We start from the raw sequence: 53451 nt of genomic DNA, 5'->3' as shown, positions 1-53451 counted from the left end.
ACAGCGGCTTGTTTGACTATCTGCAAGAGGGTGAGAGTGTCACCCTCACCTATGATGTCGAAGTCTCTGACGGCCGCGAGGGTGGCCAGACGACGGTCTCGATCACCATCGAGGGCTCGAACGATCTCCCGACCTTTGTCGACTTCACCCTGTCGCTGGGCGAGAGCGAGCCGCTCTGGGTCAACCTCCTGGCCAGTGTCGAGGATGTCGACAGTGATACGGTGACCATCACCGACGTCGTCGCCTTCACCAATAATCCCGACCGTGTCGTGACGGCCAATGTCAATCTGGAAGAGGGGACGGTTACCTTCCCCTATGGCCAGTATGAGGACCTTGCCGAGGGCGAGACGGAAATCCTGACCATCAGCTTCAATCTCGATGATGGTGATGGCGGCATCGTAGCGCGCGAGCTCCATTTCACGGTCGTCGGCCAGAATGATGTGCCTTATATCGAGCCGTGGAACTCGCAGCTCGACGCGACAATCGACGAGAATGACGCGGCCACGCTGACCGCGTCCGGTACCGTCGTCTTCGATGATCCAGACGCCAGCGACTATCACTATGGCAGCGTCACCAATGTCAGCCTCTCGGGCACGGTCGGCGAGCTCGACCCGGCTTCCATGAGGTGGTTGCTCAACCTGTCGGACGGCGAGCCGGGTTCGTCGCTGAACTGGACCTTCTCGGCCGATAGCGGCGTGTTCGACTACCTCCAGGAAGGCGAGAGCGTCACGCTGAACTATGACGTCGAGGTCAATGACGGCTACAGCACGGCCTCGACCACGGTTTCGGTGACCATTGAGGGCACGAACGATCTGCCCACCTTTGTCGATTTCGGCCATGAGATCGACGAAACCACCTCGCTTTGGGTCAACCTTCTGGGCAGTGTCCAGGACGTCGACAGCGACAACATCACGATCTGGGATGTGGTTGCCTATACCGACAATCCGGACCGGGTCGTCGCGCTTGATGTCAATCTGGCGGAGGGGACGGTCCTCTTCCCCTACGGCCAGTATGAAGACCTTGCCGAGGGCGAGAGCGAGATCCTGACCATCAGCTACACGATCGATGATGGCGATGGCGGTATCGTGCCGGCTGAAATGCACTTCACGGTGATCGGCTCGAATGACGTGCCGTATTTCGAGCCGTGGAATTCGGAACTGGACGCGACCGCTGAAGCTTCTGGCGACGGCCAGCTGGCCGCCAGCGGTGTGATCGGCATCTCCGATCCCGATGCCAGCGATATCCATACCGGTACGACGCTGGGCGTGGTCCTGTCGGGTGATGTCGGTGAGCTGACCGAAGCCGATGTCCTGGGACTGTTGAGTTTCGATGCAAGCGCGCCCGGCGCTTCGGTCGCCTGGTCCTTCGATGCTGAGTCGTCCCTGTTCAGCCAATTGTCCGGCAGCCTGACCCTGACCTACCAGGTCGAGATCAGCGACGGTCATGACAGCGTAACGGCACCGGTCACCATCACGATCACGCCGCAGAACGCCGCCCCGGACGCGCCGGACCTCGACGTCGCGATGAACGAGGACAGCTTCTTCGTCTATGTCGACCTTCTGGAAGGCGCCAGTGATGCCGATGGCGACAGCCTGTCCGTCAGCAATGTTGTCATGGAAACGTCCAATCCGGATCGGTCCTTCGTCTACAATCTCGACACTTCGGGCGGTCAGTTCACGATCTATCCGGGCAATTTCCAGGACCTGTCGGCAGGCGATACGGAAACCATCACCCTGACCTATGATGTCGAGGACGGGCAGGGCGGTGTCACGCCACGCACCGTCACCATTACCGTCGACGGCGCCAATGATGCGGTCTCGGCCTATGGGGGGGCGTCGCTGACCTTTGGCGAGAATGATGCGGCGGTGCTCAGCGATAGCGGGACGATCAGCTATTCGGACGCTGACGCGAACGACACCCATACGGTGACGGTCAGCTCGGTGCAGGTTCGCGGCCAGGATTCCGGGCTTGCGGGTGTTGATATCGGCAGCCTGTTCACCTTCGACGCGTCGGACGGGGTGTTGAGCTGGAATTTCGAGGCCGATGGAAGTGTCTTCGATTATCTGAATGGTGGCGATAGCGTCATGATCAATATCGGTGTTGAGCTGAGTGACGGTGCATCCAGCAGCCTGCTCCAGTTCAGTCTCTTCATCATTGGTGCCGATGACACCGCATCGATGAAGGTCCAAGCTTTCTCCAAGTCGGAGCCGATCGATTTCGACAAAGCGCCGGTGGCCGAGGCGCTGGCAGAGACCGGTGCGGACGACGGCCTCGTGTCGCTGTCGCATGATGACGGTCTGGCCGTGATGACGGCTGGCGATGTCGCTGATTTCGGCTTTGATGGCGTGTTCGACATCTCGGACTTCCGCGGAGTGGTGAAACTGCCGACGCTGACGGAAGCCGGGGATGTGCCGATGGAACTCGAGAGCGTGAGCCCCACGCTCGTTCAGGTGGACGCGTTCGACTTGCCCGGTCTGGACGCTGTCGTCCCGCCTCAATTCGATGGCACAATGACCGTGCCGGTGATCGACTCGGTCGAGGGCTGGTAGCTTCATCGCATCGAATTTGTACGACGAGTGCGCAGGCGGTCCTCCCCAAAGGGCCGCCTGATGCACGTCCGGACGCTGGTATCTGCGCGCTTTGGGGACTGGCAGGCGCCTCGAAATGCTTTAGAAGCGGGCCCACCAGAACAGCCAGAACGAAGCGACCGGTCGATCATGATCCCAGACAATCCCCGCATCCTCCTCACCAATGATGACGGCATCCGGGCTCACGGGCTCAAAGTGCTCGAAAAGATTGCCCGTCAGCTGTCGGATGATGTGTGGATCGTGGCGCCGGCCGAGGAGCAGTCCGGGGCGGGGCGCTCGCTCTCCCTGCATGCGCCGCTGCGGGTGCGTAAGTATGACGAGCGCCGCATGTCGGTGTCCGGCACGCCGACCGATTGCGTGCTGATGGGCGTGCAGGACCTGATCCCGGGCAAGCAGCCCGATCTCGTCCTGTCCGGTGTCAATCGCGGCCAGAACATCGCCGAAGACGTGACCTTTTCCGGCACCGTGGCCGGCGCCATGCAGGGCATGCAGCTGGGTATTCCCTCGGTGGCCCTGTCGCAGGCCTATGGTTTTGGCAAGGATGATCCCATCCAGTGGGAGACGGCGGAGCTGTATGGCGCCCCGATCCTGCGTCGCCTGTTCGATTTGAAATGGCCGGACGACGTCTTGATCAACATCAATTTCCCCGATCGCAAGCCGGACGATGTCGAGGAAGTTGAGGTCACCCGCCAGGGGCGCCGCGACCAGCATATCCTGCATGCCGAGCACCGGTTAGATCCGCGCGGCATGGATTATTACTGGCTGGCCTTCAAGGGCCTGTTGTCCAATCCGCCGGACGGGGTTGATCTGCGGGCCATCTATGACGGAAAGATATCCGTCACACCGCTGCACATGGACCTTACCCATGGCGAGACCCTGGGCAATCTGAAAAGCATGCTTGGCGGCGTGCCGCCCAAGTCCTGACCTGACGCGAAAAAGGCCGACCACGCATGCAATTGCCTGATCCCCGCATGATCCAGCTTGTGATGAGCCTGCGTGGCGGTGGTGTCACCGACGCCACGGTGATGGGCGCGCTCGAACGCACGCCGCGCCATCTCTTCGTGCCGCAGCGCTTTGGTGACCAGGCCTATGACGACCGGGCCCTGCCGATCGATTGCGGCCAGACGATCTCGCAGCCACTGATCGTCGCCCTGATGACCCAGGCGCTGAAACTGGATGACCGTTGCAAGGTGCTCGAGATCGGCACCGGGTCGGGTTACCAGGCGGCCGTGCTGGCCCGTCTTGCCCGCCGGGTCTATTCGGTCGAGCGCTATCGCACCCTGTCGCGCGAGGCCGAAGCCCGGTTCGAGGCCATGCGCCTGACCAATATCGTCACCCGGATCGGCGATGGCACGCTGGGTTGGCCGGAACAGGCGCCGTTCGACCGCATCATTCTCACGGCTTCCGCCCCGATCCGGCCAGATGCCATTCTCGGACAGCTCAAGGATGGCGGCATCGCGGTGGCGCCTGTTGACCGGGAAAACCGGCAGGTCCTGGTCCGTTATGTCCGCGATGGCGACACGATCACGGAAACCGATCTGATGGATGTCCGCTTTGTGCCGCTGGTAAAGGGCGAAGCCCGCGCTTTGTAAGACCTTTTCCCGGAAAATGTGCTAGAGTGTCGGCATGGGCATAACGTATGAAGACATCGACGCAGACGGGTTGGTGCGGGTGACGCTGACCGGTCTGCCAACGCGAACGGACCACGCCGCCCTTATCGAACGGGTTGGGGCGCAAATCCGCTCTGGTCAATTGCGCGCCGTGATCATCGACGCATCCGCTGCGGAGCTGCCGGCCAGCACCAGTTTTTCCGAAGAAGTCTGGGAAGATTTCCTGTCCGGACTCGGCCATCGCCCCTTTGCCTATGTGCCGCCGAGCGGTCATGACAATGCCAAACGCCAGGCGATGATCCGGCTGCTGCTGGACGAGTGGGGAACCTGTTTCACTGAGTGTACGGATGTTGAGCAGGCCCGCGCCTGGTGCCTCGCCCGGATCGCTGAACAGTCTGATTGATCCGAAGCGTCGAGCCACCGTTTCATTAAATCTGTATCAGGCGCGGGCAGGGCGGCGTGTGGATAACCGGCGGTTAAGCCTTCTCTGGCTTGATGACGGCGAATATCCTGTCGGAGGTCGAGCCTGAAATGCGTGTCACGTCCCTGATCTGCCTCATTGCGGTGGTGAGTGCGAGCCTTGCGGCTTGTGCTTCCGGTCCGCGTGAGCCGGCCCGGGTCGACTATCGCAGCTTCGGAAATGGGTCGAACACACCATCGTCATCGGCATCGTCTTCCTCGCGTTCCCCGCAACGCGGCACGATGAATTGCGGCTCCGGCTATACCGTGCGCACCAATGACACCCTGTCCGAGATTGCCGAGCGCTGCGGCGTCAGCATGTCGGATCTCGCCAGCACCAACGGGCTCAGCGCGCCCTATACGCTGCGCGTCGGCCAGACGGTCGCAATGCCGCGGCCCCCGGTGCATGTCGTCCAGCGCGGCGAAAACCTGTACCGGATCGGCTTGCGCTATGGCGTGCCCTTCCAGCAATTGGCCAGCCATAACGGCCTTCGTGCGCCCTATGAGATCGAGATTGGCCAGCAGATCCGCCTGCCGCATGGCGCCCAGGTCGCGTCGACCACATCGGGCGGTTCTTCACGGGCACCGACCTCTCGTCTGACCAATGACCGTCATACGCCGCCACCAGCGGAGGCGGGGGCGCCCAGCTTTGATTGGCCGATCCGTGGCCAGGTCCTGTCCAGCTTCGGGCGTCGCCCCAATGGCGAGCGCAATGACGGTATCAATATCGAGGCGGCGACCGGGGCTGAGGTCCGGGCTGCGGCGCCGGGCCAGGTTGTCTATGCCGGCAGCGAGCTGGCCGGTTATGGCCAGCTGGTTCTTGTCCGTCACAGCGGCGGTTTCGTGACCGCTTATGCCCACAATTCCCGCCTGCTCGTGCGCGAGGGCGACCAGATCAGCCGTGGCCAGATCATTGCCCAGGCGGGGGCGACTGGCACGGTCGACCGGCCGCAGGTGCATTTCGAGATCCGGTCCGGTGTGAATCCGGTCGATCCGATGTCCTATCTGCGCTGATCCGGCCGCCGCCGTGTGTGCCTTGCGGCACACAGTCCGACAGCGCTGTTACAGCCGACCCTTGTTGCAACCAGGCCTCGTCCCGATATAGTCCCGCGCATTCGAATTTCGGGGCGTCTGCGCAACATTGTTGCGTTACGCGCCCAGCAGCCGCGGAGCGCGCTTCTTCATGCAAGAGTTTCTTCAATCCCCGATCCCGATGCTCGTCCTCATGGGCCTGGTCTTCTATTTCCTGCTTATCCGTCCGCAACAAAAGCGGATGAAAGAGCACAAGGCGTTGATCGAGGGCCTCAAGCGCGGTGACGAAGTCATCACCCAGGGCGGCATGATCGGCAAGATCGCCAAAGTGTCCGACGAAGAAGTGACGCTGGACCTCGGCGAGGGTGTGAAAGTCCGTATCGTCCGCTCCACGATTGCTGACGTGAAGGGCCGTACCGCCCCGAAGCCGGCCAATGATGCCAAGAAAGACGACAAGAAGGACGACAAGGAAATCGGCTGAGCCGATTGACCGTCATCCCTGATCGTCCCTGACCAAGAGGCCGCGCTGACATGTTGCATTTCGGGCGTTGGAAACTGCTTTCCATATTCCTCATCACGCTGCTCGGCGTGATGTACACCATCCCCAATTTCGTGCCGGAAACCGACCGGTACACGATCAATGAGGCGGATGGCACGGCGACGCCCAAAGGCATCTGGCGCTATATCCCGTCGGGGACGATCAATCTCGGCCTCGACCTCCAGGGCGGTTCGCATATCGTCTTTGAAGTCGACATGGACGAGGTCCGTGACGCCCAGCTGGAAGCGCTGGCCTCGGATATCCGCACCAGCCTGCGCGAAGCGCCGCCGGTGCTGGCACGTTCCGTCGCGGTGATCGGTGATGAAGTCGTGGTCCTGCTGGTCCGCCCGGAAGACCGGGCGACGGCGCTTGAGCGGGTCCGCGCGCTCAATACGCCGGTGACGACGGGTGTCGGCCAGGTCGGTCTGGCCAATATGTATGACATCGCGGCCGATCCGTCGGATCTCTCGGCGATCCGCATCTCGGTCACGGCGCAGCAGTATGAAGCCATCCGTAACCGCACCCTGGAACAGTCGATCACGGTGATCCGTCGCCGTCTCGACGGGCTCGGCACGACCGACCCGACCATTGCCCGTTCCGGCGATCGCCGCGTGCTGGTCCAGGTGCCCGGCGCCGATGATCCGCAGGAGATCATCGACTTGGTCGCCACCCAGGCGGCGATGAGCTTCCACCTCGTTGATGAGAGCGTCGATCCGGGTCCGAACGGGCAGGCGCGCACCCCGCCCGGCGTGAGCATCTACACCATGGCGGACACGGGCGGCACGGCCTGGCTGGCCGTTGAGACCCGGCAGCGTCTGACCGGCGAGAACCTCAACAGTGCCTATGTCACCAGCCATCCGAATTATGTCGGACCGGTCGTCGGCTTCCGCCTCGACACGCAAGGCGCCCTGATCTTCGGGGAACTCACGCGGGTCAATCGTGGCCGCCGCTTCGCAATCGTGCTCGATGACGAGATCATCACCGCACCGACCATCAATGAGCCGATCCTGTCCGGTTCCGGCGTCATCGGCGGTGGTTACACCTATGAGAGTGCCAATCAGCTGGTCATCCTGCTCAATGCCGGTGCCTTGCCGGCGACGCTGACGCCGGTTGAGCAGCGCGTCGTGACCGCCTCACTCGGGCGCGACCAGATCGAAAGCGGCCAGCTGGCCGTGATGATCGGCTTTGGCCTGGTGATCGTCTTCATGGTCGCGATGTATGGCGTGTTCGGCGTCTTCTCGACCGTGGCGCTGTTGGTCAATGTCTTCCTCATCCTGGGCGGCCTGTCGGGCCTTGGCATGACGCTGACCCTGCCGGGCATTGCCGGTATCATCCTGACCATCGGCATGGCGGTCGACGCCAATGTGCTGATCTATGAGCGCATCCGCGAAGAGGTCAAAAACAACCGAACCCCGGTCCAGGCGATTCAGGCGGGTTATGAGCGGGCGCTGGCAGCGATCCTCGATGCCAATATCACCACCTTCATCGCCGCTGCCGTGCTCTACATGCTCGGCGCCGGTCCGGTGCGAGGTTTTGCCGTGACGCTCGGTGTCGGTATCCTGACCTCGGTCTTCACCGCTTTCGTTGTCTCCCGCCTGCTGGCGGTTGTCTGGCTGCGGGCTTTCAAGCCCAAAAAGCTGCCGCTGTAAGGGGAGGAAACGAACATGACCCTCGCACTCGTCAAATACCTGCCCACCTCGGCCAAGGTCCCCTTCATCCGCGGACGCTTCATCGCGCTGGCGATTTCCGGCCTTTTCATCGCATTCTCGATGTTCGAGTTCGCCACGGTGGGCATCAATTTCGGCATTGATTTCCGCGGCGGCATCCAGACCGAGGTCGCCGCGCTGAACGCAACCTCGATCGAGGATTTGCGGAGTACGGCCAACGAACTCAATCTCGGCGAAGCTCGTGTCCAGGGCGCCGGTGCCTCCGGCGCTGACCGCACCACCTATCTCATCTCGCTACCCCTGCAGGAAGGAGAGGGCCTTGAGGGCGAGGCCGCCCAGAACACGGCCCGACAGGCGCTGGAAGATGCGCTCGTTGCTGCTTTCCCGGATATTGAAATGCGCGGCACGACCGTGATCGGCGGCGCCGTGTCGGGCGAGCTGATCGTGACGGGTTTCACCGCCATCGGCGTCGCGCTTTTCCTGATGCTGGTCTATATCTGGTTCCGCTTCGAGTGGCAGTATTCGGTCGGCGCCATTGTCGCCCTGACCCATGACGTCATCGCCACCATCGGCATGTTTTCGCTGACCCAGATGACGTTCGACCTGGCCACGGTCGCGGCCATTCTGACCATTGTCGGTTATTCGATGAACGACACCGTGGTCGTGTATGACCGGATCCGCGAGAACCTGCGTAAATACAAGCGCATGCCGCTGCAGGACGTGCTCAACCTGTCGATCAATGACACATTGTCCCGCACCATTTTGACCTCGGTCACGACGCTGGTGGCGCTGGTCTCGCTCTATCTCATCGGCGGCACGGCCCTGAAGGGCTTTGCCTTCGCGATGATCTGGGGCGTCTTGATCGGGACTTTCTCCTCGATCTTCGTGGCTGCGCCGATCCTTCTCTTCACCAATGTCCAGCGCGAGAGCAATGAGAGCTGAGCGGGTATAGGGCCGAGCCCACTATCCTGAGACGCGAATAACCCGTATTTTCGCCCCACTGACAGAGTGATTCTGACAATTGGGGAGGGAAAAATGGGTGCAATACTCAGCAATCTACGTACGACGGTGATCGTCTCCTTCGTGCTCTCGGCGGTGTTTCTGGGCGCCTATGTGATGGCCGGGGCCATCGATATCAATGCGGCGTTCTGGCAGGCCCTGGCCCGCTGGACGCATGTTGTCGCCGGCATCATGTGGATCGGTCTGCTCTGGTATTTCAACTTCGTGCAGATCCCGAACATGCCGAAGATACCGGATGACCAGAAGCCGGCCATTGGCAAGGTGATCGCGCCGGCGGCCCTGTTCTGGTTTCGCTGGGGGGCGGCCTTCACCGTGCTCACCGGCCTTGCCGTGGCCGCGTCGCGCGGGCTGACGATGGAGTTCCTCTCCTTCGGTCTGATGGCAGACGCCTATTCGCCGCAATATTCCTTCATCGGCATCGGCATGTGGATGGCCATCATCATGGCGATCAATGTCTGGTTCGTGATCTGGCCCAACCAGAAGATCGCCCTGGGCATTGTCGAGGCGGAGGCCGAGGCCAAGCCGAAGGCGGCGCGCACGGCGATGCTGTTCTCGCGCACCAACACGCTCCTGTCCTTCCCGATGCTGATCGCAATGGCGATGGCGCAGACCATTTTCGGCTGACGCCCGACGGACAGACATGGCCTGAAACGTTCAGGGCCCGCCGGAGACACTGGCGGGCCCTGTTCACGTTCGGGGGGTACGTGAGCATCCGGGTGGCTTTACAGGGAGGGACGCCGCCCGTTGCCTTCGTACAACGCGCGGACGCCTCCAATTCCGTCGCCATAAAATGCGCCGACGTACAGCCGCCTCAGTCGAAGGCGAAACTGGCGTAAACCCGTGGCCGGAATTCGCGCAGCGTGCGCGGCTCGGGCCGGTATTGCGAGGGCTGGATCTGGGTCATGATCACGGCCGCGGTGCGGGTTTGCGGGCTCACGAAAAAGTCGGTGTCGAACAAGCCGCCCCAGCTCAGATCCCCGGGCACGCCGGCCGGCTGCTGGCCTTCAGCTGCTGGCAGGACAATGTCCATGCCCAGCGCGAAGGCGCGGCCGTCCCAGCCGTCGCCCAATTGATCCCCGGTTGCGTGCGGGCTGGCAAATACCGCGAAGGTCTCTTCCGACATCAACTCGACATCACCAAGATGGCCGCCATTGGCCAGCAGCATGGCGAAGCGGATATAGTCCGACGCCGTCGAGACGAGGCCGCCGCCCCCGGATGGCCAGGTCGGAACGCCGAACTCGTAAGGCACCATCTCGCCGTTTTCATCGTGGACATAGAGCGGCGCCAGCTCGTCTTCACTGAAACTGACATCCTCGTAGAAGAAGCCGGTGGCCTCCATCCCGAGCGGGGTGAAAATCTCGGTGTCGAAGAAGGTGTTGAGCGGCTGTCCCGAAACGATCTCGATCACCCGGCCGGCGACATCGAGACCGTAGGAATACATCCAGCGATCGCCCGGATCGCCATAAAGCGGCAGCCCGGCGAGACGGTCGACGCGGACCGCCAGATCGCCTTCGCCATCATACATGGTGTTTTCCAGATGGAGACGGCCCAGATCGCTGTCGGCCTCGAAGATATAGCCGAGGCCGGCCGTGTGGGTGAGCAGGTGCTCGATGGTCATCACCGTGTCCGGTGCGCGCGTCTCGATCTCGCCGGCTTCATTGGCCATCGGCGAGACGGCCACGCGAACATCGGCAAAGGCCGGGATGTAGTCACTGACCGGATCGTCCAGCGCGATCTCGCCGCGCTCGACCAGCATCATGATCGCAACCGCTGTGACCGGCTTGGTCATCGAGGCGATGCGCACCGGCGTGTCGACTGTGAAGGGCGTGTGGTTTTCGAGGTCGGCTTCGCCGGCCTCGGACACAAAGGCAATCTGTTCCCCGCGCGCGATGATCGCCGCATAACCGGGGCGCGCGCCTTCGGCGGCGAGTTCGTCCAGCCGGGCGTCGAGCAGCGACAATGCGTACGGGTCAAAACCCAGCGCGGCAGGATTTTCAACGGTGTGGATGTCTTGCGCCAAAAGCGGCGCGGTGACGGGCATGAGTGCCGTCGTGGCCAGCGCGAACGCCGCCATGGCTTGTTTGAACGCCATCTAACCTTCCCCTCGGGATATTTTTATCGACCGGGGGGAAGGTTAGGACGCCAGTGCCGCTCTGACGAGGGGCTTATTGGGCGGCAGCGAGGTTTTCAGCCGCAAATTCCCAGTTCACCAGCTTGTCGAGGAAGGTGGTGATGTAGTCGGGACGACGGTTCTGGAAGTCGAGATAATAGGCGTGTTCCCAGACATCCATGGTGAGCAGCGGCGTGACGCCGTCCTCGGTCAGCGGCGTTTCGGCATTCAGTGTCTTGCGCACTTCCAGCTTGCCATTGGCCAGGACCAGCCAGGCCCAGCCGGAGCCGAACTGGGTGGCGCCGGCATCGGCGAACGCGGATTTGAACGCGTCCAGGGAGCCGAAATCGCGATCGATCATTGCCGCGAGATCACCGCTCGGGGTGCCGCCGCCATTGGGGCGCATGGACTGCCAGTAGAAGGTGTGGTTCCAGATCTGGGCGGCATTGTTGAACACGCCGGCCTTGGCGGCATCGCCAGCGGTCTTCTTGATCACGTCTTCCAGCGACAGGGCGGCGAACTCGGTTCCGCCGACCAGGCCGTTGAGCTTGTCGACATAGGCGTTGTGGTGCTTCCCGTGGTGGAAATCCAGCGTCTGGGAGGAGATATGGGGGGCCAGCGCGTCTTTGGCATAGGGCAGATCGGGCAGGATGAAAGCCATGGGAACCTCTTACAGTGACGAAGGCGGGAAGGATGAAGGCCGGTTGGGCCGTTTTCATGTCCGCACATATGGTGTGGACAGCGCTCATGTCCACCGGGGAGACGCATGATGGTCAAAGAAATCGACAGCTTGCTGCAAGCCGCCGACCCGGATCGTTATCTGTGCGCCCTGTTTGCGCAGCCGGAGCACCGGGCCGGTCTGCTGGCACTCTACGGCCTCAATCACGAGCTTGGCCGCGCCGCCGATTCCAGTTCGGAAAGCCTGATCGGCGAGATGAAGCTGACCTGGTGGCGTGACGCCGTTGCTGATCTTTATGCCGACCCACCCAAGGTTCGCCGTCACGATGTGACCGAGGGACTGGCCGCGCTGACCGACCGCATCTCGCTGGCCGATCTGACACCTCTCATCGAGGCCCGCTTCGACGATCTGTCGGCCCGTCCCTTCACGGATCTCGACGATCTGCTGGCTTATGTCGATGCCACCGCCGGCCGACTGGTCTCTCTGGCGCTCGCCGTGGTCGGCGCGCGCGACGCGCTGGCACCGGAGACGGTGCAGGTCGCCGGACGGGCGTGGGGGCTGACGGGTTTGCTGCGGGCATTCCCTATCCGGGCACAGATCGGGCGCGCCCCCATTGGCGGCGATGCCCTGGCCGCCGTCGACGCCACGCCGGCGATGATGGCCCAGGGGCTGGGGGCGGAGAAAATCGCCCAGGCGCGCGTCGGCATTGTCGAGACCGCCAAGGCCGCCTGTGCCCGGCTCGAGGCGGCGCGTCCGCTTCCGGCGGATGTCGTTCCGGCAATGGGCTATTGCCTGTTGGCCCCGACCCATCTGCGTCGCCTGCCTGACAATCCCTACGCCCTCGCGCCTGACATCAACCCGCTGGCACGTCGCCTGCGCCTCACCTGGCTGGCGCTGACCGGGCGTTAACTGGTGCCGCCCTCTTGCCTCGCCGGGCCGCTCGCGTCCAACATGGGTGCAACCAAGGAGACAACCGATGCATCACGCGCTCATCACCGGAGCCAATCGCGGACTGGGGCTGGAGCACGCCCGGCAATTGCTCGAGCGTGGCTGGCATGTCAGTGCCGCCGTCCGCGACCCGGCCGCTGCAACCGAGCTCGCCGCTCTGCCGGTCGGCAAGGGCAAGCTGGATGTTCACGCCTATGATGCGGCAGATCCGGACAGCGCCGACGCACTGGCCAAGGTCGTCACCGGCCCGATCGACCTTCTGTTCGCCAATGCCGGCATGATGGCGCCCGAAACGCGCCGTTTTGGCGCCGCGGCGGGGGCGGCGATGCTGGAAGAGTTCAAGGTCAATTCGATCGCGCCGCTGGCGCTGGTTGAGGCCTTTGTTGACCGCGTCGCCGAGTCCGAGATGAAAGTGGTCGCCCTGCAGTCCTCACGCATGGGTTCGATCCGCGACAATGGCAGCGGCGGTGGATACGGCTATCGCGCGTCCAAGGCGGCCCTCAATGCCATCGGCAAGTCGTTGAGCATCGACCTCAAGGATCGCGGCATCGTCGTCCTGATCCTGCATCCCGGCTGGGTGAAAACCGCCATGGGCGGCCCCAATGGCCAGCTGACAGTGCAGGAATCTGTATCGGGACAGCTCGACCTCATCGCCCGTGCCTATGGCAATCCGGTGATGAGCGGTCGCTTCTACCACGTCTCCGGCCAGGACCTGCCCTGGTAGGCAGGCCCTGACCGGGACCTGGGCGACTACTCGCCGAGATGCGTCGCGAGGAAGGTTTCCAGCTCGGTGAGGACGAGTTGGCGGGTGGAGGACGCCGTCAGCCAGTGATCGCCATCATCAATGGTGATCAGTTCGACATCGCCGCCGGCCCGGCTGATCGCACGCCGCATAAACTGGCTTTGCTCGATCGGAACAACTGTGTCATCGCGCCCATGGATCAGCAGGACCGGGATGGTGATGGAATCGGCATGACGTGTGGGGGACGCGGCTCTGAGTGCAGCGCGAACATTGTCCTCGCCTTGGGCGATCCGTTGCATCCATGACCGGATGAACCAATGCGACCGTCCATAGCGCTGCCGGGTATAATTGAGCATTTCCTGTGTGTCGCTCACGCCCGCGATGGCGACCGCACACCGATAAGTGTCCGGTGTGAAAGCGGCACCGGCAAGCGCGGCATAGCCGCCATAGCTGGCGCCGACAATGCAGACCCGATCCGGATCGGCAATACCGGCCGTGACCAGGCGTTCGACCGTATCGGTCAGATCGTGTTGCATGACGCCGGTGCCCCATTGCCCGTAGCCCGCTTCCATCCAGCGATAGCCATAACCGGAGGAGCCGCGGAAGTTGGGCTGGACCACCGCGTAGCCGCGCGAGGTCAGGAAATGCGCGAAATAGTCGAAACCGCCCTTGTCGCGTGATTCCGGTCCGCCATGGGGCAGGATGACGGTCGGGAAGGGACCATCGCCATCGGGCCGGGTGAGGTAGGCTTCCAGCGTCGCGCCGTCGCTTACCTGGTAGGTGATGTGCTGGCGAGCCTGCAGGGCGTTCACCGTTAAATCCGGATGACTGGCGCCGATAATGTCCATTGATCGTTGGGCGACATCATAAAGGAAGTAGACGGGCGGCGTGGCCGGATTGTCTGCCCGGACAACGAGGCGGGTGAAATCCGGAGTCCAGCTGACAATTTGTGGTCGCCAGTCCGGCATGGCTCCGTCAATCACCACCTGGTGTGCGGCCAGCCGTTCGTCGAACCAGTGCACACGCTCAAAATCCTCGATCCAGCTGACGCCGACGACGAGATTGCTGTACGGGTCAATCAGTACATCCTCGATATCAAACCGCGCGTGCTGGAACACGACATCGTCCAGCTCTCCGGTCTCGAGGGAGAGGCTGTAAAGTGCCCGGCGCGAGTCCTGCGCCGGATCGGATGGGATCATCAGGGTTGTGACCGCCAGGCGACCGTCCGGCAGCAGGCCGGCGAATGAGTAGCGCGGCCGCTCAACCCCCGTTTCCCGGCTGATAGTGCTCCACCCGCTCCCGGACGGTATGCGCAGTATCTGCCGGTCACGGTCATTGTTGTAGTCGAGGCGGGCGACAGGTTCTCCGCGAGCGTTGACAACCCAATCGCGTGTGTCGCGCGCGCCCCTTGCGGCTGTCACACTGTTCCCGGTCACCGGGTCGACTGCGAGGAGATTGCTTTCGCGGTTATCGTCACGCGCCGGGATCAGCAGGTGTCCGCTCTCTGCCTCAATGCCGATGATACGACTGACATCGAGGTTGAGACCGAGGCGGTTCGACCGGCGCAGCAATTGCCGCGAGTCCATCTCGTCATCTGCGTCGAGCGCGACCAGGGTGGAGAAATCATAATCGCCGCGGGCGCCCCAGATTGCGGTAACGTCGCTGGCCGTGACCAGGACATGCCGGTTGTCCGCCCAGCGCAGGCCATGGGTGCGAAAGTTTCTGGTATCCGCCGCAATGATCGCGCCGCTGCTGATCTCTTTGACCACCACCACCGGCGCGCCGTTGACATGGCTCGTATAGGCGAGGCGCCGACCGTCGGGCGACAGGACGACGTGCGCCATCGCCGGGTCCGCCGCGAACGTCTCGACAGGTAAGACCTGGCCACGGGCCGGCGATAGACCGGCGAACAGGGCGAAACAGGCGAAAACGCCGAACACAAACCGTAACATGACACCCCCAAACTTGCGGAGCATCAGAAAGCAGGCCGGGGCCGTATACAACCTGTTTGTGTAGGCCGGGAGGTGGAGCTGACCGCGCCGTCAACGCTGCCCGATCTGCCTGACGGGGACGACATCGACATTCATCGGCTGGAAGGCAGCCTTGACGCCATCGAGATGATCGTCCGGGACGGTCGGACTCCGGTCATGCGCGATTGCTTTTGCACGCCTTTGGGCAGTGCCGGCCCTGGCCGGCAGGTTGCGGTGTCAGAACGCCTGCCGGCGTCAGTCTGCTGGCGCGACTACGGGCGCGTTGGCTGGCAGATGGGCAGCGAGGAAATCTACCAGCTCCGAATACCAGACCTGGCGGGCATCCTCGACCAGCAGGTAGTGGTCTGTGCCTTCGCGCTCTACCAGCGTCACATCGGCGCCGGCGCGCCTGGCGGCCCGGGTGAAGCGGCGACTTTGCTCGACCAGGTTGACCGAGTCATCCTCGCTGTGGACCAGAAGCAGGGGCATGGTAATCGCCTCGACATGCTCGATGGGCGAAATTCGGTCCAGCCAGGCACCGTCCGGGCGCCCGCCCGCGCCACCGGCCAGGCGTTGCGACAACAGTGTCAGCCGCCAACTCGTGGAGGATGTCCGATCCTGAAGCCGCTGATAGTAGCGGTCCAACTCGGATATGGGCGAGTAGCCGGCGCCGCAGGTGAAGACGTCAGGCGTGAAGGTCGCCGCCGCGAGCGCTGCATAGCCGCCATACGCAGCCCCGACGATACAGGCCTGCCCGGCGACGGTGATATCCGCCGCTTCAAGAGCACGCAGGGAGTCGGTCAGATCGGTTTGCATGACGCCGAGTCCCCAACCGCCGAAGCCGGCCACGGCCCAGTCATGCCCGAACCCTGTGCTGCCACGGAAATTCGGCTCGTAGACGGCGTATCCGCGTATCGCCAGCAGGTGAGCGAGGTTATCAAACCCGCCCCGCGTACGACCGCCGGGGCCGTCATGCACCAGAATGACGGTCGGATACGGTCCCTCGGTTTGCGGCACTGTCAGGAAGCCGGGAATATCGACACCATCGCGGGCTCGGATCGCGTAGGGCTGGCGGGCTGGCAAGTCCCGCCCGGCAAGCCGGGGCCGGGCCGAGCCGAGTTCGCGAACCTCGCTGGATGCCGCGTTGTAGAGTACGAGCCGGTCGGGCGCCGACATGCTCCGGACGCGCAGCAGCAGCGTCGTGCGATCGCGCGACCAGCTTTCCAAGACGGCGTGGGGTGCACCGATCGCAGTGCGGGCTTCGCTCTCGAGCGCCGCCAGCGATGCATCCAGCCAATCCGAGCTGGACAGGTTTGTCTCGTAGCGCACACCGACGGCGGTGTTGCTATAGGGGTCACCGATCACCTCGCTGATGTCGAGATCGGGGTGCATGGACAGAATGCGGGTAATCTCACCGCTCTCCATCGACATCGCCAGCAGCGCTGTCCGCCCTTGCGTCCGCGGGTCGATATAACGCGACACAAAGGCCATCTCGCCGTCCCCGGTCAGCCCGTAGACGACAAGATCGGGCAGGGCGGTGTCGTTGATCTCCCGGACGATCGGCCAGTTCGGTTCGCCGTCATTGCGGCGAATCCGCAAGCGATTGTGCCGGTTGGAATATTCCACATTACCAGCGAACCTTCCGTCCGCATCGACAATCCAGTGCCGCGTCTCGTCCGAACCGAGCGCCAGGACCCGGAAAGCCCGGGTCAGGGGATTGACGGCGCGCAGTTGGATCTGTCCGCCATCGGTGCGTTTCGGGGCAATCATGTAGCCTGTGCCGGCCTCGATCCCCACGATGTTGCCGGCATCTGGCGTGTAGACTGTCGGTTGGAGCGTGAAGGCGACGTCCAGATCATTGTCGAGATCGAAGGACACCACGCCGCTGACATCGCCCTCACCGTAGCCACGGATGTCGATCGGGAAAATGGCCCGCAAGGCGATCACGCTATCGCTGGTCCACAATAGTTCCATGGTTCGCCAGGCCGCAGCCCCGGCCTCCTGGCGCGCGCCGGTCACCAGATCGACGACAACTAGCTGGTCGCCGCCATCAACCGTCGTCAGAAAGGCCAGCCGCTCGCCATCGGGCGACAGCCGGGCCATGCGGAACTCCTCGTTCGACGCGAAATCGGTGACATCGGCCACCGGTTGCGCGGTGGCGTGAGTGCAAAGGGCCGCGATGGCGGCGAGCGCCAGTACAAGACGATGAAACATGGGATTCTCCAGACCGAGGAGCATATTATGGGGCCAGGCCAAGCCCGCAACCCAGAATAGTCGGCGTTCGCGTGGTTTCCACGTGCCGCTCTCGCCCGCGAGCTGCAGCTGGTCAGCCCGCTTGCCAGACCGCCAGATCGGCCAAGGCCCGCGTCGACAGCGCATTCTTGCGGGCCGGCGTCTTGGCCTTGCCCTTGATACGGTTGCCGTCGGCATCGACGGTCGGCTGCTCGATCGGCGGGAAGAGGCCGAAATTGACATTCATCGGCTGGAAAGAGCCCTTGCCGCCGTCCAGATGACCGCCGGTGACATGGCCGATCAACGCCCCGAGGGCGGTCGTCGCCGGCGGTGGGGTGAGGGCGGTGCCGAGGCGTTCGGCGGCCGCATAGCGCCCGGCCAGCAGGCCCATGGCTGCGCTCTCGACATAACCTTCGACACCGATCAGCTGGCCGGCAAAGCGCAGGCGCGGCTGGCTCTTCAGGCGCAATTGCGCGTCGAGGAGTTTGGGTGAGTTGAGGAAGGTGTTGCGGTGAATGCCGCCGAGGCGGGCAAAGCGCGCCTCTTCCAGGCCCGGGATCATCCGCAGCACCTCGCCCTGGGCGCCGTATTTCATCTTGGTCTGGAAGCCGACGAGATTGAACAGCGTTCCCAGTGCATTGTCCTGGCGCAGCTGGACAATGGCCCAGGGCTTCACGGTCGGATTGTGCGGATTGGTCAGGCCGACCGGCTTCATCGGCCCGTGACGCAGCGTCTCGCGACCCCGCTCGGCCATCACCTCGATGGGCAGGCAGCCGTCAAAATAGGGGGTGTTGGCCTCCCATTCCTTGAACTCGGTCTTTTCGGCCGCGATCAGGGCGTCGATGAAGGCCTCATACTGGTCCTTGTCCATCGGGCAATTGAGATAGGCCTTGCGTTCGGCCTCGGTCTCGCCCTTGTCATAGCGCGACTGGAACCAGGCTTTGTCGGTATTGACGCTGTCGCGATAGACGACCGGGGCGATGGCATCAAAGAAGGCCAGCTCGCCTTCGCCGGTCTCCTTCAGGATGGCTTCCGACAGGCTTTCCGAGGTCAGCGGGCCGGTGGCGATGATGACGCTGTCCCAGTCTTCCGGCGGCAAAGCCGGGATTTCCTCGCGATTGATGGTGACCAGCGGATGCTCGGAGAGCTCCTTCGTCACCGCTTGCGAGAACACATCGCGATCAACCGCCAGCGCCCCGCCGGCCGGCAGGCGGGCGGCATCGCCCTGGCGCAGGATGATCGAGTCGAGGCGGCGCATCTCCTCGTGCAACAGGCCGACGGCATTGGTGCGGTGATCATCCGAGCGGAAGGAGTTGGAGCAGACCAGTTCGGCCAGCCCGTCGGTATGGTGGGCATCGGTGCCCTTCACGCCGCGCATCTCGTGCAGGATGACGGGCACGCCCTTGGAAACGAGCTGCCAGGTCGCCTCGGAGCCGGCCATGCCGCCGCCGATGACGTGAACGGGTTTCATCGCTTGATCTGTCATGCGCGGCATATCGAGCCCGCGCGTGGGGGAGTCAAGCGGCGACGGGCAGGCTTGACGGTGATCTGGCCGCGCCGCAAAAATAACCACAAGGGGAGATTGCGTGTGATTCAGGCAGGGATTGTGGGTCTGGCGGCTTTTTTGTTCGCCGATGAGGTGGTGTTGCCGGCAACGGTGACGGACGCCTATTTCGCGTATGAAGCGGCGGTGGAGCAGCAGGATTTTGCTGCCGCGAGCCAAGCGGCGGAAATCGCGTTCCGGGAGGCTCGTGCCGCCGGTATCGGCGAGGACATCCAGCTTACCCTTGGGGTCAACGCGCTTGCGATGGCTCCGGCCCGCGGCTCCGGTGCCGGCCTTGTCGAGCTGGTTGATCAAACGGCGGACCTCGCCATCCGATCCGGTGACACGACATTGGTGCGAGACGTCCGCTTGCAGGGGATTTCATCGGCGGCACAAGCGGGCGATGCAGTCGGCTTCGGTGCGATGATGGCGCCGATGATCGACGCTTTGATCGAGCCGCCGCTCCTGGAGGAACCCGATCAGGTGCGGCTCTTTGCTGCGACTTATCCGAACTCTTTCACGGAACCGCTTGGCGAAGACGTCCGAACGAGTGTTGCCGCCGAGCGCGACGCGCTGCTGTCTTCCGGGTCTGATCCGGTCCAACTGGCCAATCTCACACTGATATTGCGTCGTGATGCGTTCTTGCGGGACGACCGCGGTACGGCGCTCGATCTGACGGATGAGGCCCTTGCGCTGATTGACGCTGACACGATGGCGGGCGCGCGGGCACAGACAGCCTTGTTGGGCGGCCTTCCCGGTCTCGCCGACATTCTGGTGGCGGACGGGCTGACGGTCGGGCAGGCCGTCGCCGAACGGTCTTCGCAGATGCAGGATGCGCTGTGCGCGCACCTGTCCAGCCAGCCCGTGCCGGTAGGACCGTGGCGTGAGGTACAGGTGCCGACGCGGTCCGTCGAACGCGGTCGCCATCACGCCGCCGCGCGGTTCGAATTCGAGGTCGTTGATGGCGAATTTGCGTCATTTGGGCCCGAAATGGCGATATCAGGCGGACGCGATAGCGACCTGCGCCGGGCCGTTGAGAGACAGCTCTCCGAGACCGTGTTTCATGCCGGCTGCGATGGTGAGCCTGCCTCGATGCGGGGTCTATTCCGCGTCACCTATGTCGGTGGCGTTACCGGGCATACCGTCGGAGCCTACCAACTGTCATTTCGCTTGCTGCAGTCCATATCCCCGGCCAGGCCGGTACCGGCAGGCCGCTAGTTGGGGTGTGCAATCGGGCGCGTACACGGACGAAGCGTGGGTGCCGTCACCTAGGGAAGTTGGGGAGATCGAATGACATACAGACACTGGGTCGCCGGACTGGCCTTCCTCATCGCAACAACAGCCACCGCCCGGGCGCAAGACGAGCCGCTGCCGCAGGCGGTCGCGGATGCCTATCTGGCCTATGAAGCGGCCTTGGCCGACGCCGATGCTGACGCCGCCCTGATCGCGGCGCGTGCCGCCCATGCGGCGGCGGAAGACGAGCGGATCGATCCCTCCCTGACCGCCGTGCTCGCTGAAAATCACGGCTATCTTGCCAATGTTGCCGGTCACTTTGAGGAGGCGCGGGACGCCTGGCGCCAGTCCGGCCGATTGTCGAACCGGAACAATCTGCCAGCCGCCGAACGGGCCTGGCGTTGGCACAATGCGGCGTCCAACGCGCTGCTGGCGGACGATAATAGTGATGCCTGGGCATGTTCCGGCGAGGCCATTGATGCGATCGAGGATCTGGACGGGGATCTGGAAGCCGTGTCGAATTTCGCTCGGGATGCTTATTTCCTTCGCGCCCGTCTGGCGGCCACGCGTGGGCGAACCATGACAGCCGGCGCGCTGGCTCGGCGGCTGCTCGAACTTCCCGCTGATGTCGATGTCGAGCCCGGCTTGGTCTTTGCACTCGCGCACTATTTCGCAGGTCTGGAGCAGTTGATGCGCGAAGACGTTGGCGATGCGGCCTATCATTTCCACGTCGGCCGCGACGCTGCGGCCAGGATTGATGCTGACCCGATTGTCACCAACCGACTGTCAGCTCTGGCTGTTTACTCGAGGGAGCAACTCGGCCGACTGGATCGGCGTGGCGAGCAGCATGATGACCGGGAAGCGGAATTGCTGGCGGCCCGACTTGCAGACGATCCTGTCCATGTGCGGTGGTACCTGGCGGCCGATGAGATCGACGAGGAAGTTCCCGAGGGATATGTTCCGGCAGCACCGATCGAGCGGAATCCTCCGCCCTATCCGGCCCGGGCCGCACGCGATGGCTATGAGGGCGTCGTCATCGTGAGCTTCAATATTGATGAGACCGGACGGGTCAGAGACGGCGCGATCGTCGACGCGCTGCCACCGGGTATCTTTGATGAAGCAGCGCTTGGCGCACTCTCCGATTGGCGCTTCGAACCGGCAACACAGGACAGCGTACCGGTCAGCGAAACCGGCCGAATGATCCATTTCAGTTTCCGCTTCGCCGACTGACGCGACCGCGCGTCGCGCTTGATCCTTGCGGGCAGGGCGGTATCTCTGGCGGCGAAGTGATCGGAGCCGTCATGTCGAGCCAGCCCATTCCCGTCCTGCGCAGTGTTGTCGTCGCCTACAGCCTGCTGGCCACGCATTGGCAGCGCTTCGCGCTCGCCGGCCTGCCCTTCACGCTGGCCTATGCGGTCCGGCTCTGGTTGGCGCACAAGGGGCAGGCGGTACCGCTGGACGGTTTCTGGCTGACCCTTGATGCCACGGCCCTGATCGCCATGACCGTTGGCAGCCTGGCCTTCTCGGCCATGGCTTTCCGTCTTGCCATGCACGATGAATATGCCGGGCGCTGGGGACTGCAGCTGTCCGGCGATGAGTGGCGGCTTTTCATTGTCACCCTGCTCAATGCCGCCTTGGTCCTGATCGTGGCGCTGCTGGCGGCGATGTTCGCCTTCGTGGTGTTCAGCACGATTGCCGGCGGCGCGGTCGACCGGGCCGGGATCAATCCCGAAGAGGCCGGTTTCGACCTCCCGACCGCCATGAGTTACATGACCCTGGCGGACTGGATCGCGGCCTGGGTCGTCAATGCCGTCGCCTTCCTGCTGGTCGCTTGGCTGATTGCCCGCCTGTCGGTTTCATTCCCGGCCAGCATTGCCCAGCGTGCGGTGCGGGTTTTGTCGGTCTGGACGCTCAGCGAGGGGCAGGCCTGGCGCATCATGGGGGCGATGGCGGTCGGCATCCTGCCACTGCTTGCCCTTGAAATCGGACTTTACGAAGGGCTCAGCGCGATGCTCGGCGACCGCTTCCTCGCAGCGCCGGTGACCGTGGGGGCCAGCGTGGAGACCTCGGGCGGCTTCGTGATGATGCAGGAATACATGCGGGTGACCGGCTTCTTCGCCATCGTCAACCTGCCGGTTATCGCCGGCCTCTACGCCCATTTTCATGCCGTGCGAACGGCAGAAGCCACCTAGCGGGACAATTGCCGACCGGTTCCCGCTGGCGATTTTTCGTCAGGCGCGCATGATGGCATCATCGTGACGCAAGGGCAGGGGCAAATCATGGCCACGCAAAGCTTCGACATCGGCAAGGCTATCTTCTGGTTTTTCATTCGCTTCGGCGAGAAACCGGGCGGTGCGCTCTGGCTGTTCGCCTTCCAGGCACTGTGTGCCCTGGTCCTCGTCGCCCTGTCGGTGATGATGATGGGACCGGCCTATATCAATCTGTTCGAGCTGATCGAGGCCGACGCCAATGGTGGTCTCAGCGATGCCGACGCCTTGCGGCAGGTGTTTGATATCGTCATGCCATTCCTGACTTATGGCATCCTGATCATACCGCTCTCCCTGCTGTTTGTGGTGATGTTCCAGGGGGCGTGGCTGCGCTTTCTCACCAAGGGCGAGGTCAAGCCGGTCGTACCGATCCGCTTTGGCGGTGACGAGATCCGGCTGATCGGGGTCAACCTGCTCTATCTTGTGGTCGCGGCGGTTGCCTATTTCGGCGTTGCGATGCTGATCGGGATTTTCGGCTTTGGTGCTGTGATGATGGCCCATGGTGGGGGTGATGCGGGTGCGATCGGCATTGGCGGTGGCCTGCTGGCCTTTGTCGCCTTTCTCGCCGTCCTGGTCGCCCTGCTGGTCTTTGCAGTCCGCCTGGCGTCGGCACCCGCCCTGACTGTACTCGATGGTCGCCTGCGCTTCTTTGAAAGCTGGGACGCCAGCAAGGGCGTCTTTTGGCAAATGCTGATCAGTTATGTCGTGGCTTATGCGGTCATGATGGTGATCGGTGGCACGCTCGGGTTTGTCGTCCAGCTGGCCCTGCTGGCGGCGCTTTTCCCGATGCTGATCGATATGGCGGAAATTGCCGAACAGGGCAGCCAGGTGGATGTCGACGCGCTGCTGGCCAGCATCCAGTCCAGCCTCAGCCAGCCGGGTACGCTGCTCGCCCTGATTGTCGGCTTTTTCTTGCTCTACGCTTTCCAGGTCATGCTCGAAGCCGTCTGGCATTCGATCGGCGCCTATAATGCCGTGCGCGTTCGCAGCGGCGGGGAAGGCGAGGCATCGGATGCACCGACCCTGGCGGCCGATCACCCGATGGGCGCCTCGCCCAGCGAGGGGTGAGCGTCCGGCAAACTGACTTGCACGCCATGCGGGCTTCCGCCTAACGTCCCCCGGGACATCTTGGCTTCGGGCTGCAGGGGACAGGTCATGGCGGGACGGGAAATCTATTCGAAACGCGGGCCGCAGGCGCGCCGGACCTGGACGGCGGCCGCCATTCCGATGGTCGTTGTCTTGATCATCCTGGGCGCGATCATCGGAGCGGTGGCCGGGGTTTTTCTCGGATTCATCTCGGCGGACGGCTCGTCGGACGAGACTTGGCAGGGCATGACATACATGCTCATCGGCACGTTCGCGCCGGGCGCCGTGCTGATCTTCCTCTGGGTCGTTTTTTTCGAGCGCCGACCGCTCGCCGCGATCGGCCTCAACGGGCAGTTCCTCGGGCGATTTGTGCGCGGATACGGTCTTGGACTGGCTTTTCTGACCATCGTCGTTGGCGGCATCTGGCTGTTGGGTGGCTATCAGATCGAAGCCAGTGGCTCGGTCGCGCTGGCGGTCCTTATCCCGGCGGCCTGGGTCCTGCTCGGCTTTATTGTCCAGGGCTCGACCGAAGAGATTTTCATGCGCGGGTGGCTGATGGGCCTCATCACCTCGCGTCACGGCATTGTTTGGGGCGTGGTGGTCAATTCGGCGATTTTCTCGCTTCTGCACGGTGCCAATATCGAGATGTCGGCCGAGCTGATATTCGGCCTCGCCAACATCCTCCTGGTCGGGGTGATGCTGTCCTTCTACGCCATCAAGGAAGGTTCGCTGTGGGGCGTGTGCGGTTGGCATGCCGCCTGGAACTGGTTGCTGGCGTCTGGTTTCGGTCTGCCGGTCAGCGGCCATGACAGCCCGGTCAACCCGATCCTGATCGATCTCGCCGACGCCCCCGACGCCGCTTGGTGGCTGACCGGCGGCGTGTTCGGCCCGGAAGCCAGCGCGGTGACGACGGTCGTCCTGCTCGCCGGCACGCTCTATTGGGCGTTCAAGGGCAAGGCGGCGGATTATGGCGTTGAGGCGCCGACCGACGCGGCGACCGACAATCCCGCCCAAGGCTGATCCGTCTACCGGATCCGCCGTTCAAACTGCGGCCGGCTTCAGCCCCCGTGCGCGATAAAAGGCGATGGCAGGCGTGTTGCTGGCGATCACCTTGAGGGAGATGCTTCGCACGCCAAGCCCGGCAAGACGGACGCATGTCCGGGCGAACAGGAAACGCCCCAGCCCTTGGCCCTGACGGCCCGGCAGGATCGCAAAATCCTTGAGAAAACCGGTGGTCCAGCAGTGCGCGAAGCCAACCAGCTCGTCGCTGCGTTGATCGATCAGACACAAGCACAGGCGTTGATCAAATTCGCCGTCCGTCCGCAGCGCCGCCCACCACTCGCCAAACGCCGCGGTCTCACCTTGACCCTGCGCATAGGCGGCGTTGAGTAAGTTTCTCGCGCCAAGACCGTGCTCGTGCGGTTGGAAATCCGGCTCCGCGATGAAATCAGGCGTCGCTGGTTGCGCGAGAAGCGGCCCCTGCAACGCGGCCGTCAAGAGGATGGGCGGCTGCGGCATTCCGGTGTCAGCCCGCTTTCTTCCGCAACTCCTTCGCCCGTTCCAGCATCGGTGCCAGATAGCGGCCGGTCCAGCTGCGCTCGACCTTGGCGACGTCTTCCGGTGTGCCGACGGCAACCACTTCGCCGCCGCCATCACCGCCTTCGGGACCCAGATCGATCAGCCAGTCGGCCGTCTTGATGACGTCGAGATTATGCTCGATCACGACGACGGTGTTTCCGGCTTCGACCAGCTCGTGCAGGACCTCCAGCAGCTTGCGGACATCCTCGAAATGCAGGCCGGTGGTCGGCTCGTCGAGAATGTAGAGCGTCTTGCCGGTGGCGCGTTTGGAGAGCTCCTTGGAAAGCTTCACCCGCTGGGCCTCACCGCCGGAGAGCTGGGTCGCGGGCTGGCCGATCTTGATATAGCCCAGACCGACGCGTTTCAGCGTTTCCATCTTGTCGCGCACGGCGGGCACGGCCTTGAAGAAGTCGGCGCCTTCCTCGACCGTCATGTCGAGCACATCGGCGATCGACTTGCCCTTGAACTGGACCTCCAGCGTCTCGCGGTTGAAGCGGGCGCCGTGGCAGACATCGCAGGGCACGAAGACGTCGGGCAGGAAGTGCATCTCGATCTTCACCACACCATCGCCCTGGCACGCTTCACAGCGCCCGCCCTTCACATTGAAGGAGAAGCGGCCCGGCTTGTAGCCGCGCGTCTTGGCTTCGGGCAGCTGGGCGAACCATTCGCGGATCGGGGTGAAGGCGCCGGTATAGGTGGCCGGATTGGAGCGCGGCGTGCGGCCGATCGGTGACTGGTCGATATCAATCACCTTGTCGAGCCGGTCCAGCCCTTCGATCCGGTCGTGCGGGGCGGGGACCTGCTGGGCCTTTTGCAGCTTGCGCGCGGCGGCCTTGTAGAAGGTCTCGATGGTCAGGGTCGACTTGCCGCCACCCGACACGCCGGTCACACAGGACATCACGCCAAGCGGGAATTCGGCATCGACGGTCTTGAGATTATTGCCGGTCGCGCCGACCACTTTCACCATGCGCTTCTTGTCGATCTTGCGGCGCTTTGTCGGCACCTCAATGCGCCGCGTGCCTTGCAGATACTGGCCGGTCAGGCTGGCCGGATTGGCGATGACTTCAGCGGGCGTGCCTGCGGCCACGATTTCGCCGCCATGGACGCCGGCGGCAGGACCGAGATCGACGACATAGTCCGCCGTCAGTATGGCTTCCTCGTCATGCTCGACAATGATCACCGTATTGCCCAGATCACGCAGCCCGCGCAGGCTTTCCAGCAGCCGGGTATTGTCGCGCTGGTGCAGGCCGATGGACGGTTCGTCGAGCACATAAAGCACCCCGGTCAGGCCCGACCCGATCTGGCTGGCGAGGCGAATGCGCTGGCTTTCACCGCCGGACAGCGTGCCGGATGCGCGATCAAGCGTGAGATAGTCCAGCCCGACGTCGACGAGGAATTTCAGGCGCTCGCGGATTTCCTTGAGGATGCGCTCGGCGATCTGCTGCTGTTTCGGCGTCAGGGTCGCCTCGACGGCACCGAACCAGTCGCGGGCATTGCGGATCGAGAGTTTCGAGGCGTCGGTGATGTCCTGGCCGTCAATCTTGACGCTCAAGGCTTCCGGCTTCAGGCGGCGTCCGCCACAGGTCTCGCAAGGCTGGGCCGACTGGAAACGGGCCAGGTCCTCACGCACCCAGCTACTGTCGGTCTCGCGCCAGCGGCGTTCCAGATTGGGAATGACACCCTCGAACGGTTTCTGGGTCTCGAATTTCCGCAGCCCGTCTTCATAGACGAAGGTGACCTTCTCCTTGGTACCGAACAGCACGATCTTGCGGAAAGGCTCCGGCAGGTCGCGCCAGGCCTGGAACATGTCGCCGCCGAAATGCCCGGCCAGGGCCTGCAGGGTCTGCTGGTAGAGTTTCGAGGTCGCCCGGCTCCAGGGCGCGATGGCGCCATCGGACAAGGGCTTGTCGCGGTCGGGCACGACGAGGTCTTCGTCAAACTTGAGTGACTGGCCGAGACCGTCGCAGGACGGGCAGGCCCCGAACGGGTTGTTGAAGGAGAAGAGGCGCGGCTCGATTTCGGAGATCGTGAAACCTGAGACGGGACAGGCGAACTTCTCCGAGAAGATCATCCGCTCGGGATTGCCCTTCTCGTCCTGACGGTCGGCAAATTCCGCGACGGCGAGGCCATCGGCCAAGCGCAGGGCGGTTTCCAGACTGTCGGCGAGGCGGCTTTCCATGTCCGGCTTGATGACGATCCGGTCCACCACCACGTCGATATCGTGCTTGAATTTCTTGTCGAGCGCGGGGACGTCTTCCAGCGTGTAGAACTCGCCGTCCACCTTGACCCGCTGGAAGCCGGCTTTGAGCCATTCGGCGAACTCCTTGCGGTACTCACCCTTGCGGCCACGCACGACCGGCGCCAGCAGGTAAAGCCGCGAGCCCTCCTCGAGCGCGGTCAGGCGGTCGACCATCTGGCTGACCGTCTGGCTCTCGATCGGTAGGCCGGTGGCCGGCGAATAGGGCACGCCGACCCGGGCCCATAACAGGCGCATATAATCATAGATCTCGGTGACCGTGCCGACGGTCGAGCGCGGGTTTTTCGAGGTCGTCTTCTGTTCGATCGAGATGGCTGGCGACAGGCCTTCGATACTGTCCATGTCCGGCTTGGACATCAGCTCCAGGAATTGCCGGGCATAGGCCGACAGGCTCTCGACATAGCGGCGCTGGCCTTCGGCATAGATGGTGTCAAAGGCGAGCGAGGACTTGCCCGAGCCGGACAGGCCGGTGAACACGATCAGCTTGTCGCGCGGCAGGTCAACGGAAACATTCTTGAGATTATGCTCGCGTGCGCCCTGCACGCGGATGGTATCGAGCGCCATGCGTCTGCCAGTCTCCGTTCGGTCGCGCCAGTCGGTTGAGATTCGCAACCGGATCGGAACGTTAGGGGAACATTGTGCGATCTGTCCAGCGCACAATGTGATCCATAGGAGATAGGACGCGGATGCCGCCGGGTCCAGCGTGCCAAGCGGGACAACTGACATGACGGTGGCAGGAGGCGAGTTCGTGGCGAGGTGTGATCGTCCTGTTGCGCTCGGCTGGACTCTGTCGCTCGCCTCCTCTCAAATCAGCCTGACTCGCAGGCGCTGATTGACCTGCGGAACAGAATGTGAACACTGGGCTGCCCCCGGTACGAGGCTGGCAGCAAGGATGGAGAACAGGCGATGGCGGGAAGCGTCAACAAGGTAATTCTGGTCGGCAATCTGGGACGTGATCCGGAGATCCGCCGCATGAATAATGGCGATCCGGTCGTCAATCTGTCCCTCGCCACCTCGGAGAGCTGGCGCGACAAGTCCTCGGGCGAACGCCGCGAGAAGACCGAGTGGCACCGTGTCGTGATCTTCAACGACAATCTCGCCAAGGTCGCCGAGAACTATCTCAAGAAGGGCTCGAAGGTTTATGTCGAGGGCCAGCTGCAGACCCGCAAATGGACCGACCAGAACGGCCAGGAAAAATACTCCACCGAGGTCGTGCTGCAGCGTTTCCGCGGCGAGCTGACCATGCTGGACGGCCGCAATGAGGGCGGTTCCGGCGGCGGTTATGGCGGCGGCAGTAGCGGCGGCGAGTTTGACCAGGGCGGCGGCTCCGGTGGCGGCCAGCGCTCGATGGATGGACCGAAGGAAGATTTCCGCAATGCTGATCTCGACGATGAAATCCCGTTCTAGCCTGCGGGCGCTGATCAGCGCTGGCGTGCTGGCCGCAGCCTGTGCGGCCGGTGGCGCCATGGCGCAGGATCCGGCGGCGGACGCAGCCGCGGATCCCAATGCGCGGTCGCCCGAGATCGTCGTCGTACCGCTCGGCGAAGAGGAGGGCGAGGCCCATTTCGTTGTTGGCCAGATGGCTTGGGGCGATGTGCTGGGGATTCTCAACCAGATCCAGGAACAATCGTCTGAACAGACCATCACGACGGCCCAGAACCTGTGGGGCGCCCGCAATGAGAACCCGCCCTTCTTCCTGTTCGAGCTGGCGCGGTTGACGGCGGAATCCGATCCCGCCTTTGCGGTCCAGGCCTATTTCCTGGGACGTTCGCGGACCATGTATGACGCGGCGCGGTGCCTGGATTCCTCGGCTGTGGACGTTATCAACGAGGCTTCGGCCTATGCGGGTGTCACGGTGCTGGAAGTGATCGCATCGCGACCGGAGCTGACGATCGCCGCGATCGAAGGGATTATCGAGTCCGGTTCGGCCTTTTCCGGCGAAGCGTCGCCCTGGTGGGCCTGCTCGTTTGGAACCAACGCCTATTTCGCCGCCGTCAATGGCCAGACCCTGTCCGGCAATGAATGGCTGATCGTCGAAAATCGCTGGCCATCCGTCCGTGACCGAATCTCTTCAAACCTGCAGAATAATCTCGACATGATGCGCAATGCCGTCGCGGCGGAAACGGCGTCGGAATAGCGTAATCTGCAACGGTCTGACGCCCGCCTGGTTGCTGCCTGGTGATCGCGCGGCGTCAGGTTTTGCGCTGACTTACTAATTTGTTAGTTGATGGTCGCAGTCTCCCGTGGGAGGTCTGGATCATCAACTAAGGAATTCGTAGATGGCGCGTCCAACATCCCCGCAACTCACTGATGCCGAACAGCGCATCATGACCGTGCTCTGGGAGCGGGGCGAGGCGAGCGTCCGCGACATTACCGATGCGCTCAGCGCCGAGCACGGCCTGGCCTATACGACCGTCCTCACCACAATCCGGATCATGACCGACAAGGGCTATGTCGGGTATCGCAAGTCCGGCCGGGCCCATATCTACGCCGCCTTGCTGAGCCGCGACGGCGCCCGCAACCAGGCCCTCGGATCGCTCGTCCGGACCCTGTTCGGCGGCTCGGCCCAGAGCCTCGCCCAGCATCTCGTGCGGGCAGAGAAGTTGACCCTCGATGATATCGAAGCCCTGCGCGCTGCGGTGCTCGAGGGGGACGGGACGGATCGTGCAAGCCGCGATGAAGACCCGGACGGGGAGGCGCGCTGATGGCCGTTGAAACCCTGCTCCTGGCGGCGCTCGCGGCCCTGACCGCCGCGACAGCGCTGGCCGGTCTGGTGGTCGCGCTCGACCGTGTCCTGCCGGCGCGCTTTGTACGGGAACGCCATGACCTGGCCTTGGCCGCGCTCGGTGTCATCCCGCTGGTCTTCCTGCTCGCCCTGCGCGCAGCGCCGACGCCCACTGCCGCAGACGAACCGGCGGTCGCCGCCGCGCCACCGCTCTATCTTCCCGTCGGCAGGGCCGGACCGGTCGAGGGGGCCCCCATCCACCACGACACGCCAGCAGTCGTCCGGCCGGGCGCCGGACCGGCCAATACCGGGGCGCGGCTCCAACATGCCCTCCTGCTGATCTGGCTGACCGGAGCCGGCGTGATGGCCCTGCGTCTGATCCGCGATCTTGTCGCACTTCATCGCATGCGCTCGGCGGCGCGCCCCGTGTCCTGTCCGGCCACGCTGCGCCTGTCCGCCGCCGTGCCGCTTGCCATCAGCGAGGCTGCCACCACTCCGCTGCTCGCTGGCTATCGGCAGCCGCAAATCCTGCTGCCCGCCGGTTTCCCGCTCGACCATGCCGCCCGGCCCGTGCTCGAACATGAGATTGCCCATGCCCGTCGCGGCGATGCCTGGACGGTCTTGGCGCTGCGGGTTTTGCAGGCCGGTTTCTGGTGGGTATTGCCACTGCTCCCCCTGATGACCGTGCTCGAGCGCAATCGAGAGACCTTGTGTGATCGCGAGGCGGCGCGGATCACCGGTCAGCCGCGCGATCTCGCCCTGGCGCTGCTCGATGCTGCCGCCCGCCGCACCCCGCATGCCTCGCTGGCGCTCGCCGCCGCTCCCTCACGTTCCAGCCTGGCGCAACGCGTTGACCGGCTGACGGCGACCTCTGACCTCAACCGAAAGGATAGTCCCATGCGTCTTGCCCTCCTGCTTCCCGCCCTGTCGGCCACAGCCCTGGTCCTCACACCGCAATTGGGTGAAGCCCGGGCCATGGAAGGCCGTGATACCCGGCCATCGCCCCTGCGTGACCTTGACGACTCTTACGATCTCGACGGTCGTCTCTACCAGGCAGCCCGTCGTGGCCAAGCGAGCCGTGTCAGTGAATTGCTCGTCGAAGGGGCCAATCCGGATGTCCGCTACCAGGGCGATGGTACCGCCTTGATTGCCGCGGTTCGGTCCGGTGATCGCACCACAATAGAAACCCTGCTGAACGCCGGTGCCGATCCCGATCTCGGGGTCAATGGTGACGGCAATCCGATGATTGCCGCCGCTGCCCGGGGCCGCGATGACGTGGTCCAGCTGCTGCTTGCCTCCGGTGCCGATGTCGATGCCGCCCAGTCCGGGGATGGCAATGGGCTGATCGCCGCCGCGCTGCATGGCCGGGGCGGGACGGTTGACCTGTTACTCGCCGCCGGCGCCAATCCGGACGCCTATGTCCTGGGTGACGAAACGCCGATGGTGAATGCAGCCCAGCAAGGCCATCTCGACGTCATCGAGCGCCTCGCCGCCGCCGGTGCCGATCTGTCGCTGACGGTCCTCGCGCACAGTCGCGACGGGCAGGAGATCTACCGCTCACCCCTGAGCGAAGCGCGCCGGACCGGCCAGCGCCATGTTGTTGCCTGGCTTGAAGCCCGCGGCGCCGAGCATCGCGAACCGGCACGCTGATCCAGTCTATCCGGGATGCGCGGATCGGTCGGACTGGCAGTCCGGCCGGTCCGCGCTAAACTGGCTTCCGACTCGGCAGCATGAGGGCATGCGCTGCGGGCAGGGGGCCAGTTGATGCGCGTATTGATTGCCGGGGCGAGCGGGTTCATCGGCTCGCACATCGCCGCCTATCTCCATGCCGGCGGGCATCAGGTGCTCGCCGCCGCACGTGATGTGGAAACGGCCCGGCAAAGGGCTCCGTGGCTGGACTGGACGAGCTGCGACTTTCGCCGTGACATGATCGATGACTGGTTGCCCCGACTGACCGGTGTCGATGTCGTCATCAATTGTGTCGGTGTGCTGCAGGACGGGCGTGGCGACAGCAGCCGCAAGGCCCATGTCGACGGGGCGAGTGCCTTGTTTCAAGCCTGTGAACGGGCGGGGGTGCGGCGCGTTCTGCACATCTCCGCGGTCGGTGTCGATGCGGCGGCCGGCTCGGACTATGCCCGCGACAAGCTGGCCGGCGAGGCGGCGCTCAAGGCCTGCGATCTCGACTGGCTGATCCTTCGCCCCTCCCTTGTTATCGCCCGTAATGTCTATGGCGGCACGGCGCTGGTGCGCAGCCTGTGCGGTTTGCCCTTTGTGACGCCGGTTGTCGGTGGCGAGCAGGTCTTTCGCCCGATCGGGATGGACGACCTTTGCGCCGCGATCGCTGACCTGATCCGTCCTGGCGCTCCGTCGCGCACCAGCTATGACCTCGCCGGACCGGAACGGGTCAGCCTTGCCGATACCGTGCGCGGCTATCGGCGCTGGCTTGGTTTCGGCGATAGCCGCATCCTGGCTGTGCCACGCTGGCTGGCGCGGCCGGCCTTCTGGATTGGTGATCTTCTGGGCTGGATGGGTGTGCGCACCTCCATGCGCTCCAACGCGCTCAAACAGCTCGATTTCGACGTTGAGGGCGACCCGTCCGGCTGGATGGCGGCGACCGGCGCCGCGCCGCGCGGCTTCCACGACTGGCTCGCGGCCCATCCGGCCGGGCTGCAGGATCGCTGGCATGCCAGACTCGGCTTTGCCCGCCCGCTGGCGCGCTGGGTGCTGGGCCTCTACTGGCTCATGACCGGCGTGCTGGCGCTCACCATCGCCAAGGATCACGCCTATTCCGTGCTCGCCGCCGGCGGGTTTTCCGAGGCAGCCCAGCCGCCTGTTTTATGGTTCGGTTCCCTGTTCGACATCGCCATGGGACTGGGCATGCTGGCCAAATGGCGGGTGCGTCTCCTGTCCGCGATCATGATCGCCGGGACGTTCGCCTATATCCTCACCCTCAGCGTGACCCTGCCGGGATTGTGGACCGACGCCCTCGGTCCGATCCTGAAAGTTTTCCCGATGATGGCGCTGGCGCTCATGATCGCTGCGACCGAGGATGAACGCTGATGGAGCTCTATCCGGTCCTGCGGCTGGTCCACATCCTGGGGGCGGCGGTGCTGTTCGGCTCGGGGGCGGCGATTGCCTTTTTCATGCTGATGGCCTGGCGCAGCGGTGACCGCGCCGCCTTTGCCATGGTCGCCCGCCATGTCGTGCTGGCGGACTGGGTGTTCACCGCGAGCGCGGTGATCCTGCAACCGATCTCAGGCCTCGCCCTGGCCCATCTCGCCGGCTGGTCCCTGACAGTGCCCTGGCTGGTAGCGAGTGTCGCGCTCTACCTCTTCATCGGCGCCTGCTGGCTGCCGGTCGTGTGGATCCAGATGCGGGTCAAGGCGCGCTTGGCCGAGACCTCCGGTCCCGACATTCCCGCCGATGTGCACCGGCTGATGCGAATCTGGTTCGCCCTCGGCTGGCCGGCCTTTGCGGCGCTGATCGCCATTCTCTGGCTGATGATCACCAAGCCCGGCTAGATGAAGTGCCAGGATAGGCGCTCGACAATATTCGATGTGCCTTGACCACTTGGTCCGGTGGCGCCGCCGATTGCGTAGATATGCCCGTCAATGCTGACACCGCCCAAACCGTGGCGAGGCGTGGCCATGTCCGGCCCGGCTTCCCACGCATCTGTGCGCGCATTGTAGATCCAGAGCTGTGGGTAAACGCCGCCGCCATTGGAGAAATACTCGCCCCCGAACGCAAAAATGCGCCCGCCCGAGACGGCGGCGGCCAATCCACCTTGGGCTTGGGGCAGGGGTGCCCGGCTGTGCCAAGTGTCGGAAACAGGGTCATAAGCTTCGTGGCTGGCCTTGTTTCCATCGTCGACACGCCGTCCACCGATGACATGAAACTTCCCGTCCAGGGTGACGCCGGCTGCGGAATTGCGAGGATTGGGGTTGGGCGCGCGCCGTGTCCATTCCTGCGCGTCCGGATCAAAGGCAAAATGTGCCCCGCTGTCCTGATGGTCGACCCATTGGCCATTTGATGCGGCGGCAGGCTGACGCCCGGTGGCGACATGAATGAACCGGCCGAGTGACACGGCGCAGGTCTCGGCGAACGGCTCGGGAAGTGGCGTTGTTTCGCTCCAGACATCGTTCTGTCGATCATACCGCGTCAGATTGGGTATCATCGTCCAAGCCCCCGAAGGGCTGACCCGAAACCCGCCAATCGCGTACACATGGGCTTGATGCCCGACCAAGTTGGGATGGTGACGAGGCTCCGGAAGGGGCGCGATTTCGTGCCATTCGACACGCGGACCATCGCCGCAGGGCGCCTGCTCGTCGCCCCAGGTCACGCCCCTGAAAGCCCGGTCCAACACGCCCATGGGTTCGCCGCTTGCCACGTCAGGCGAGAAACCGCCGGCAACAATTATCTCGTGATCCAGCGTTGCCGGGTAAATTTCTTGCAGGCGCACGGGCACATCATTGATGGCCTGCCAACGCCAACCTGGCTCTAAAGCGAGACCGGTTTCCGGGTCGCTCAGCCGGACAGGTGTGCAGAGCGAGGTGGCGTCGGCGCCGGCGGTCAGCCCGAAGGCCGCACCTGTCGCGATTGCGACCCTCCGCGTGATCGTCTCCGCCATCCTGACCCTCCGCCTATTCCGCGGGGCAGCGCCCGCCCGTGATCCGCTCGACTTCCTCGGCGCTACCATCGGTCCGGGCAGGCTCGAGGTCCAGTGCACAGGCGATGAGGCCATAGACATTGATGTTCTCGAAAGCGGCCGGGCGACTGCCTTCCGGGAAGATCGGGCCGGCACCGATGAAGGTGGCACCCATCGTGTCGGCGTGGTTGTCATAGCCGTGGGTGGCAGCGAGGCTGGCCAGGTAGGGATTGCTCAGGTCGGTCTCGCTCGTCGTGAGCAACCAGCCCGGGTCGGCCAGGATGAAGAGATCCGGGCCGCGGTCCGGATGATCGAAATGCCAATGCGCCGGCATGTCCTGACGGCGATAGGCTCGCATGTGCGGATCGGCACCCTGCAGCTCGGCGTAGACGCGGTCCACGGCGGCCTCATCACCATAGCCCATCAGGAAAGGTTCGAGGCCGGCGCCGTAGTCGCCGGCAAACTCTTCGATGAAGAGGCCGTCGAGATCGGCATGGGCGTCCACCGCGATGGTGCGTTCGGTCGAGACATTCACCATGCCATGGTCGGAGACGATGATGATCGTCGCCCGGTCCATCACGCCGCGTGCTTCAAGACCGGCGACCAGGTCACCGACGAGGGCGTCGACATGGGCGACGGCGTCGGCTTCGGCCTCGGTCTCGACACCGAAACGATGTTCGATCGTGTCGACATGGTCGAAATAGACGGCGGCAAAGCGAGGTTGTTCGGCAAGCGGAGCATCGAACCATTCCAGCACTTCGGCGACGCGGTCTTCATAGGGGCGGCCGTGTTCGTACGGGTGCCAGACGGTCGGGCGGGTTTCCTGGATTTCCACTTCCGAGCCCAGCCAGAACATGATGTGCGAGCGCAGGCCCTGCTGCTCCGCCGTGATCCAGATCGGTTCACCACCCCACCAGCGCGGATCCCGGGGGCTGCCGCCGGAATTGGAGAAGGTCTCGTCGAGCCGCCGGTCCCAGGGGGAGTTGGACACCATGCCGTGATGTTCGGGGTAAAGCCCGGTCGCCAGCGAGTAGAAGTTGACGAAGGTCTTGGTCGGCATCGCCGAAATCATGCGCTCGGGCCGGGTGCCGCGGGCGGCGAGGGCGCGCAGGTTTGGCGCCTCATGACGGTCGATGGCATCAAAGCGCAGACCATCGAGGCCGATCATGATGACGACGGGCGGATCGCCAGCCATATCAGCCAAGGGGGTGTCCGGTTCACCGGACAGGGTGGGCAGGTGGCTGCAGGCCGCGACAAGGCTGGCGAGCGCAGACAGGGTGAAAAGGCGAGCAAGCATGAAAACCCCCAAGGCAGACAATCGGAACCCGGAACAACAGGCCCTGACGCAGCTAGTCAGGCAGGCGCCGCGCGACAAGGCAAGGATTTGTGACGCTCGGTGCTCTCGTCTTGGCAGTTGCGTCCGGAGCGTGACCAAAATTTCATCAATGAAATCAGTGTCCGGACGTGAAAATACGTGCGTCGGGACGGCAAATCGGTTCTTCTTGACCTGCATGGTGTGGCGCTCTGGAGCTGCACTCAGGTGTCAGCGTGAAACAAGGGTCGGCCCGCGCCACGGGCCGGAGACAAGATGAAACGGCGTGAAAAGCAGAGCGAAACCCTGGAGATTCGCATTGGTCACCGCACCAAGCAGGACTTCATGGAGGCGTGTCAGTCGCATGGCGTGACAGCCAGCGAAGTGCTTCGCGCCTATGTTGAGACTTGGCCCGCTTCGCGCCATCGCCGCCGGGTGCTCCCCCAACTCAATGTGAAGGAGTACACCATGCCTGCCAGTTTTCTCGCCCTCGTGACCGCCGTGGCGGTTGTCTCGGGCCTGCAGACCGCCACACCGGTCGACGCCGATCGCAACGACCCCGAAGCCAGCTTTGCCTCGGTCGACCGCGACGGCAGCAATGATTTCGACCTCGCCGAGCTTTTCATCGAGGCCGGCCTGACTGCCGAGGGTCAGCTCGGCCCGGAACTGCGCGCCCAAGTCACCGGCTCGGTCCAGACCGCACTCGCCGATCTTGGCATGGACGCCCAGGCTGGTGTCGCCTCGCCGGACTTCCTTAATCGGGTCATTGCTGATGCCGAGGAGTCCGCCGTGACGAGCGTGACCGCGGTTTTCAACGATATTGATGCGAACGGGGATGGTCGTGTGACCCGCGCTGAATTCATGACCTACAGCGCCAGATAGGCATCAGGCGCCGGCCGCGTGTCGACCGGCGCCTGTTCTCCTACCCGATCTGAAGGCCGGCGATCCGGCGTGTTTCGCTGCCGGTGGTGTCGAACTGGATCGCGACGGCTTCGCCCATCGAAGGTGCGAGCACTGTGAAGCGCACATGCTGCTCGCCGGCCTCGAATCCGAGCACGGGCTGCCCGCCAAAATCCGCCGCCAGCTGGGCGAACATGGCCAGGTGTCGATCCATCTCTGCAAAGGCGATCATGTCTGCTGTGAAACGCGCTTCGATGAACGCCTGGTGCGCTGCGGCATCGCCGCCCAGTGCGGCCATGAAGTCAGCTACCAGCTGTCCGGTTGGCGTGTCCGGCAGCTCAATCGGCGCATCCGACGCGGTCGGCGCCGCAGTGACCTCATAGGGCTGGCCAAACCAGGCCGCCGTCAGCACATCGACAACCCGGTCGGCGTTCAAACGATGCTGGTCGGTACCGACGAACAGGATCAGGCCATGATCCGCCAGTTCGCGCCAATGGGCGTTGAAATGCGGATTGCCGCCATTATGCCAGTAGATCCGGCCGAGTGCGGGATCATCCTCGACCACCAGCCCATACCCATAGTGTGACGCACCGCCGCCCTCATCCTGAAACGGCGTCTGGCCGAGATCGCGCGCCTGCGGCGAGATCAGATCACCGGCCGACCAGGCCTGGCGCCAGGCCAGCATGTCCGGCGCGGTCGAGACCAGCCCGCCATTGCCGATCAGGTTCCAGTTCGGCGGATGGCCACCCCAGGAGGCATCCGCCACGTCGCGACCGTCGTCCAGATGGACCGAACGTTCGTGATCAAAGGCGGTCTGATAGCCGGTGCTGTGAATGCCAACCCTTGCCAGCCGGTCGCGCAGCAGGGCTTCATAACTCTGTCCGGTGGCGTGTTCCATGATCGCGGCGGCGAGCGAAAACCCGACATTGGAATAGTGGTAACCCGTGCCCGGCTCGAACTGCAGCGGGGCGGCGAAGGCATTGGCCAGGAAAGTGTCGAAGTCCTCATCGGCCAGATCATCACCGACCGCGCCGGGGAAGCCGGCCGCATGGGTCAGCATCTGGTGCAGGGTGATATCAGCCTTGTCGGACGGGACGTCGTCAAAGACATCAGCCAGACGCAAGTCGGCGGACAGGGTACCGTCGCTGATCAGCTGGGCCGCCAGCATGCCGGTGAAGCTCTTCGTAATCGAGCCGGTATCAACCTGGGTGTCCGGGCCGTAGCGACGGCCGGTCTGGGGATCAGCTTCGCCGGCGCCGCGCAAGAACACGGTCTCGCCTTCGTGCGACAGGCCGACAATGCCGGTGAAGCCGGCCGCTTCGAGCGCGTCGAAGGCATCGGAGAGGCGGTCGCCGGTGGCACCGCGGTCGACGACAGGATCAATGCTCAACGGGGCTGTCTGGGCGGGTGCCGCGGCATTGATCGCCAACGCCAGGCCCAGCGTCATGCCGACCGAGCGGATAAGGCGGGGTGATCCGCGTCTGAGGAATGACAAAGCTTTCATGGTCTTGCTGCTCCTTGCTCATGTTAGCCTTGTCTGGCTAGGGCGGCGGGTGGTCGGCGTCCTGACCAAAACCTGTTGGATAGGCCGTCATGACACATTCTTCGCACTCTGCAGACCTCGCTGTCACGCGGTTCCGGATCGGCGCGGCGCATTGCGATTTGCTGGCCTGCGAGTTGGTTCGGGACGGGCAGACGCATCGTCTCGAACCGCGCCTTGCGGGCGTCCTGCACCTGCTCGCCCGGCGCGGCGTCAGCCCGGTCACCCGCGACGAATTTCTCGACACGGTGTGGGAGGAGGATGGGAGTGATGAAGCGCTCAACCAGGCCATTTCCCGCCTGCGACGCCTGTTGGGCGATGCCAGCCTGATCCGTACCCTGCCACGTATCGGCTATAGTCTGACTGCGCCCGTCGAGGCTGCAGGGGCCTTGCCTGTGCCGCCGCCGGCGATCTGGGTACGGGATGGGGTGCAGGGCGCCCTGCGTATCGTGAAGCGCCCCTTCATTGGCGGCTTCCTCGCCGGTGCGATCGCTAGCGCCTTGGTCGCCAGCGCTCTCTGGCCAAGGACCATTGAGCGCGAATTCGAGATACTGACGACGGGCCCGATGGAGGCCGCGTTGACAGTGCCGGACGCGGCGGAGTAGCGGCGATTTGATACCCGCCGACTATATCGGCTTGTGTCCGCGTAAAGAAGATGTCCCGCGGTGGATGACCCGCCTCGTCCGGCCCGACGAGGTTTTCACATATGAGTTTCGGAAGGCGGGGAGTTTTGGAGCGCAGCGCTGTTTCGCGGTGCGCAGCCTGCACCCATTGACATCCCTGCCCACACAGGTAAAACCCCCGCTTCTCGCGTGCCAACGGGTGCGCGGGGTACGGGTGATGTGAGCTCCGCCGTTTAAATCGCAACCTCAATGCCGAGTGTTGCCGGACCGCATCGAGAGAAGAGAGAACATGTCGAAGCGTCATTCGCAGAAATACAAAATTGACCGCCGCATGGGTGAAAACCTGTGGGGCCGTCCGAAGTCTCCGGTCAACTCGCGCTCCTATGGCCCCGGCCAGCACGGTCAGCGCCGCAAGACCAAGATGTCCGATTTCGGTCTTCAGCTCATGGCGAAGCAGAAGCTGAAGGGCTATTACGGCAACATCACCGAGAAGCAGTTCCGTCGGACCTATGACGAAGCTTCCCGCCGTAAGGGTAACACCGCCGAGCTGCTGATCGGTCTCCTCGAGAGCCGCCTGGACGCCATCGTCTACCGCTGCAAATTCGTGCCGACGGTTTTCGCCTCGCGCCAGTTCGTCAATCACGGCCACGTCAAGGTCAATGGCATCAAGGTCAACATCCCGTCCTACCGCTGCAAGCCGGGTGACGTGATCGAAGTCCGCGAGCGTTCGCGCTCGATGGCGCTGGTCCTGGAAGCCCTGGACAGCCCGGAACGTGACCTGCCGGATTATATCGATCTCGATGCCAAGGCGATGAAGGCCACCTTCGTCCGCATGCCGGAATTCTCTGAAGTGCCGTACGCGGTGCAGATGGAACCGAACCTGGTCATCGAATTCTACTCCTCGTAAGAGGACGGAAATCGATCAGAAACAGGCCGCTCCGGGACACCGGGGCGGCCTTTTTCGTGTCAGTCGTCGCACTCGGATGCGGCGGTGTCCGGCTCGGGTGCGCGGTCTGTCTCGACGCCCAGCCAGCGGGCAGACAGGGCTGCCGTCAGCCCGTGTACCAGCAGCGAGATCACCACGATCACGAAGACCAGGTTGAAAAAGACCGCGGTGATCGGGCCCGGGCTGACTACGGGCAGGATGGCGAGGAAGATCGGCACCGACCCGCGCATGCCCATCCAGCCGACATAGATCTGTTCGCGCAGCGGAACGCCAAGCGGCATCAGGCAGGCGATCACCGAGACCGGGCGCACGACCAGCATCAGCACGGCGGCCAGGATCAGGCCGGGCAGGAGAACCTCGCCGAGGGCGCTGGGCGTTACCAGCAGGCCCAACAGGACAAACAGGCAGATCTGGGCGATCCAGGACAGGCCTTCATGGAAATGGATGGCGCGCACCGGTTGGGTCGTGCCGAAATTCGCGGCACCCAGTCCGAACAGATAGACCGCCAGGAAGCCGGACCCGCCCAGCAGGCCGGTGCCGGAATAGGCCAGCAGGCCCATCGCCAGCAGCAGGGGCGAGCGGACCCCCGTTGGCAATTTGATCCGCCCCATCAGGCGTGCGGCCAACCAGCCGGCGCAAATTCCGATCGCCAGGCCAAGGCCGAGCTGGAGCGCGAGCACCGGCATGAACTGGACCATCGTGTCGAGCGAGAGCGGCAAGCCGCTGTCGACAATCTCCACCATCATCACTGTCAGGAAGATGGCCATCGGGTCATTGATGCCGGACTCGACCAGCAGGGTCTGGCGCGGGCGGCGGGCCAGGGTAACGCCGCCATCGCGCAGCGCCATGAAGGTGGCGGCGGCGTCGGTGGAACTGACCACGGCGCCGAACAACAGACCTTCAATGATGGAAGCATCAAACACCAGCGCATAGGCGCACCCGACCAGAACGGCGGTCAGGATCACGCCGGGGCCGGCCAGCAGGCCGGCGGGCAGGGCTGCGGCGCGGACATCGGTGCTGCGCGTATCCAGCCCGCCGGACAAAAGGATCAAGGCCAGGCATATCGAGCCGGCCTGGTAGGTGAGATCGAAATCCTCGAACAGGATGCCTCCCGGACCATCCTCGCCAAACAGCATGCCGATGATCAGGAAAATCAGCAGGATGGGCGCCCTGAAACGCGTCGAAAGCGGGATCAACAAGATGCTGAACACGATCACGAGGCTGAACAGGAACAGGGTTTCATTCATGCGCGCGTTGTCCGTTCGCAGGAGGGCGGGGCCTTGGATGTGGTGCGGCAGGCAGGCGGTTTCCAGCGCACCAGGATAATAGCCGGACGCGGCTCAAAACTGAACGACTGATCAACAGGTTAAAGCGCTACACCACGCGGGGCGGTATTTCGCGTCCGGCCTGCCCGTCAGCGGGAGGGAACTGGTTTTCGACGCGCCGTCATCAGGAAGTAGTAAGCCCACATCAGACCGAGGCCGGTCAGCGTTGCCGCCAGGAAGGCAGGCTCCTCTTCGCCATGGGAGAGCGAAAGTCCGCGGGTGTCGACGCTGGACATCATCACGACCAGCCAGACCAGGGCCATGCCTGCGCTGCCAAGGCAGGCCAGCGCGCCTTGTTTGCGTCGCTCGCGCCCGGTATCGGTCAGGGTCGCGCCATGGACAATCATCGCGACCGCAACGGCCACAAGCGACACGAAGGCGGCCATTGCTCCGAACACGACAGTGATGGCTGGTCCCATTCCCTGTCCGCCGTCCCACCGGTCTGCGAATTCGGCGTTCGTCAGGATGGAGAGGGCGGCGGGCACAGCCATTGCGAGGGTGTGTCCGATCAATTGTCGCATTCCGGCAGCCTCCGACTGAACGTTTTGGAGTGTGCTGGTGAATGCCGTTCAGGCAAGCGGCGACATCGCTGACCTGTCTTCGCGCAGCCCTGCCTTTTTCTGCAGCAAGTTGATTCGGGATTTCGCGTCTCACGAGTCCGTGGTTGATCAATTGTTAAACCCTGATTGTATGGCTCGACGTTCGGGGCCGCGGGGGCAAAATGCGGGGTCCGGACGCGTATTGGGGCTGTCTTTGGGGGCAAGGATGACAGGGCGTTGGCGGGGCGTATTGGCCGGTTTGGGGCTGGCTGTTTCACTTTCGGCATGTGCAACGAGCGGGGAGCCGCAGGTCGAGGCGAGGCGCAGCCTCCTGCCCAGCCTGCCGCCCATGCCCGCCATGCCGGCGCTGCCGACAATCAATATCTCCGACATGCGCATCCCGGGCACCAACCGTCAGGCGCCGGCACCGGACCCATCACTTGAGAACATCATCTATTGGCGCGTGATCGAGGACGATATCCTGATCGTCCATGCCGACACCAATGGCTGTACCTCGCGCGCCGATTTCCGGGTCGATGTGCAGCAGTATCACGACGACATCTACACGGTCAGGCTGATCCGACAGGCGCCGGACCGCTGTGACGCGTCGGCGCCCTGGGGCACCCAGCTCGGCTTCGGCTTCGAGGAACTCGGCGTGCCGATCGGTGGCCAGGTGATCCTCCTCAACCCGGTCGACACCGAGCGTCCCTGGGACTGGAACGACAATCGCACCTTCGTCGCCAGCCGCCGCTAGCACGGACACTCAGGGGTCGCTCAGACCACCGCGTCCCAGCTCAGTGACAGGCGCGAGGCGGCATTGATGATGCCGACCATGGAATAGGTCTGCGGGAAATTGCCCCACAGCTCACCGCTCGCCGTATCGATATCCTCGGACAATATGCCCAGCTGCGTGCGGTGGGCGAGCACATCCTCGAACATGGCGCGGGCATCCTCCAGCCGGCCGATCCGGGCCAGCGCGTCGATATGCCAGAAAGTGCAGGCGGTGAAGGCGGTCTTCGGCTTGCCGAAATCATCAGCGACCCGGTAGCGATAGACGTGGTAGCCGTCGCGCAATTCCTCATCGACCCGCTCCACCGTCGCAATGAAACGCGGATCATTCGGCGTGATGAAACCGATTTCGGCCATCAAGAGAACAGAGGCGTCCAAGGCTTCGCCGCCGAAGGCGCCGGTGAAGGCCTGGCGGCTCTCATTCCAGGCTTCGCGCAACACGGTTTCACGGATTTCATTGGCCCGGAGTGTCCAGTAGTCCTGGCGCGCGTCGAGACCGAGGACGCTGGCGATGCGGGCGAGGCGGTCGCAGGCCGCCCAGCACATGATCGCCGAGGAGGTGTGCACATCGGCGCGGCCGCGATATTCCCATATCCCGGCATCGGGCGTGTTGTAGACCGCATAGGCGCGCTCACCGACGACCTCGAAATGCTCGAACTCCAGCCGGCCGGCCTTGGATTGCAGGCGATCGTCGAAGAAGGCCTGGGAGGCGCCCAGAATGACGTGACCATAGACATCATGCTGGATGTGTTCGGCGGCCTGGTTGCCGAAGCGCACCGGACCCATGCCGCGATAGCCCGGCAGGTCGGCGGCGATCATTTCGGTCAGGTCCATCTCCAGCGCGATCCCGAAGACCGGCTGGATATGTCCGCCCTTGGTGAGTGCCACCGTGTTGCGCAAATAGGCCATATAGCCTTCCAGCGTGCCTACGGCCGAGAGCCGGTTGAGGGCGGTGACGGTGAAATAGGCGTCGCGCAGCCAACAGAAACGGTAGTCCCAATTGCGCTCGCTATCGGCATGTTCCGGGATCGAGGTCGTCAGCGCCGCAACAATCCCGCCGGTTTCCTCATAGACGCAGAGCTTGAGTGTGATCGCGGCGCGGATCACCGCCTCCTGCCATTCCGGCGGGGTGGCGAGGCGGCGCGACCAGTCCTGCCAGTGATTGCAGGTCCGCTCGAACCAGTCCTTGGCCATCGCCCCGACCGAATCCGACAGGCTCTCATCCGGTCCCAGAACGAAGGCGACCTCATGGTCGAGCACAAAGTCGCGCCGGTCCATGATGTAGGAGAGCGGTGCGTCGGTGGTGATCCGGAAACCGGCGCTGTCATCGAGAAAGCTGACATGCGAAACGCCGCGCTTGGCCGGCATCTCGGCAGCGCCCTTGCGGCAGGATGCGGCCAGGGTCACCGAGATGCGCGGCATGCCGCGCAGCGGGGTGATGCGGCGTACGGTCGAGGCGGGGCGGAACATGCGGCCCTTGTCCATGAAACGCGGCGCGAAATCGGTGATCAGGATCGCCGACCCGTCGGCGGCTTCCAACTCGGTCTCGATCACGGCCGTATTGCGGACATAGCGCTGGGTGGCGGAGACCTGACCGGCGAGTTCGACGCCGAACCGGCCCTTGCCGCCAACCAGGCTGTTGAAGACCGGCTCGCCGTCCAGCCGCGGCAGACAAAGCCAGGTCAACGCGCCATGCGGGTCGACCAGTCCGGCAACCGTGCCATTGCCGATGATTCCAAGTTCCAGCGAATTCATGGGAGTTGTGCCTCCAGCCAGTTCCACACTCGGGCCGGGTCGTCGAGACGGGTCGTTGCGCTCGTTTGGCCTTCGCCGACCTTGATCGCCCACCCGCCCAGCGCGATCGCAGCGCGCATGCCGTCCTCATCGGTCGCATCATCACCGATCATCACCGGGCAGCGCCCGGCGAAGGGGGGGAGCGTCAACAAGCGCTCGACGGCGCGCGCCTTGCTGGCGGCCGCAGGTTTGAGCTCGAACACCATCTTCCCGGCCTGCAGCCCGTAGGCCGGGCAATCGGTGACAAGCTCGGCCAGGGCCGCAGCCAGGGCCGGTCCTGCGCCGGGTGACGCACGATAGTGCAAGGCCAGAACCGGACCTTTGACTTCCAGGCGCGTGCCCGGTGTGTCAGCACACAACTGGTGCGCTCCGTGAAACAGTGCATCCGGAGCCGGGGGTGCCCAGGCGGCGGGATGGCGACCGGGGGCGCAGAAGTCGCTGCCATGCCCGCCAATGCGCCACAGGGCACCGGGAATGCGGCGATCAAGGTCGCGGATGTCGCGCCCGCTGATGATGGCCAGCGCCCCACCGCTCGCCCGGGCCAGCGCCTGAAGGATATCGCTGCCGCCAGGTGGCAGGAAGACCGTGTCGGGATCATCCTGCAGCGGCGCCAGCGTGCCGTCGAAATCGAGGAAAAGCGCGTTTTGCCTGACGTTGAAGACCGGCGTGTCATGCGTGTTGGCGAGGTGGGACCGGGTACGGGTTTCGCTCATGCCGGCACCGCCGGCTTGAGGTCTTCGAGGAAGCGGTTGCGCCACCAGGCAATGTCCTGCGCGACGACCACATCGCGCAGCTTGCGCCAGCGCTCCTGGCGTTCCTCGAGCGACATTGTCAGGGCCTGGTGGATGGCGTCGGCGACCTTGTTGCGATCGTGCGGATTGACGATCAGCGCGTCCTTCATCTGCTCGGCCGCGCCGGCAAATTGCGACAGGACCAGAACGCCCGGATCGCTTTCGTCCTGGGCGATGACGAATTCCTTGGCGACCAGGTTCATGCCGTCGCGCAAAGGGGTGACGAGGCCGACCCGGGCAATCCGGAACAGGCCAGCCAGTTCCTCGCGGGTGTAGGAGCGTGCCAGGTAGCGCAACGGGATCCAGTCGAGATCGCCGTGATCGCCATTGATCCGTCCGGCCAGCTGGTCGAGCTCCAGTCGCAGTTCCTGGTATTCCTCGACTTTCGAGCGCGACGGCGGTGCGATCTGTGTGACCGAGACCTTTCCGTGCATTTCCGGATGGTCGTCAAACAGCTGGCCGACCGCCTCGAAGCGCTGCGGCAGGCCCTTGGAATAATCCATCCGGTCGACGCCGATGACGAGTTCGCGGCCGCCCAGGAAGCGGCTGATCCGTTCGGCAGCGCGGTCTGCGACAGCTGAATGGGCGGCCGCGATGAAACCGGCCGGATCGATGCCGATCGGATAGGCCTCGATCCGTGTGGTCGTGCCGAAAACCGAGATCCGGCCATCGCCCAATTCCTTGCCGCCGCAATCATCGACCAGGTAGCGCACGAAATTTGAGCGGTCGCGGGAGCACTGGAAGCCGATCACCGAATAGGCGCACAGGGCGCGGGCGATCCAGTGATGCTCGGGAATGGCACGGAAAATCTCCGGCGGCGGGAAGGGGATGTGCAGGAAAAAGCCGGTCGGTCCTTCCCAGCCGGCATGACGCAGGGCGTCGCCCATCAGCAGGAAATGATAGTCATGGACCCAGACCGTGTCGGTCGGCACCAGCCGGTCGGCAACCATGTTGGCCAGGCGCTGATTGACCGCGGAGTAGGCCTGGAAGGCGTCGCTGTCGAAACAGGCAAGATCGATGCGGTAATGAAAAACCGGCCAGATCACCCGGTTGGCATAGTTGAGATAAAACCCCTCATGCTCGTCATGGGTCAGGTCGGTAAGGACGAATTCAACGCCCTCATCGCGGTAGACGCTGGTGCCGCGCGGTATCTCGTCGACCAGCTCGCCGCTCCAGCCGAACCAGCTGCCGCCGGTTTCCTTGAGAGATTCCCAGACCGCCACCGCCAGCCCGCCGGCGCGGGCCTTCGGGTCGGCAGCCGTTCGGTTCGAGATTGCGATCAGTCGGCCCATCATCACTCCTTGCACCGGGAATGGTGTTCCACGGGGCTCGGGGAGCGGGCAAGGCGGCGGCCGGTCTCAGCACGGGATGGGGTGGAATTGCCAGTTTGGCGAGCCGGAATGCCCCAAATCGGTCAATCCGGTCGGTCGTCAGGGCTCAAGCAGCGTCGACGACGCCCTTGTCCTTGAAATAGGCTTGCAGCTCGCCGGTCTCGAACATTTCCTTGATGATGTCGCAGCCGCCGACGAATTCGCCCTTCACATAGAGTTGGGGAATGGTCGGCCAGTTCGAAAATTCCTTGATGCCCTGACGGATACCATCATCCTCGAGCACATTGACGCTCTCGAAATTGACCTGGAGATGATCCAGCACGCGCGCGACAACCGAGGAAAACCCGCATTGCGGGAAGACCGGCGTGCCCTTCATGAAGAGCACGACGTCGTTGTTGTCGATGGTCGACTTGATGCTGTCGTGAGCGGTCACGGACATGGCGGAACTCCTCGGATCATCCTGATCGATAGCTAAGACGTCGGCTGCTTGGCTTCAAGAGCGGCAACCAGTGCCGCATTGGCGGCCAGATGGCTCGGTTTTGTGGTGAGGCACATCACACTGTTCGCGTAAGGCTGGGACAGGGCCCAGCGCAGACTGTCCGCCGGGCTGCCCGTGGTCGGTGCTACCGGATGACGCTGGAGCCGTTGTTTGACCCGCTGTGCAAGATACCAGAGATCGCCGCGCGAGCCGGGCACGCTTGGTGCCTGCGAAGCGCCGGCCATCGTTTCGATGCCGATGACCGAGAGCCCGGCGGCGCGGGCCTGTTCGAGTCGCTGCCGCTCCGCCTCGGTGAGACGCGCATTGACCGGTGCCATCAGCGCATCAAAAACGCCGAGTTCGATGGCGCGGTCGAGCTCGCCGCCGCGACCACACACACCGATATGGCGGATCATGCCGCGATCACGGAAGGCCTGCAGCCGGCGGATCAGCTTGTCGGTCAGCTCGTCCGGGGCGGGCCCGTGCAGCAATAGGAGGTCGACATGGTCGCGCTGCAGGCGTTTCAGCGAATCTCGCAGTGACATCTCCACCGCGCCGGCCGACAGGTCGCGATGACCGCCGGCATGCACGCCTGCCTTTGTCGCGACGAATACTTTGGCCCGTGGCACGGTTTTCAGCGCTGCACCGAGGCGTCGCTCAGCTTCGCCCCGGCCATAGGCGGGGCCGGTGTCGAACAGGGTGACGCCCAGATCAATCGCCTGGTGGATCAGCCGTGTCGTGGCACCGCGCCCGGCGCCCAGCCCGGCGTGCGGACCGGTGACACCAAAGCCGAGCCGGGAAAAGCCATCCGCGTCGATCATCAGGCGGGAACCCGGGTTTCCAGCGCGAGGGCGTGCAGCTCACCACCCATCTTGCCGCCCAGCGCCGCGTAGACCATCTGGTGTTGGGCGACGCGCAGCTTGCCGCGAAAGCTTTCTGCGGTGACGACGGCTTTCCAGTGATCATTGTCACCGGCCAGATCGGTCATCTCGACCTCGGCATCGGGAATTCCGGCCTTGATCAGGGCGATGATGTCGGTGGCGGGCATGGGCATGGTGTGTCCTCGTCGGATGTCTGGCGGGCGGGCTGTCGCGACTTTACGACCTGGCTTCACGATGGATCACATCCAACCGGCACGAGCGTGACCGGACGTGTCGTCGCGTGCACTATCCGCGCTGGCCGCTGCAGCCCATATCTGCGCCAAGCTAGTCGTGACTGCTGCAAGGGAAAAGACCATGACCGCCTTCTTCACTGCCAAATTTGTCGTGCGCCTCGGCCTCGGCCTCGCCAACCTTGTCCTGGCGGCCTTGTTCCTCGCCGGGATCGCCGATGCCGGTGAACCCTATCTCGACCGTGATGGCCGGCCCGTCGGTGGGCATGACGTGGTCAGCTATCACACTTCGGACGCGCCACTACCCGGGCTCGACAGCATCACCGCTGAGTATAATGGCGTGACCTGGTATTTCGCGACCGAGGACAATCGCGACCTGTTTGTTGCCAATCCGGCGCGTTATGCGCCGGCCTATGACGGTCATTGTGCCTACGCGCTGGCGAATGATCGCAAGGTGCGCAGCGACCCGCTGGCCTATCGCGTCGTTGATGGGGTGCTCTACATGAATTTCTCGGCCTCGATCCAGGAACGTTGGGAGCGCGACATTCCCGGCTATCTGGAACAGTCCGAGGCCAATTGGCCCGCGCATGAGGGCGAGCCGGCCGCATCTCCGCGCCGCTGGTTCTGATTGTTACGGAAAATTTGGTGGGGCGGTTGGCCCACGCATGGCAGTCTGCCCGCTGTTTTCTGAACCGGGGGTTTTCCATGCGCGCCATTCTGGCTTCTTCCATGTTTTCCATGGCCTTGCTGACGACGGCTTGTGCGGCCGTCCAACCCGGTGGCGCGGGTGAAGCCTGGTCGCTCGACCGGCCACAATTGCTCACTGATCTACGCGTCCTGGCGGCGGATGACATGGAAGGCCGCGAGGTCGGAACCGACGGCAATGCCCGTGCCCGCGCCTATATCATCACTCGTCTCGAGGCGATGGGCGTCGCCCCGGTCGGCGACAGCTATGAGCACGATTTCTCATTCGAAATGCGGCGGACGGGCGAGAAGGTAGACGGCGTCAATATCCTGGCCCGCATCGACGGGACCAGCGACAGCTCCCGGACCATGGTTGTTTCAGCGCATTATGATCACGAAGGCATGCGCGGCGAGCAAATCTGGAATGGTGCCGACGACAATGCCTCCGGTGTCGCCTCGGTTCTCGCCGTGGCAGAAATGTTCCTCGCCGATCCGCCCGAGCATGATGTGATCTTCGCCTTCGTCGACGCCGAGGAGCGTGGCTTGCAGGGCGCGCGGGCCTTTGTCGCCAATCCGCCAATCCCGGTCGAGAACATCACCTTCAACCTGAACATGGACATGGTTGCCATGTCGACCGACCGCATCCTGTGGGCCGTCGGCACCTACCACTATCCCTACCTGACGCCGATCGTCGAAGACGTGGCCTCTCGCGCCACGGTGTCGATGCCGATGGGCTATGACGAGCCGACCGAGGAGCCGGGTGGTGACTGGACCAATCTGACCGATAGCGGCGCCTTCCACGCTGCCGGTATTCCGTTCATTTATCTGGGCGTCGACTTCCACCCGCATTACCACCAGCCGAGTGACACGTATGAGAACATGACGCTGGATTTCTTCCAGGACGCCAGCGCGGCGATTGCCGATTTCGCCCGCCAGTCGGATGAGAATCTGGACATGATCGGCGAAGCATCGGGACGGTAGGCGAAGGTAAGATTGAACGCCTAGTCAAAATAGTTCGGCAAGGCGTTCCAAGATGTAACTCAAAAAGTCAGAGATCATCGCCCTGAGCAATATGGAGCGGATGTTCTGGATGAGTTCGGCTGCCCACTTGGATTGGCTAGGGACAGGATTCTTAGATTCTTTGTCGGTTATGTTGGCCATTGAACTCTCCTATCGAATTGCGCTTGGGGAGAGCCTGCGGACACTCTTTGATCGTTAAAACGCACCGGCTTTGGGCGCGACAGCAAATCAATCTAAAGTAGAAAGTATTGGTTCCCGGTAGAGATTCGGCCCAAACTGTAATCTTAAGCTGTGTTTCGAGCTGAGTGCGTTGTGTTTTCGAAGAATCATCCGACCAGAGGAGCCGTCGCTGCTGGCATTCAGAAGTTAGACGGGGAACAGCGCAGAAAAAAAAAGCCGCCGCGAGATCGCGGCGGCTTTTTGCTGTGTTCTGTGATGTGGACTATTCCGCCGCTTCCACCAATTGCTCCATCAAGCCGGGCATCCAGCCTTCCCACGCCGCGCGCAGGCGATCGAGTTCCAGCGGGTGGGCGCCATTGACGGTGACCGCCTTGCCGCCGGCGAGGCCAACCACATGGACCGGGATATCATCGGCCTTGGCGTCCTGCAGGATGGCGATGGCGTCTTCCTTGGCGGCCGCCAGGAGATAACGCCCCTGGTCCTCACCGAAGAGATAGCCATGCATGGGCACATTGCCTTCATGGGCGAGCTTGATGCCCATGTCCGAGGCCAGCGCCATATCGGCGGCGGCACAGGCCAAGCCGCCATCGGAGAGGTCGTGACAGGCGGAGAGGCGTCCGGCGCGGATCTGGCCGCGCACGAAATCGCCATTGGCTTTTTCAGCGTCGAGGTCGACCAGCGGCGCACCGCCGTCCTCGCGGTTTTCAATGACCTTGAGATAGACCGAGGCGCCAAGGCTGCCTTCAGTCTCGCCGACAACCAGCAGGATATCGCCTTCACGCATGCCGCCGAAATGGGCGCGTTTGGACATGTCCGGGATCAGGCCAACACCGCCAATCGCGGGGGTCGGCGGAATGGCGACGCCATTGGTCTCGTTGTAGAGGCTCACATTGCCGGACACGACCGGGAAGTCGAGCTTGGCGCAGGCCTCGGCCATGCCATCGATACAGCCGACGAACTGGCCCATGATCTCTTCACGCTCGGGACTGCCGAAATTGAGGCAATCAGTAATCGCGATCGGATCGGCACCGGTAGCCGTCAGATTGCGCCAGGCTTCGGCGACAGCCTGCTTGCCGCCCTCGAACGGGTTGGCAAAACAATAGCGCGGCGTGCAATCGGTGGTGATGGCCAGCGCCTTCTTGGTGCCGTGCACACGGACAATGGCGGCATCCGACGGGTCTTCCGACGAGGCTGCGGTATCGGCCATGACGTGGCGGTCATACTGTTTCCAGATCCAGGCCTTGGAGGCCATGTCGGGGCTCGACATGATCTTCAGCAGGATCTCGCCCATATGGTCGGGCTGGGCGACGTCCTTGGCATTGAGCTGGGCGCGCACTTCCGGCGCGAAATAGGGGCGCTCGTATTTCGGGGCGTCATCGGCCAGCGGGGCGACCGGGATATCGCAGACGGTCTCGCCCTTGTGGGTGAGGACCATGCGGCCGGTATCCGTGGTCTCGCCGATCACGGCGACATCGAGTTCCCACTTCTTGAAGATCTCGTAAGCGACGTCCTCGCGACCCGGCTTCATGATGACCAGCATGCGCTCCTGGCTTTCCGAGAGCATCATCTCGTAGGTCGTCATGTTGGTTTCGCGCTGGGGCACCTTGTCCATGTCGAGCGCAATGCCGATCCCGCCCTTGTCGGCCATTTCGACCGAGGAGGAGGTGAGGCCGGCCGCGCCCATGTCCTGGATGGCGGCAATGGCGTCGGTGGCCATCAGCTCGAGGCAGGCCTCGATCAGTTTTTTCTCGGTGAAGGGGTCACCGACCTGGACGGTGGGACGCTTCTCCTCGGAGGCATCATCAAATTCGGCCGAGGCCATGGTCGCGCCGTGAATGCCGTCGCGGCCGGTCTTGGAGCCGACATAGACGATCGGTTGGCCCGGCTCGGCGCCGCGGGCGTAGAAGATATTGTCGGCGTCCGCGAGGCCGACGGCCATCGCATTGACCAGGATGTTGCCATTATAGCCGGCGTGGAAATTGGTCTCGCCGCCGACGGTCGGCACACCGACGCAATTGCCATAGCCGCCAATGCCCGCGACGACGCCGGAGACCAGATGCGTGGTCTTCTTGTGCTCGGGCGCGCCAAAACGAAGCGCATTCATCAGCGCCACCGGGCGCGCGCCCATGGTGAAGACATCGCGCAGAATGCCGCCCACACCGGTCGCCGCACCCTGATAGGGCTCGATGAAGGAGGGGTGGTTGTGGCTTTCCATCTTGAAGATGCAGGCCTGGCCATCACCGATATCAATCACGCCGGCATTCTCGCCCGGCCCCTGGATCACCTTCTCGCCGGAGGTCGGCAGACGGCCCAGATGGGCGCGGGATGACTTGTAGGAACAATGCTCGGACCACATGACCGAGAAGATACCCAGCTCAACCAGGTTCGGCGCCCGGCCCAGACGGTCGAGAATGACGGCGTATTCGGCGTCATTGATACCGTGTTCCTTGACGATCTCGGCGGTGACTTGGTCCGAGTATTGAGTCATAATGCAACCTCAAGACGATAATCGATGTGCGCACAAACTTGTGCGCACATTATTGTGTTGTTCCGCGTCCTGCCTTATATCGAAGGAAGGCTCCATGAACGGCAAGGGTTTTATTCGCCGCCTGAGAGCCTACGCCAAGGCCAACGGGCTCGATCTCGCAATTTCCCCGGAGCGTGGCAAGGGCGGACACCAATTGGTTCGCCTCGATAATCGGCCGACGACAGTCAAATCGGGCGAGATTGGCAAGGGCTTGTTGGCCAAGATGTTGCGCGATCTCGCTGTGTCGAAAGAGAAATTCTGAGCGGAGACAGGCATGGACAAAGCTGATTTCACAATTTTCGCCTATCCGGTCCGGCTGCACAAAGATGAAGACGGGCGGAGCTGGGTCGAGTGTCGTGACCTGCCCGAGCTGGCTACCGATGGGGCCGACGAAAGCGAAGCGCTCAAAGGGGCAGCCGACGCGCTCGACCTGGTGATTCGGGATCGCTTGCGACGCGGCGAGGCCGTGCCGGACCCGTCACCGCGCCAACCGGGCGAAAACCTCGTCTGTCCCGACCATGTCACGGCTTATCGTGTGGTCCTCGCGCGCTGGGTCGCCGCAACCGGTCGCGGCGCCCAGAGTCAGCTCGCCCGCCGGCTCGGCAAGGGCGAAACCCATGTCCGGCGTCTGC

50 protein-coding genes (1 of these 50 cut by a window edge) are annotated in these 53451 nt (G+C 63.6%); 30 read left to right on the top strand and 20 right to left on the bottom strand.

Annotated features, from left to right (window positions below):
• From C7435_RS17095 to C7435_RS06460, 9 genes are all read left to right on the top strand, one after another.
• Window positions 1-2549, top strand: a 2549-nt coding sequence (locus tag C7435_RS17095) for a VCBS domain-containing protein (RefSeq protein WP_121210497.1), incomplete at its 5' end; no start/stop codon positions are given.
• Between the two features lie 168 nt (window positions 2550-2717).
• On the top strand, window positions 2718-3512 hold the full coding sequence (gene surE / locus C7435_RS06495; protein WP_075190523.1) for a 5'/3'-nucleotidase SurE: 795 nt from the start codon (window positions 2718-2720) through the stop codon (window positions 3510-3512).
• 26 nt (window positions 3513-3538) lie between these two features.
• On the top strand, window positions 3539-4180 hold the full coding sequence (locus tag C7435_RS06490) for a protein-L-isoaspartate(D-aspartate) O-methyltransferase (RefSeq protein WP_075190524.1): 642 nt from the start codon (window positions 3539-3541) through the stop codon (window positions 4178-4180).
• 34 nt (window positions 4181-4214) lie between these two features.
• Window positions 4215-4601 carry a hypothetical protein gene (locus C7435_RS06485; RefSeq protein ID WP_121210496.1) on the top strand — a complete coding sequence of 129 codons (387 nt, stop codon included), beginning with the start codon at window positions 4215-4217 and terminating at the stop codon, window positions 4599-4601.
• Window positions 4602-4729: 128 nt separating this feature from the next.
• Window positions 4730-5671: a M23 family metallopeptidase gene (locus tag C7435_RS06480; RefSeq protein ID WP_170150363.1), complete on the top strand. Its 942-nt coding sequence runs from the start codon at window positions 4730-4732 to the stop codon at window positions 5669-5671.
• Between the two features lie 169 nt (window positions 5672-5840).
• Window positions 5841-6170 (top strand): preprotein translocase subunit YajC, encoded by a 330-nt coding sequence (gene yajC / locus C7435_RS06475; RefSeq protein WP_075190601.1) that lies wholly within the window; start codon window positions 5841-5843, stop codon window positions 6168-6170.
• 50 nt (window positions 6171-6220) lie between these two features.
• On the top strand, window positions 6221-7876 hold the full coding sequence (gene secD, locus C7435_RS06470; protein ID WP_121210494.1) for a protein translocase subunit SecD: 1656 nt from the start codon (window positions 6221-6223) through the stop codon (window positions 7874-7876).
• Window positions 7877-7891: 15 nt separating this feature from the next.
• Window positions 7892-8836, top strand: a complete 945-nt coding sequence (gene secF, locus C7435_RS06465) for a protein translocase subunit SecF (protein ID WP_121210493.1) — start codon at window positions 7892-7894, stop codon at window positions 8834-8836.
• A gap of 93 nt (window positions 8837-8929) precedes the next feature.
• A complete protein-coding gene (locus C7435_RS06460; protein WP_075190528.1) occupies window positions 8930-9538 on the top strand; it encodes a urate hydroxylase PuuD in 609 nt (202 codons plus the stop codon).
• A 187-nt stretch (window positions 9539-9725) separates the two neighbouring features.
• Here C7435_RS06460 and C7435_RS06455 read toward each other — a convergent pair whose 3' ends face one another.
• Entirely contained in the window at window positions 9726-11006 is a 1281-nt protein-coding gene (locus tag C7435_RS06455; RefSeq protein ID WP_121210492.1) for a serine hydrolase domain-containing protein, read from the bottom strand.
• Between the two features lie 73 nt (window positions 11007-11079).
• Complete coding sequence (locus tag C7435_RS06450) at window positions 11080-11685, bottom strand: superoxide dismutase (RefSeq protein ID WP_121210491.1); 606 nt, start codon at window positions 11683-11685, stop codon at window positions 11080-11082.
• A gap of 105 nt (window positions 11686-11790) precedes the next feature.
• On the opposite strand from C7435_RS06450, the gene C7435_RS06445 reads away from it, so the two are divergent.
• Together C7435_RS06445 and C7435_RS06440 are read left to right on the top strand one after the other, a co-directional pair.
• Window positions 11791-12612, top strand: a complete 822-nt coding sequence (locus tag C7435_RS06445) for a squalene/phytoene synthase family protein (protein WP_121210490.1) — start codon at window positions 11791-11793, stop codon at window positions 12610-12612.
• A gap of 67 nt (window positions 12613-12679) precedes the next feature.
• Window positions 12680-13375 (top strand): SDR family oxidoreductase, encoded by a 696-nt coding sequence (locus C7435_RS06440; RefSeq protein WP_121210489.1) that lies wholly within the window; start codon window positions 12680-12682, stop codon window positions 13373-13375.
• A gap of 26 nt (window positions 13376-13401) precedes the next feature.
• Here C7435_RS06440 and C7435_RS06435 read toward each other — a convergent pair whose 3' ends face one another.
• The 3 genes from C7435_RS06435 to trmFO form a co-directional block, all read right to left on the bottom strand.
• Window positions 13402-15345: an alpha/beta hydrolase family protein gene (locus C7435_RS06435; RefSeq protein WP_170150362.1), complete on the bottom strand. Its 1944-nt coding sequence runs from the start codon at window positions 15343-15345 to the stop codon at window positions 13402-13404.
• A 273-nt stretch (window positions 15346-15618) separates the two neighbouring features.
• Window positions 15619-17577, bottom strand: coding sequence for an alpha/beta hydrolase family protein (locus tag C7435_RS06430; protein ID WP_170150361.1), 1959 nt, complete (start codon window positions 17575-17577; stop codon window positions 15619-15621).
• Window positions 17578-17689: 112 nt separating this feature from the next.
• Window positions 17690-19090, bottom strand: coding sequence for a methylenetetrahydrofolate--tRNA-(uracil(54)-C(5))-methyltransferase (FADH(2)-oxidizing) TrmFO (gene trmFO, locus C7435_RS06425; protein ID WP_121210486.1), 1401 nt, complete (start codon window positions 19088-19090; stop codon window positions 17690-17692).
• A 93-nt stretch (window positions 19091-19183) separates the two neighbouring features.
• On the opposite strand from trmFO, the gene C7435_RS06420 reads away from it, so the two are divergent.
• The 5 genes from C7435_RS06420 to C7435_RS06400 all read left to right on the top strand — a co-directional run bounded on the left by C7435_RS06420 (window position 19184) and on the right by C7435_RS06400 (window position 24744).
• Window positions 19184-20356 (top strand): hypothetical protein, encoded by a 1173-nt coding sequence (locus C7435_RS06420; protein ID WP_147422643.1) that lies wholly within the window; start codon window positions 19184-19186, stop codon window positions 20354-20356.
• A gap of 72 nt (window positions 20357-20428) precedes the next feature.
• Window positions 20429-21601 (top strand): energy transducer TonB, encoded by a 1173-nt coding sequence (locus C7435_RS06415; protein WP_075190537.1) that lies wholly within the window; start codon window positions 20429-20431, stop codon window positions 21599-21601.
• A 71-nt stretch (window positions 21602-21672) separates the two neighbouring features.
• The gene (locus C7435_RS06410) at window positions 21673-22563 is read left to right on the top strand and encodes a hypothetical protein (protein ID WP_121210484.1); all 891 of its coding nucleotides are present in this window, start codon (window positions 21673-21675) and stop codon (window positions 22561-22563) included.
• Between the two features lie 87 nt (window positions 22564-22650).
• Window positions 22651-23706 carry a hypothetical protein gene (locus C7435_RS06405; RefSeq protein ID WP_121210483.1) on the top strand — a complete coding sequence of 352 codons (1056 nt, stop codon included), beginning with the start codon at window positions 22651-22653 and terminating at the stop codon, window positions 23704-23706.
• Window positions 23707-23793: 87 nt separating this feature from the next.
• Window positions 23794-24744 carry a CPBP family intramembrane glutamic endopeptidase gene (locus C7435_RS06400; RefSeq protein ID WP_121210482.1) on the top strand — a complete coding sequence of 317 codons (951 nt, stop codon included), beginning with the start codon at window positions 23794-23796 and terminating at the stop codon, window positions 24742-24744.
• 21 nt (window positions 24745-24765) lie between these two features.
• Here C7435_RS06400 and C7435_RS06395 read toward each other — a convergent pair whose 3' ends face one another.
• Together C7435_RS06395 and uvrA are read right to left on the bottom strand one after the other, a co-directional pair.
• Complete coding sequence (locus C7435_RS06395; RefSeq protein ID WP_121210481.1) at window positions 24766-25242, bottom strand: GNAT family N-acetyltransferase; 477 nt, start codon at window positions 25240-25242, stop codon at window positions 24766-24768.
• A gap of 7 nt (window positions 25243-25249) precedes the next feature.
• Entirely contained in the window at window positions 25250-28123 is a 2874-nt protein-coding gene (gene uvrA / locus C7435_RS06390) for an excinuclease ABC subunit UvrA (RefSeq protein WP_121210480.1), read from the bottom strand.
• Window positions 28124-28465: 342 nt separating this feature from the next.
• On the opposite strand from uvrA, the gene C7435_RS06385 reads away from it, so the two are divergent.
• The 6 genes from C7435_RS06385 to C7435_RS06360 all read left to right on the top strand — a co-directional run bounded on the left by C7435_RS06385 (window position 28466) and on the right by C7435_RS06360 (window position 33805).
• Window positions 28466-28966 (top strand): single-stranded DNA-binding protein, encoded by a 501-nt coding sequence (locus tag C7435_RS06385; protein ID WP_121210479.1) that lies wholly within the window; start codon window positions 28466-28468, stop codon window positions 28964-28966.
• Window positions 28950-29696, top strand: a complete 747-nt coding sequence (locus tag C7435_RS06380) for a hypothetical protein (protein ID WP_147422642.1) — start codon at window positions 28950-28952, stop codon at window positions 29694-29696. The genes C7435_RS06385 and C7435_RS06380 overlap by 17 nt, the downstream gene beginning before the upstream one ends.
• Window positions 29697-29838: 142 nt before the next feature.
• Complete coding sequence (locus C7435_RS06375; RefSeq protein ID WP_121210477.1) at window positions 29839-30264, top strand: BlaI/MecI/CopY family transcriptional regulator; 426 nt, start codon at window positions 29839-29841, stop codon at window positions 30262-30264.
• Entirely contained in the window at window positions 30264-31934 is a 1671-nt protein-coding gene (locus C7435_RS06370) for a M56 family metallopeptidase (RefSeq protein WP_121210476.1), read from the top strand. Before C7435_RS06375 ends, C7435_RS06370 begins: the two co-directional genes overlap by 1 nt.
• Before the next feature lie 114 nt (window positions 31935-32048).
• The gene (locus C7435_RS06365; protein ID WP_121210475.1) at window positions 32049-33344 is read left to right on the top strand and encodes an NAD(P)H-binding protein; all 1296 of its coding nucleotides are present in this window, start codon (window positions 32049-32051) and stop codon (window positions 33342-33344) included.
• Window positions 33344-33805: a DUF2269 family protein gene (locus C7435_RS06360; protein WP_121210474.1), complete on the top strand. Its 462-nt coding sequence runs from the start codon at window positions 33344-33346 to the stop codon at window positions 33803-33805. The genes C7435_RS06365 and C7435_RS06360 overlap by 1 nt, the downstream gene beginning before the upstream one ends.
• Here C7435_RS06360 and C7435_RS06355 read toward each other — a convergent pair.
• Together C7435_RS06355 and C7435_RS06350 are read right to left on the bottom strand one after the other, a co-directional pair.
• Window positions 33802-34911, bottom strand: a complete 1110-nt coding sequence (locus C7435_RS06355; protein WP_170150360.1) for a Kelch repeat-containing protein — start codon at window positions 34909-34911, stop codon at window positions 33802-33804. The genes C7435_RS06360 and C7435_RS06355 overlap by 4 nt on opposite strands.
• A gap of 13 nt (window positions 34912-34924) precedes the next feature.
• Window positions 34925-36226 carry an alkaline phosphatase family protein gene (locus tag C7435_RS06350; protein ID WP_121210472.1) on the bottom strand — a complete coding sequence of 434 codons (1302 nt, stop codon included), beginning with the start codon at window positions 36224-36226 and terminating at the stop codon, window positions 34925-34927.
• A 291-nt stretch (window positions 36227-36517) separates the two neighbouring features.
• Here C7435_RS06350 and C7435_RS06345 point away from each other — a divergent pair, with 291 nt between their 5' ends.
• Window positions 36518-37123, top strand: a complete 606-nt coding sequence (locus tag C7435_RS06345; protein WP_075190551.1) for an EF-hand domain-containing protein — start codon at window positions 36518-36520, stop codon at window positions 37121-37123.
• Window positions 37124-37163: 40 nt separating this feature from the next.
• On the opposite strand, the gene C7435_RS06340 is transcribed toward C7435_RS06345, so the two are convergent.
• Window positions 37164-38645 (bottom strand): serine hydrolase domain-containing protein, encoded by a 1482-nt coding sequence (locus C7435_RS06340; RefSeq protein ID WP_121210471.1) that lies wholly within the window; start codon window positions 38643-38645, stop codon window positions 37164-37166.
• An 89-nt stretch (window positions 38646-38734) separates the two neighbouring features.
• On the opposite strand from C7435_RS06340, the gene C7435_RS06335 reads away from it, so the two are divergent.
• Window positions 38735-39286 (top strand): winged helix-turn-helix domain-containing protein, encoded by a 552-nt coding sequence (locus tag C7435_RS06335; RefSeq protein WP_121210470.1) that lies wholly within the window; start codon window positions 38735-38737, stop codon window positions 39284-39286.
• Between the two features lie 307 nt (window positions 39287-39593).
• Window positions 39594-40211 carry a 30S ribosomal protein S4 gene (gene rpsD, locus C7435_RS06330; RefSeq protein ID WP_075190554.1) on the top strand — a complete coding sequence of 206 codons (618 nt, stop codon included), beginning with the start codon at window positions 39594-39596 and terminating at the stop codon, window positions 40209-40211.
• Between the two features lie 59 nt (window positions 40212-40270).
• Here rpsD and C7435_RS06325 read toward each other — a convergent pair whose 3' ends face one another.
• A complete protein-coding gene (locus C7435_RS06325) occupies window positions 40271-41497 on the bottom strand; it encodes a potassium/proton antiporter (protein WP_121210469.1) in 1227 nt (408 codons plus the stop codon).
• Between the two features lie 167 nt (window positions 41498-41664).
• Window positions 41665-42066 carry a hypothetical protein gene (locus C7435_RS06320; RefSeq protein ID WP_121210468.1) on the bottom strand — a complete coding sequence of 134 codons (402 nt, stop codon included), beginning with the start codon at window positions 42064-42066 and terminating at the stop codon, window positions 41665-41667.
• Between the two features lie 274 nt (window positions 42067-42340).
• On the opposite strand from C7435_RS06320, the gene C7435_RS06315 reads away from it, so the two are divergent.
• Window positions 42341-42868 carry a hypothetical protein gene (locus C7435_RS06315; RefSeq protein ID WP_170150359.1) on the top strand — a complete coding sequence of 176 codons (528 nt, stop codon included), beginning with the start codon at window positions 42341-42343 and terminating at the stop codon, window positions 42866-42868.
• Window positions 42869-42888: 20 nt separating this feature from the next.
• On the opposite strand, the gene C7435_RS06310 is transcribed toward C7435_RS06315, so the two are convergent.
• From C7435_RS06310 to C7435_RS06285, 6 genes are all read right to left on the bottom strand, one after another.
• Window positions 42889-44658, bottom strand: coding sequence for a glycoside hydrolase family 15 protein (locus C7435_RS06310; protein ID WP_121210466.1), 1770 nt, complete (start codon window positions 44656-44658; stop codon window positions 42889-42891).
• On the bottom strand, window positions 44655-45410 hold the full coding sequence (otsB, locus tag C7435_RS06305; protein WP_121210465.1) for a trehalose-phosphatase: 756 nt from the start codon (window positions 45408-45410) through the stop codon (window positions 44655-44657). Before otsB ends, C7435_RS06310 begins: the two co-directional genes overlap by 4 nt.
• Window positions 45407-46780, bottom strand: a complete 1374-nt coding sequence (locus C7435_RS06300) for an alpha,alpha-trehalose-phosphate synthase (UDP-forming) (protein ID WP_121210879.1) — start codon at window positions 46778-46780, stop codon at window positions 45407-45409. The genes otsB and C7435_RS06300 overlap by 4 nt, the downstream gene beginning before the upstream one ends.
• A gap of 145 nt (window positions 46781-46925) precedes the next feature.
• Entirely contained in the window at window positions 46926-47258 is a 333-nt protein-coding gene (grxD, locus tag C7435_RS06295; RefSeq protein WP_075190560.1) for a Grx4 family monothiol glutaredoxin, read from the bottom strand.
• Between the two features lie 32 nt (window positions 47259-47290).
• Window positions 47291-48118, bottom strand: a complete 828-nt coding sequence (locus tag C7435_RS06290) for an aldo/keto reductase (RefSeq protein ID WP_121210464.1) — start codon at window positions 48116-48118, stop codon at window positions 47291-47293.
• Complete coding sequence (locus tag C7435_RS06285) at window positions 48118-48351, bottom strand: BolA/IbaG family iron-sulfur metabolism protein (protein WP_075190562.1); 234 nt, start codon at window positions 48349-48351, stop codon at window positions 48118-48120. Before C7435_RS06285 ends, C7435_RS06290 begins: the two co-directional genes overlap by 1 nt.
• Before the next feature lie 181 nt (window positions 48352-48532).
• Here C7435_RS06285 and C7435_RS06280 point away from each other — a divergent pair, with 181 nt between their 5' ends.
• Both C7435_RS06280 and C7435_RS06275 read left to right on the top strand, forming a co-directional pair.
• Window positions 48533-49036, top strand: a complete 504-nt coding sequence (locus tag C7435_RS06280) for a YHS domain-containing (seleno)protein (protein WP_083635152.1) — start codon at window positions 48533-48535, stop codon at window positions 49034-49036.
• 77 nt (window positions 49037-49113) lie between these two features.
• Window positions 49114-50073, top strand: a complete 960-nt coding sequence (locus C7435_RS06275; protein ID WP_121210463.1) for a M20/M25/M40 family metallo-hydrolase — start codon at window positions 49114-49116, stop codon at window positions 50071-50073.
• 24 nt (window positions 50074-50097) lie between these two features.
• Here the strand turns inward: C7435_RS06275 and C7435_RS17090 are convergent, their stop codons facing one another.
• Both C7435_RS17090 and purL read right to left on the bottom strand, forming a co-directional pair.
• On the bottom strand, window positions 50098-50253 hold the full coding sequence (locus C7435_RS17090) for a hypothetical protein (protein ID WP_170150358.1): 156 nt from the start codon (window positions 50251-50253) through the stop codon (window positions 50098-50100).
• A gap of 301 nt (window positions 50254-50554) precedes the next feature.
• Window positions 50555-52780 (bottom strand): phosphoribosylformylglycinamidine synthase subunit PurL, encoded by a 2226-nt coding sequence (purL, locus tag C7435_RS06270; protein WP_121210462.1) that lies wholly within the window; start codon window positions 52778-52780, stop codon window positions 50555-50557.
• A gap of 94 nt (window positions 52781-52874) precedes the next feature.
• Here purL and C7435_RS06265 point away from each other — a divergent pair, with 94 nt between their 5' ends.
• Both C7435_RS06265 and C7435_RS06260 read left to right on the top strand, forming a co-directional pair.
• The gene (locus tag C7435_RS06265; RefSeq protein ID WP_121210461.1) at window positions 52875-53081 is read left to right on the top strand and encodes a type II toxin-antitoxin system HicA family toxin; all 207 of its coding nucleotides are present in this window, start codon (window positions 52875-52877) and stop codon (window positions 53079-53081) included.
• A 12-nt stretch (window positions 53082-53093) separates the two neighbouring features.
• Window positions 53094-53451, top strand: the 5' portion of a protein-coding gene (locus tag C7435_RS06260; protein WP_121210460.1) for a type II toxin-antitoxin system HicB family antitoxin. It continues 101 nt past the right edge of the window; the window shows 358 of its 459 coding nt (coding positions 1-358); the start codon lies at window positions 53094-53096; the stop codon falls past the right edge of the window.

The organism is Maricaulis maris, assembly GCF_003634045.1.
Classification (GTDB): Bacteria; Pseudomonadota; Alphaproteobacteria; order Caulobacterales; family Maricaulaceae; genus Maricaulis; species Maricaulis maris.
Note: the sequence above shows the minus strand (reverse complement) of the source record. Positions and strands in the feature narration are given on the sequence as shown.

What these genes read in the sequence shown, in the direction of transcription:
- C7435_RS06350 (WP_121210472.1), bottom strand. Translation starts at nt 36,226, where the DNA reads ATGCTTGCTCGCCTTTTCACCCTGTCTGCGCTCGCCAGCCTTGTCGCG.
- C7435_RS06300 (WP_121210879.1), bottom strand. Translation starts at nt 46,780, where the DNA reads ATGGGCCGACTGATCGCAATCTCGAACCGAACGGCTGCCGACCCGAAG.
- trmFO (WP_121210486.1), bottom strand. Translation starts at nt 19,090, where the DNA reads ATGCCGCGCATGACAGATCAAGCGATGAAACCCGTTCACGTCATCGGC.
- C7435_RS06480 (WP_170150363.1), top strand. Translation starts at nt 4,730, where the DNA reads ATGCGTGTCACGTCCCTGATCTGCCTCATTGCGGTGGTGAGTGCGAGC.
- C7435_RS06440 (WP_121210489.1), top strand. Translation starts at nt 12,680, where the DNA reads ATGCATCACGCGCTCATCACCGGAGCCAATCGCGGACTGGGGCTGGAG.
- C7435_RS06360 (WP_121210474.1), top strand. Translation starts at nt 33,344, where the DNA reads ATGGAGCTCTATCCGGTCCTGCGGCTGGTCCACATCCTGGGGGCGGCG.
- C7435_RS06405 (WP_121210483.1), top strand. Translation starts at nt 22,651, where the DNA reads ATGGCCACGCAAAGCTTCGACATCGGCAAGGCTATCTTCTGGTTTTTC.
- C7435_RS06410 (WP_121210484.1), top strand. Translation starts at nt 21,673, where the DNA reads ATGTCGAGCCAGCCCATTCCCGTCCTGCGCAGTGTTGTCGTCGCCTAC.
- C7435_RS06445 (WP_121210490.1), top strand. Translation starts at nt 11,791, where the DNA reads ATGATGGTCAAAGAAATCGACAGCTTGCTGCAAGCCGCCGACCCGGAT.
- C7435_RS06345 (WP_075190551.1), top strand. Translation starts at nt 36,518, where the DNA reads ATGAAACGGCGTGAAAAGCAGAGCGAAACCCTGGAGATTCGCATTGGT.
- C7435_RS06490 (WP_075190524.1), top strand. Translation starts at nt 3,539, where the DNA reads ATGCAATTGCCTGATCCCCGCATGATCCAGCTTGTGATGAGCCTGCGT.
- C7435_RS06385 (WP_121210479.1), top strand. Translation starts at nt 28,466, where the DNA reads ATGGCGGGAAGCGTCAACAAGGTAATTCTGGTCGGCAATCTGGGACGT.
- C7435_RS06275 (WP_121210463.1), top strand. Translation starts at nt 49,114, where the DNA reads ATGCGCGCCATTCTGGCTTCTTCCATGTTTTCCATGGCCTTGCTGACG.
- C7435_RS06315 (WP_170150359.1), top strand. Translation starts at nt 42,341, where the DNA reads ATGACAGGGCGTTGGCGGGGCGTATTGGCCGGTTTGGGGCTGGCTGTT.
- C7435_RS06375 (WP_121210477.1), top strand. Translation starts at nt 29,839, where the DNA reads ATGGCGCGTCCAACATCCCCGCAACTCACTGATGCCGAACAGCGCATC.
- C7435_RS06455 (WP_121210492.1), bottom strand. Translation starts at nt 11,006, where the DNA reads ATGGCGTTCAAACAAGCCATGGCGGCGTTCGCGCTGGCCACGACGGCA.
- C7435_RS06485 (WP_121210496.1), top strand. Translation starts at nt 4,215, where the DNA reads ATGGGCATAACGTATGAAGACATCGACGCAGACGGGTTGGTGCGGGTG.
- yajC (WP_075190601.1), top strand. Translation starts at nt 5,841, where the DNA reads ATGCAAGAGTTTCTTCAATCCCCGATCCCGATGCTCGTCCTCATGGGC.
- C7435_RS06290 (WP_121210464.1), bottom strand. Translation starts at nt 48,118, where the DNA reads ATGATCGACGCGGATGGCTTTTCCCGGCTCGGCTTTGGTGTCACCGGT.
- surE (WP_075190523.1), top strand. Translation starts at nt 2,718, where the DNA reads ATGATCCCAGACAATCCCCGCATCCTCCTCACCAATGATGACGGCATC.
- C7435_RS06310 (WP_121210466.1), bottom strand. Translation starts at nt 44,658, where the DNA reads ATGAATTCGCTGGAACTTGGAATCATCGGCAATGGCACGGTTGCCGGA.
- C7435_RS06400 (WP_121210482.1), top strand. Translation starts at nt 23,794, where the DNA reads ATGGCGGGACGGGAAATCTATTCGAAACGCGGGCCGCAGGCGCGCCGG.
- C7435_RS06320 (WP_121210468.1), bottom strand. Translation starts at nt 42,066, where the DNA reads ATGGCTGTGCCCGCCGCCCTCTCCATCCTGACGAACGCCGAATTCGCA.
- C7435_RS06380 (WP_147422642.1), top strand. Translation starts at nt 28,950, where the DNA reads ATGAAATCCCGTTCTAGCCTGCGGGCGCTGATCAGCGCTGGCGTGCTG.
- secF (WP_121210493.1), top strand. Translation starts at nt 7,892, where the DNA reads ATGACCCTCGCACTCGTCAAATACCTGCCCACCTCGGCCAAGGTCCCC.
- grxD (WP_075190560.1), bottom strand. Translation starts at nt 47,258, where the DNA reads ATGTCCGTGACCGCTCACGACAGCATCAAGTCGACCATCGACAACAAC.
- C7435_RS17090 (WP_170150358.1), bottom strand. Translation starts at nt 50,253, where the DNA reads ATGGCCAACATAACCGACAAAGAATCTAAGAATCCTGTCCCTAGCCAA.
- secD (WP_121210494.1), top strand. Translation starts at nt 6,221, where the DNA reads ATGTTGCATTTCGGGCGTTGGAAACTGCTTTCCATATTCCTCATCACG.
- purL (WP_121210462.1), bottom strand. Translation starts at nt 52,780, where the DNA reads ATGACTCAATACTCGGACCAAGTCACCGCCGAGATCGTCAAGGAACAC.
- rpsD (WP_075190554.1), top strand. Translation starts at nt 39,594, where the DNA reads ATGTCGAAGCGTCATTCGCAGAAATACAAAATTGACCGCCGCATGGGT.
- otsB (WP_121210465.1), bottom strand. Translation starts at nt 45,410, where the DNA reads ATGAGCGAAACCCGTACCCGGTCCCACCTCGCCAACACGCATGACACG.
- C7435_RS06395 (WP_121210481.1), bottom strand. Translation starts at nt 25,242, where the DNA reads ATGCCGCAGCCGCCCATCCTCTTGACGGCCGCGTTGCAGGGGCCGCTT.
- C7435_RS06285 (WP_075190562.1), bottom strand. Translation starts at nt 48,351, where the DNA reads ATGCCCATGCCCGCCACCGACATCATCGCCCTGATCAAGGCCGGAATT.
- C7435_RS06335 (WP_121210470.1), top strand. Translation starts at nt 38,735, where the DNA reads ATGACACATTCTTCGCACTCTGCAGACCTCGCTGTCACGCGGTTCCGG.
- C7435_RS06450 (WP_121210491.1), bottom strand. Translation starts at nt 11,685, where the DNA reads ATGGCTTTCATCCTGCCCGATCTGCCCTATGCCAAAGACGCGCTGGCC.
- C7435_RS06435 (WP_170150362.1), bottom strand. Translation starts at nt 15,345, where the DNA reads ATGTTACGGTTTGTGTTCGGCGTTTTCGCCTGTTTCGCCCTGTTCGCC.
- C7435_RS06365 (WP_121210475.1), top strand. Translation starts at nt 32,049, where the DNA reads ATGCGCGTATTGATTGCCGGGGCGAGCGGGTTCATCGGCTCGCACATC.
- C7435_RS06280 (WP_083635152.1), top strand. Translation starts at nt 48,533, where the DNA reads ATGACCGCCTTCTTCACTGCCAAATTTGTCGTGCGCCTCGGCCTCGGC.
- C7435_RS06370 (WP_121210476.1), top strand. Translation starts at nt 30,264, where the DNA reads ATGGCCGTTGAAACCCTGCTCCTGGCGGCGCTCGCGGCCCTGACCGCC.
- C7435_RS06325 (WP_121210469.1), bottom strand. Translation starts at nt 41,497, where the DNA reads ATGAATGAAACCCTGTTCCTGTTCAGCCTCGTGATCGTGTTCAGCATC.
- C7435_RS06355 (WP_170150360.1), bottom strand. Translation starts at nt 34,911, where the DNA reads ATGGCGGAGACGATCACGCGGAGGGTCGCAATCGCGACAGGTGCGGCC.
- C7435_RS06265 (WP_121210461.1), top strand. Translation starts at nt 52,875, where the DNA reads ATGAACGGCAAGGGTTTTATTCGCCGCCTGAGAGCCTACGCCAAGGCC.
- C7435_RS06460 (WP_075190528.1), top strand. Translation starts at nt 8,930, where the DNA reads ATGGGTGCAATACTCAGCAATCTACGTACGACGGTGATCGTCTCCTTC.
- C7435_RS06430 (WP_170150361.1), bottom strand. Translation starts at nt 17,577, where the DNA reads ATGTTTCATCGTCTTGTACTGGCGCTCGCCGCCATCGCGGCCCTTTGC.
- uvrA (WP_121210480.1), bottom strand. Translation starts at nt 28,123, where the DNA reads ATGGCGCTCGATACCATCCGCGTGCAGGGCGCACGCGAGCATAATCTC.
- C7435_RS06340 (WP_121210471.1), bottom strand. Translation starts at nt 38,645, where the DNA reads ATGAAAGCTTTGTCATTCCTCAGACGCGGATCACCCCGCCTTATCCGC.
- C7435_RS06415 (WP_075190537.1), top strand. Translation starts at nt 20,429, where the DNA reads ATGACATACAGACACTGGGTCGCCGGACTGGCCTTCCTCATCGCAACA.